The organism is Corynebacterium sp. 045007, assembly GCF_040743205.1.
In the GTDB taxonomy this organism is placed as follows: Bacteria; Actinomycetota; Actinomycetes; order Mycobacteriales; family Mycobacteriaceae; genus Corynebacterium; species Corynebacterium jeikeium_D.
In genome coordinates, this window is record NZ_JBFLKW010000006.1 from 57,672 (window position 1) to 114,616 (window position 56,945).

Consider the following 56,945-nt stretch of genomic DNA (forward strand, 5'->3'; position numbering starts at 1 on the left):
GTTCAAAGAGGCCGTCGCTACCGCCGATATCGATTCCCTCAGTCGAGTCCTAGCGAGTATCGAGGTGCTCCTGGACGCGGGTTCGGAAATCGACGACGAAGCTCGCGAAGAGTTCACTAAGTTCGGTCGCCGCTACAACCGCCTGTCAGACAAGCAGCGCGACAAGTACCAGCCAGTCATGGATCGACTATATGAGCGCATCGGTGCTGACCGCCCGCAGGAAATCACGCCTCACGACGGCCACAGCGACATTATTGTCCCCGCAGACAAGTCGATCAACGGCCAGTTCCGATACCTCTGGAACTACCTGGTGCCGGGTGGTGGCCCAGCCGCGACTGTGCAGGGCGAAGTTATCCGCATCGTGGGCCGGCTCGGGTACGAAGCGCTGGAGATGGGCTACGTCAACTGGGACGAAGACTATGCCAAGATGATCGACTTCTGGCTGGAGACGGTTGGGGCCGCCGAGGATGCCATGGCCGTCGTAAAGCAGCGCAAAGCTGGTGAGGCGGACATTGATGCGCTGACGGAGGCGACAATCGAGTGGGTTACAGAGCACCCGCAGCCGATTGCGTTGGGCGAGGTCCCGTACCGGCGCTAACTCCCAAGAAGCTAACCCCGGTTTGGTGTTAAAAATCTGTTAATGGTTAGCCACTGCATCAATCGGTAGTGTCAGCTGATATCTTTGATGGGTGGAATCCGTATACCTAACAGCAATACTGTTTTCGATTATCGGCGGACTCGGTGCGTCGTTGCTTCGGCTGCCGCCGCTGATTGGTTTCCTTGGGGCCGGTTTTGCCGTTCATGCAATGGGGCTTGAGGAAATCCCGTTCATTGATTCGCTGGCCGAGCTTGGTGTTACCACCTTGCTGTTCACAATCGGTCTGAAGCTAAATCCGAAGGATATCGTGGCGCCACGAGTGGTCTTTTCGGGGCTTGGCCACGCGTTTTTAAACACGGTAGTTTTTGCCGTGCTGTTCGGTGTCGCCAGTTTCTTGCCGCTGCGTGAGCTCACGGGACTGTCGGTGACCGCGCTAATTTACATCGGCATCGCGACTTCATTTTCGTCGACGGTGTTTGTGATGAGCCACTTGGAGGAGCAGAACCGCGGTGCTTCGGCCATCGGACGTATCGCGATTGGTGTACTCATTCTGCAGGACATCATTGCGGTCGGCGTGCTGGTGGCATCGTCGGGTAAGACCCCGGAGCTGTGGGCGCTGGCGCTGCCACTATTGTTCTTCATTCGCCCGCTGGCGGCGCGGCTTCCCAACCGCATGTTCCGCACTGAGCTGCTGGTTCTCACCGGTATTGGTATTGCAGTGGCTTCTTACTCGGCTTTCGAACTGGCAGGGCTCTCTGGCTCGCTGGGGTCCCTGGTCGCCGGTATTCTGCTGTCTTCGCACCCAATTTCTGACCGTCTGTCGGAAGCACTGATTAGTATTCGTGAGCTACTGTTGGTCGCGTTCTTTATCGAGATTGGTCTCGGTGGTCTGCCAAGCGCGGGCGGCTACGTCATCGCTGCGATTATGGTGCTGTTCCTGGTGCTCAAGGCCACTATCTTCATCTGGATTCTCAAGCGCATGGGACTGTCGCTGCGCACGAGTGCGCTGGCGGGGCTGACGTTGAGTAACTACTCGGAGTTCGGCCTAATTGTGATGGCGGCGGCGACGCAACAGGACATTCTGCCGGAAGAATGGACCTCGATTATGGCAGTCGCCGTGGCGGGTAGCTTCATTGCCAGCTCGCTGATGGCCCCGCACGAAGACAAGATTGTCAGCTTCCTGCAGAAGTTCGTCCCAGAAACCCCAGAGGACCGCCTGGTGCCAGAAGAGGCAAAGGTCATTATTGATAGCGCCGATGCTCTCATCATGGGTATGGGGCGAGTCGGCGTTGGTGTCTACGGCAGGTTGGTCAACGAGTACGGCATGAACGTCTTCGGTGTCGACTTCGACGAGGATCGCATCGAAGAACTGCGCGAGAAGGGCTACCAGGTCATCCCAGGCGATGTGACAGACCCAGAGCTCTGGCACCACATCGAGCTGGAGAAGAAACCAGCGCTGTACGTGTTGGCGCTGTCTGAGCACGCTGAGACCTACGCGATGATTCAGAACATCCGTAAGCAGGACACCGAAGCCGTGGTTGCTACCACCACTAAGGTGCAGAGGTTTAAGGATCAGCTTCTCAACGTTGGTGCCGACATGGCCGTCTACCTCTACGACGGTGCTGGCGAGGAGCTCGCCGACCGTGCAGTGGAGACGCTTAAGCAGCGGTCTTAGTCGCATCCGTTAAATACGGCAAACAACAAGCCAGCCGATTCGTTCGGCGATAAGCTGATTTCATGTCAGTCACCCAAAACCAGATGCCCGCGAGTCCTATTCGATCCAGTCGCAGTGCGATGTTTCGGATGACCGCGGGCCTTGCTGTTGTCATGCTCGGAACTCTCGTCGGCTGCTCATCTTCAGATTCCGAAGATGCCGCCGCATCACAAAGCAACAATGATCAGAGTGAGGTACAGTCGCAATCGACGTCGGCAAGCGAGGGCGATAATCCGAAGATGCCGTCGCCGACGAAGGGGACAAGCGTCGACAGCATCGGATTTGATGAAAGCGCCTACCAGAAAATTGACGTTCAGCGGTTTAGCCAGAACGGAATCAAGGCGTTCTACGTCACGCTAGACGGGAAAAAGAGCGAGTGTTTCTACTCAGACGGCGCGGTGACGTGCATCGGTAAGGCTGATTCGTCGATTCCCGACGTGGAGGTTCCGCCGTTCCCACCACAGTCGCCGGGCGCAATCATGCTGAATACTTCAGGTGCCGCGTACACGCTCGTCGAAGGGGTACCGCCGGCTCAGGAAGAGCTTGACGACGGCCAATGGACGAGCTTCGGCACCGCTGCGTGTGCGAAGACGGATGCGAACAAGCTGGTGTGCCAGTCGGATAACGCGGCCTTTACCATCGAAGGCAAGGACAAGAATATTCGCACCTCCGGCAAGGTTTTCGATTCCGCCGAGGAACTCATGGCCCAGGGGAGTGAGCCGGCGAGGGGCTACAGTCAGGGCACGGATGCACTTGTTCAGGGGCCGATGATGTGCGGTGCCATGGAGGGCCATCGTCTGGCGGAAGTGGTCAAGGGTGAGATGACCTGCGCTGAGGCCATGGATGTGTTGGATCGGTACGACGCAATCAAGGACACTGAGGGCGGTGGCAACACCCTGACCGCTCAAGTAGGGGACTGGACCTGTAGCTCTCCGACGGCGGCGAGGTCTGAGGAGTTGGGAGCGGTAACGGTGTGTGAGGACCCGGAGCATGGCTTGGAAGTCCGTGACCCCGTGATGGGCTAGCAGGGTTACCGCGGCTAACAGCATTTTCAAATAAGCCTAAGCTGGAACTATGACTGATTTATATCTCGTGCGGCACGGTGAAACTGAGTGGTCGCGCACTGGGCAGCACACATCGGTAACTGATCTTCCGCTGACTGACAACGGTCGGGAAGAAGCCAAGGCCCTCAACGGCTGGCTGGATCCGAAGGACTTTGGGCTAGTGCTGGCATCACCCCGTCAGCGCGCCCAGGAGACCGCTCGATTGGCGGGGTTCCACGACTTCGAGGTCGAAGAGGATCTCGCGGAATGGTTCTATGGCGACTACGAGGGGATTACCTCGAAGGAAGTGCAAAAGACCGTTCCCGATTGGCAGATTTGGACTCACGGTGTGCCCAATGGCGAAACCGCGGAAGAAGTCCGTGAGCGCGTTGAACGTGTAGTCAAAAGGGTTCGTGAATCGGGTGAAGACAAGGCGATTTTGTTCGCCCACGGTCACTCGCTGCGTGCGCTCACAACGGCTTGGTTGGAACTGCCCATTGAACTGGGCCAGTCCTTCCCCTTGAATACCGCATCCCTGTCCGTGCTTGGTCGCTACCATGACCGGCCTGCGGTTCTGCGCTGGAATCTCTCGCGGGGGCTGTAGCGGCGTTGTAGCAGGTCCTCGGTAAAATCGCCGACACCATTCAAGCTCTGTAGGAGACACTCCGTGATTCACAATTCCGCTGCCTTCGCCCGCGTCCTCGACCGTGCCCGCGGCGTGCTCTATGGCCAGGTCATCGGCGATAATCTCGGAGCGCTGGTGGAATTTTGCAGTGCCGAGGACATCGCGAAGCGCTATCCCTACGGTGTCCGCGAACTTGCTGATGGCGGCACCCACAATATCGCCGCCGGTCAGCCCACCGATGACTCCGAAATGGCGCTGGCATTGGCACGCTCACTGGTGCGCTGCGAAGGCTACGATGCCGACGATGTTCGTGAGTCCTATGTGCGCTGGGCGAATTCCGATGCTTTCGATATCGGGGAGGCCACCACGGCGGCGCTGTTACGACGCGCGCCGAACCCGAATTCCCAGGCCAACGCGCGCTCATGCGCATCTCACCGCTGGCTATCGCATACTGGCGCAATCCCGCACGCGCTGGCGAACTCGCACGCAAGGACGCCGCCATCACCCACCCACACCCGGTGTGCATCGACGCCAACTCACGTTACGCATCCGCGCTTGCCGACGTCATCAGCGGTGGCCTCCACCAGCCGCGCCGCGGCATTGGCGTGGGGGCACTGATGGAGTGGCTGGCTTCCCAGAGCGCGCAGTGGGAGGCCGATTGGCAGGCCAGCGGTGCGGTGTTGGACAGGGGCGAGCCGGATTTCTCTGTGCATCAGGGCTGGTTGCGCTTTGCGTTGTGGGCACTGCATAAAGAACTGCGGCGGGTAGAAGACAAAACCACAACCTTTGAGGAATCGTTGGTCCGAGTCATTGGCCGTGGTGGCGACACCGACACCAACGCGGCGATTGTTGGTGCTTTTCTCGGTGGCGTCTTTGGTGCCTCTGCTATTCCACAGCGGTGGCGGGATGTTATTGATTCCTGCTCGCCGAAGCGAAACCGGCCTGCGGAGTACCACCCGAATGATGTGGCACAGTTGGCGGAGAAGCTGGTTGCCGTAGGGAACTAATTAGATAGTGCACTCACTAATGGGTAGACGTGTGTTTTGATGTCTTACCGTTTGACGATTTTTCTCCCTCGTCGTGGGTATCAGTTGTCTCAGCCATCTCGTTGGTCTGGTGATACCACTCGGTCAGCTGCTCCATACCGGATTCGACTCCCGCGGAGGAGCCGACGCCCTGATCCTTGTCAGTGCGTTCAACAGAGAGCTCGAAGTCATCGCCGTACTCTTCCAGGCCGCGTTTGACTGCGTTGCGCACCGCAGTCTTGGCGAAGGTGGTGCGGATTGCCTGCGGGTCGGTGCTGAGGTCTTTAACGAAGGATATGAGCAGCGCGATGATAATCACCGCAAATGGCATTGCCGTCAAGATTGTCAGTGACTGCAGGCCAGACAGGGCATCCTCGCCGCCGGTGAGAAGCATGACCACGGCGATGCCCATCATGAGAACGCCGAAGAAAACCACGACCAGCTTATTCGGCTCCGGATCGCCCTTGGAGGCCATCGTGCCCATCACCACGGATGCCGAGTCGGCAGAGGTAATGAAGAAGATTGCCAGAATCACAATCACCAGAGCAGAGGCGACACCGCTAAACGGCAGCTCGCCAATCAGGTTGTAGAGCACCTGCTGGGAAGAGGCAGAGCCGTCAAAGCCGGGGATGTTGTTGCGGGCGAAGTCGATAGCGGTGCCGCCGAAAATAGAGAATGCGAGCATCAGCACAAAGGACGGCACGATGATGGTCACCAAAATGAACTCACGAATCGTGCGGCCACGGGAAATACGGGCAATAAACATGCCCACGAAGGGAGCCCAGGCAATCCACCAAGCCCAGTAGAACATTGTCCACGCAGCCTGGAAATCGAGAGTTTCCTGGCCCCATGACAACGAGCGGGAGGACATATCCAGGAAGTTATCCAGGTAACTCAAAATGCTCGATGGCAGAAGGTTGATCAGGAACAGGGTCGGTCCTGCGACAAAGACAAAGAAGAGTGACAAGAAGGTCAGCATGATGTTGGTATTCGACAGAATACGAATACCCTTCGACACGCCAGAGACCGCCGAGATAATAAAACCGACGCTTAAGACCACAATGACGACAAGAAGTACCGCCATCGAGGGAGTAAATCCGGCGAGCGTTGAAATGCCTTCGCCAATCTGTAGCGTGGCAATGCCCAGCGAGGCAGCAGTACCGAACAGCGTCGCCACAATCGCCAAAATGTCAATGGTGCGGCCAATGGGCCCATCAGTGCGTTTCAGAATCGGCGTGAAAAGCGAAGATATCAAGCTGGCGCGGCCACGGCGGTACGTCGAGTAGGCAAGTGCGCCACCAACCAGTGCGTACAGTGCCCACGGTGAGAAACCCCAGTGGAAGTTTGCCTGGGCGACCGCTCGGTGCAGCGCTTCCTCAGTGTGTGCCTCCACCGTCAGCGGCGGCGGTGAGTGGTAGAACGCCAACGGTTCAGATGGGCCGAAGAAGTAAATACCGACACCGATACCTGCGGCGAACATCATGGCTACCCAGGAAAAACGGGAGTATTCCGGTTCCTCGTCATCCTTGCCCAATTTGATATTGCCGTAGCGGGACATGGCAATACCCAACATCACAATGACACAGATAACCATGGTGACATTGAAGAGCCAGCCGAAGTTTTCCAGGCCCCACGACAGCGCGGCCGAAGACACCGAGGAGACTGTTTCGGGGCTGGTGATACCCCAAACCACAAAGGCGATAATCAACACCGCGTTGACGCCGAAAACCAGCTTGTCCAGTCCGAACTTGTATTTCAGCTCTTCGACACTGAATCCAGGCACCAGGCCTGGGTGCATATTCGCAGGGTAAAGACCGATTGCGCGTTTAGTGCGCAGTGCACGGGCTCTATCCAGGGTTTCGTCAAGAGGGCTTAGTTTTTTCTTCGGGCGATGTTGTTCCGCGTCATCCACGCTGGATCTCCTCGATTTACTCGTTTTGTTTAGTTAACCCTCTTTTCCGAAGAAATTCTTCATTTAGATAGTTGGCGTGGGCGTTAGGGGACTCGGTGAGTCCAGCCCTCCGTGCCGTATTTGGTGTCAATAAGATGCTGCGCCGCAGCGAAGTCCTCGTCGGAAAGCGATACCTCGGCGGCGCCGTAGCGGTTGATGAATGTCTGCTTCATCGCGTCAATGACTTCGGCGCGGCTGGCACCCGTCTGGCGGCGGAGCGGATCGACGCGCTTCTTTGCGCTGCGCAAGCCCTTGTCGGCAATCTTGGCCTTGCCAATGCGCAGGACTTCCATCATCTTGTCAGCGTCGATGTCGTAGCTCATGGTGACATGGTGGAGCACCGTCGAACCACGGCGCTTCTGCGCGGCACCACCAATCTTGCCGCCATCGGAGGTGATGTCATTGATGGGGACATACCACGCATTGACGCCGAGCTGCGCGAGCGCAGCGATAACCCAGCGGTCGAGGAATTCATAGGATTCGACGTAGCTAAGGCCAGCGACCAGCTTCTCTGGCACATAGAGCGAGTAGGTGACGCAGTTGCCGCCCTCTATGAACATCGCACCGCCGCCGGAAAGACGACGCACCACCTGTACGTCGTGCTTCTCTACGCCCTCGGGTTCGAGTTCGTTGACGTAGGACTGGTAGGAGCCGATGACGGTGGCACGGTCTTCCCAATCCCAGAACCGCAGAGTTGGACCACGTTGACCAGAATTGACCTGGTCAAGGAGGACTTCGTCGAGGGCAACATTCAGCACCGTTGGCAGGACACCCGGCTGCAAAACCTCCCACTCCAAATCGGTGAAGTCGACAGCCTGCGTCAGTGCGCGGCGAACGACCTGCGCAATAACGTGGGTATCAAAGCCATGCAGTCGCACCTCGCGGTCGGATTGATCCTCAAAATCCTTTAGCGCCGCATCGAGGCGAGCCTGAAGGCGTTCCGTGTTGTCCTCGGCAGGTGCACCGAGGAGAGCGTCATTAATGATGTCGTAGGCCTCATCGGGTTCGAGGAAAAAGTCGCCCGAAATGCTTATCGACGAAATAGTGTCGCCTGTGGTCTCGCAGTCGGCGACAACCAACTTGCCGCCGGGAACCTTCATCTCTGAGTGGAATTTCTGTGCGGAGGTCATAGGTTTCGATGGTACTCGCGGCGGGCGTTACGATATCCCCCGTGTTTACCTCATCGACTTTGGATCACCGCGCCCGCAAAATTGTCGCGTGGGTTGCAGGCCTGAATCTTCTCGGCTTCTTCATTGAACTAGTTGTTGCCTCAGTTATTGGCTCCGCAGCCCTGTTTGCTGACGCTGCGGACTTTCTTGAAGATTTCCTCATCAACCTGCTGGTTCTCACCGCATTGGGTTGGTCGCTGGCGAGCCGTCGTAAAGCGAGCTTCGGCCTTGCCGGGCTGATTCTGATTCCGGCGATCGCGGCGTTCGGCACTGCCATTTGGAAGATGATTAGCGGTGAGCCACCAGAGCCGCTAACTCTGTCGGTGACGGCGATTATTGCGATGGTCATCAACCTGGTCTGCGCGATTTTGCTGATGAACCTGCGCAAGGCCGACAGTGCGCTCATGCGTGGCGCGTGGTTGGCGGCGCGTAACGACGTCCTGGCGAACCTGCTCATCCTCGCCGCCGGAGTAGTCACCGTTTTCTGGTTCAGCGCATGGCCGGACATCGTCGTGGGACTTGTCATCGGCGTCATTAATCTCACGGCCGCGAAGGAAGTTTACGAGCAGGCGCGTGCCGAAGACCCCGAGCTAGAGATGGATGATGACGACTAGCGCTGACTAGTCGTGGGAGGCAGGGGAAGGGGAGGCTGGGGCCTTACTTCCACATATCCTTCTGCCACTGCGGCTTATGAGCGTAGGTGAACTCGTAGTATTCCTTGTTCTTCAGCTCACTGGCTGCGGCTTGGTCAATCACAACCGTGGCCCGTGGGTGCAGCTGCAGCACGGAAGCCGGCATTGAAGCACTCAGCGGCCCCTCGATGGAGGCGGCGATAGCGTGTGCCTTTGCGGTGCCGGTGGCCAGCAGCAGGAGGTGCCCCGCACGTGAAATGGTGCCAAGCCCTTGGGTGACCACGTGGTATGGCACGTCTTCTGCAGAGTCGAAGAACCGGGCGTTATCCAGCACGGTCTGCGGGTGCAGCGTCTTAATGCGAGTCAGAGAGCCAAAAGAGCTGGCGGGCTCGTTAAAACCAACATGCCCATTGGTGCCGATGCCCAGCAACTGAATGTCAACGCCGCCGGCCTCGATGATCTTTCGCTCGTAATCCTCGCAGGCTGCGCCGATATCGTCCGCGAGGCCATCGGGAATATGGACCCTCGCCGGGTCAACATCCACGTGATCGGAAAACTCATTGTGAATCACGTGGTAGTAGCTCTGCTCATGCTCGATGGGCAGGCCCACGTACTCGTCGAGTGCGAAGAAACTGCAGTCTTTGAAGGTGACTTCACCAGCCCGATGGCGACGGATCAGTTCCCGATACGTCGCAAGCGGGGTCGATCCTGTTGCTACACCGAGGTTTCCACCGTTGTTGGCGTAGTGAGCGAGGTAGTCCGAAGCGATGCTCGCGATTTCGGCCTCAGAATCGACGATGATGATTTCCATGGTGGAACACTCCTGAAAACGAGGGCTCGTGGCAGAAATTGCAAAAGGTGCGAGACAGAGTACCAGTGACTCCACAACGCTAAGCGCTATAGCCCTATTCAGATGAGGTTAATCTGCCATGGGGTTAGACCTGTAATTGAGCCCTGTTTTTCCTGCGTAGGCTACTTCACCCAGAAGTTGCCGTCTTCATCCTTGTAGATGATGTCGCCAGCCTGAGCGACCTGGGTGTCGTTAACCTGAAGCTCAACCAAATCCAGCGTTTCGACGATTGGTTCAATGTAGACGCCACCGTTAAACCAAACCTTGAAAGCATCTGCTGAAGTCGAAGAACCGGAGAAACGGTGTTCTTCATACTTGTGCACTGGTGCAAAGGGGCAACCAATAGCCTGTGCGACAGCTGGAGAGGCAGCAACAGCGCCCAGCACAGTAGCGGCACCGATGGCGACAGCGGCGATAGAGCGAGAGAATTTCATGGTTAATTCCTTCCCGAGTCGGGGGGGGGATGACGGAGTTATGGGGATGCCGAAGTGTGCACTGTCGGCTGCTGTTGCTGTGGGCTAGACTGAGCCTTCTTTTTCAATGACAAGCATGCGCGCCTCGCCCTGCGGGTGCGCGACATGTTCGTCGCCGGCTTCTGCGAAACAGATAGTGCCAGGCGTTAATGTGCGTACGCATTCCTCTCCCGCATCGCGGTAGTGCATATCGACGGCTCCGTCGACAACCACAAAGACCTCTTCGCCATCATTGATGTGCCACTTGTATGGCTAATCGCTCCAGTGGAGCCGAACGCTTGTGGCTCCAGTCATAGTGACCACATCCAGTGCGCCCCACGGGCGATCAGCGGTGAAGTCTGCGGCTTCGATGAATTTCATGAGGCAATTCTATGCCGATTCAGTCCCGGATGGGAAGGCCGGGCTGAACGGCTGCTTCCCTGTATTTACCGCCACTCGGCAGTTGCCGGGTCAATGCCTTCCTTACGGGCCTGAGCTTCAATCAGCTCCAGCAGGTAGCCAGCATTGCCGCGGTAGTACCGATCAAACCGGGAATCAGCGACGTACATGCGAGCCAACAGAATCTGCTTTTCTCGACCAGCCTCGTAGAAGCGAGTAATAGAGGCCAAGTGACGGTCAACTAGCTCGGCCGCCTCAGCGGAACCGGGCTCGACGTGGCGCTCGGCGGCGTCGGCAAGCGCATCGGCGAAATCCTTAGCCTCTGCTTCCATAGCAGCCCACTCATTTTCGTCCATATTTTCCAGCACATGTTGGGACTGCTCCCACTCAGTGGTGTCGCCCCAGCGCTCCTCAGCTTCGGCTTCTAGATCCTGCCAGTCGCGGCCCAAGAGCTCCGCTTTCGTCTTTGCTTTCATGGTATTTCCTTCCTCAATCAGTTTGTCCAGAGACTGCACCATGTGGTGCAGGTCAGCGATCTTCTCGGTGAGAACAGTTCGCTGTGCGAGCAAACGATCTTTTCGACTTCTCGGGGAGGAATCGCCGTGGATAAACTCCTCGATAGTCTTCAACGGCACACCAGCGGTGCGGTAGACCAGAATCTCCAACGCGGTGTCGAAGTCCTCGTCGGTGTAGAGGCGGTAATCGGACCACGTGCGATACTGCGGGCTGAGTAGCCCGATGGCATCCCAATGCCTCAGCGTGCGCGTGGTAACGCCCAGGAGTTCGGCTGCCTCGCCGATGGTGTACTCGTTGTCGTTGTTGCTCACGGGAATCATCTTTCTGTTTGACGTCGCGTCAAGGTCAAGGCCTGACGCCGAAATCAGTTGAGGAAGTTTGCTTCGGCAGCCACAGGGGAGGGGCGGGGTCAGCCAACCTTCGGACTCCTACCGCAAGAGCCGAAGCCTGTTGATTGCCGCCGCAACCTCCTGGAAACGCGGTTCCGCGAGATGACCAGAGTTGGTGGACGCAGCTGTCGCATCGAAGAGCGAATGACAAAAGTTGTCGTATTCGCGCTGGATCAGCTCGGTGAGGTCAGTACGCCCATCGAGCTGCTTGACGACGGCCCCCAGAATCCGGGCAATGGCTTCTGTTTGGGAGGAATCCATCAATTGGCCGACAGCGCGCAAGTCAAGATTGTCCTTGCCCACCTGAATCAGCTCGAGACCACGCGCACGCGGTGGCTTAGGTGGTTTCGAGCCTCGGCCACGCCCATGACCACCGCGACCGCCACGCCCACCGCGGCCACCACCGGTAGGGAAGTCAGCCCGCAATAAACGCTCACCAAACTGTGCAAACGCAGGCGAAGGCTCAGCCGGAGTAGCCGATTCGCGGAGCTCACGGGCGCGCTTGGTGACGTCGTAAGGCGTGTACGCATCCATAGCAATCACGGTGTCCGCGACATCGATGAATGCACCAGAACCACCAGCGACGATGACCGTGGAGATCCCGTAGTCCTCCCACAGCTCGCGGACCCGCGCGACCAGTGGAGTGATCGGCTCGCGGTCATCGGGGATGAGGCGGCGCATGCGCTCATCGCGAATCATGAAGTTGGTCGCGGAGGTGTCCTCATCGATGAGCAGCACTCGCGCACCGGAACCTAGCGCCTCCATCAGGCCCGCAGCTTGCGACGTCGAGCCGGATGCATTTGCAGTAGAGAATTGCGTCGTATCGTCGCCAGAAGGCAGCCCATTGATAAACGGCGAGATATCCACACCAGTGATGGCTCGGCCGTCCTCGGCACGCAGCGCAACCGCAGTCTCGTCGGCGACTACAAACTCGCGGCCATCGCCAGCGACATGGTTATAAACACCCGTGACCAGGGAAGACAACAACGTGGACTTGCCGTGATAACCGCCACCGACAATCAACGTCACGCCCCGCGGAATACCCATGCCGTGCACGGTTTTGCCCGACGGCAGCTGAAAACTGTGCTGCAGCGATTCCGGTGAGGTAAACGCAGTCGCGCCTGGCTTCGGCAGCTGGCTATTGCCCGCCTGACGAGGCAACACCGCACCGTCTGCCACAAACCCAATCAGGTCCGCGTCCGCCACTGCACGGCGCAAAAAGAGCTGGTCATACTCCAATTCCGCGGCTGCCTCGAGCGCATCGATGGGTGCGTTCACGATGGCGTCGTCAAGCGCGTCCAACAAATCCTCACAGATCAAGCGCGCCGCCTCACGCCCGAGAATGCGTCGGCCGCGGGCGGGCAGTTGGATTTCTAGGCTGATCTGGAGGGCATCGTCATGCTTATCGACGTCGTGCGCATCCGCACGGAGCTCAGCGACAGCTGCTCGGCGCAAGACCTGCTGACCTGGGGAATCAATGAACAGCCCGCGACCATGCTTCTTCAAAGCGCGCACGAGGCGGCGGTTCAGCAAATCGAGCTCCGCCGTGCTGAACCTGCCGGGTTGTGACCGGGAGGCGCCGCGATAGTCCAGTACGGACAGCGGAATATGGACGCGTGCCCGTGATGCCGGGGCATAGGGGTCGGATTGGACCTTGTCGATAAACAGCGTCGCGTCCAGATCCGGGAGGTCGTGGGAGCCACGCAAAGATTTGTATGCACCGTAGCTCTTGCCATCGAGGTTGGAGAGACGCCGATAAAGGTCAGCGGGCATATTTCTACTTTCGTTGAAGATGTTAGATGTTCTTCCCGCGAGTGTAGTGGCTGAGGGGACAAGCGCGATTCGGTCTTTGACTGGCCTGGGCAGACAGCCACGTGCGGTAGCGCCGTTGCTGCGGACAGGTAGCGTAAAAGGTATGACGGATAGCTCGGAAGCTGCCAAACCCGCAGGGGAGAACCCAGAGTCGGTGCAAAAACACGCCAGCGCCAACGCCAAGCGCTACGTTTGGGCGCACGGTTTGCAGAATATTGGCGATCAAATCGTCGCGGCAAAGACGTTGTTGCCATGGTTGCTGCATTCGGCTGGCGCGCCGGGCTTCTTCATCGCCATGCTTGTGCCAGTGCGCGAGTCCGGCTCGATGCTTCCGCAGGCAGCGCTGACACCGTGGGTGAAATCTCGGTCTCGCCGCACCACCGTCTGGATTGCCGGGGCGTTGGGGCAAGCGGTCGCGGCAGCGCTGATTGGTCTGGCGACGTTGTTCCTCGAAGGTGTGGCGCTTGGTGTCGCAGTCATCCTCGCGCTTGCAGGCTTTGCGACGGCCCGAGCACTGTGCTCAATGGCCTCGAAGGATGTCCAGGGCCGTACGATTCCGAAGGGGCAGCGCGGGCAGATCAGCGGCCGAGCTGCGATGTTGGGTGGTGTCGCCGCAATTATCGTTGGTGCGGTGTTGTGGATCATCCGCGACAACGTCACCAAACCAATCGTGGCAGGGCTCATCTTTGTTGCGGCACTGTCGTGGGTGGCAGCGGTTTTGATTTTCCGCGGAATTGTCGAGCCCACCAATGAAGGTGACAAGGAAGAGCCGAATAAAACCTGGTGGCAGGACACCTGGCGGCTCTTTGCAGAGGATAAAAACTTCCGCGACTTTGTAATCGTTCGAAGCTTGTTGCTGGTCACAGCGCTATCTACGTCGTTCATCGTGACCTTGAGTGCGCAGGTGGGTGCTGATCTGGAAGCTTCAGACGGTAGCGGCGGGGGAGTGAACGCAAACGTCGGCATCTTCATGCTCGCTGCGGGTTTCGCTTCTCTGATTGGTGGAAAAGTCGCCGGAATCTGGTCGGATAAATCCTCAAAGAAGGTCCTGACCTACTCTTCGCTGGTCGGTTCGATTGTGCTTTTCCTGCTGGTCGCCAGTTCACACTGGCTTTCCACCAGCACCAATGCCTGGATATTCCCACTCGGCTTCTTCGCAATGTCGGTCGTCCACGCCGGTGTTCGCGTGGCTCGGTCGACCTATGTCGTTGACATGGCAGAAGGAGACAAGCGCACCGAGTACGTCGGAGCGGCCAACACCATCATGGGCGTTGTCCTGCTCATCGTCGGTGCGTTGTCAGGTGTTATCGCTAGCTTCGGTCCCGCGGCAGCTTTGATCTTCCTGGCGCTGATGGGATTGGTTGGTGTCGCTATGTCCAGCAGGCTGAAGGAAGTCTCGGCTCCGCGCAAGGCAGTTCTATAGTTCGTTAGAACTCTACGACCATCTTGCCGGTATTGCCTCCGCTAAACAGCTCGAGGAATGCAGCTGGCATGTTCTCGATACCGTGGCGAGTGGTGACATCGTAAGCGACCTTACCGCTGACGACCAGCGGAGCCATTCGCTCCTGGAATTCACCTGCCAGGTGCAGGTACTTGCCCAATACGAAGCCGCGCAACGTAATGCACTTGCCAATGGCCAGAGCTAGGTTGCGTGGTCCGGTCGGAGCTCCGGTGTTGTTGTACTGGGAGATTGCGCCACACATAGCGACACGGCCAAAGGTGCGCATCGCGCCGATGGCTGCCTCCAGGTGGTCTCCACCAACGTTGTCGAAGTAGAAGTCAATGCCCTCTGGTGCCGCCTTTGCTAGCTGCTCTGCAACCGGGCCGTCGTTGTAGTTAAAAGCGGCATCAAAGCCGAGTTCGAGCAGGCGCTTAACCTTCTCGTCCGAGCCGGCGGAGCCAATGACGCGGGAAGCGCCCATCTGCTTGGCGAACTGACCAGCAGCCGAGCCAACTGCGCCAGCAGCGCCAGAGATAAAGACGATGTCGCCTTCCTTCATCTCTCCGACGGCACTCAGCCCAACGTAAGCAGTAAGGCCAGTAAGTCCAAGAATTCCCAGATAGGCTGCAGCTGGAGCAACGTTGAGGTCAACCGGTGTTGCCTCGGAATCGGCAATAACAGCATTGGTCTGCCAGCCGTAAGAGTGGCGGACAGCGTCGCCAACCTTGAACTTATCCGACTTGGACGCGAGGACAGTGCCCACAGCACCGCCAGTCATTGGCTGGTCGAGCTGGAAAGGCGGGACGTACGACTTGACATCATTCATACGGCCGCGCATGTAGGGATCGACGGTAGCGACCGAGTTGGCTACCAAAATGTCGCCGTCGTTAAGCTCTGGCAAATCGACGGTCTCGAGGCGGAAATTCTCGTCAGTTGGCAGGCCAGACGGACGAGACGCTAAAACCCATTGCTGAGTGGTGGTGGGCAGTTCGGCTGTGGACGAAGCATTAACGGAAGTCACTATTATTCTCCTGTCGTGTATTCCTGGATTAATTGTCGGTTTAATTGTTGAATCGCAGGTTACGCCTCTTGTAGCCAGGAATCGAGGCGCTCAATAAGAACGCCCAGGTCCGCTAGCAAAGGCAAGTCGGGCAGTCGTTCGGCAATCACGTTGCGGACGCTTGTGTACCACCACAGTTGCTGGCTCGGAGTTGACCGAAAGCGTTCCCACAGAGCGTGCCCATCGCGGTCTAAATCCTCCAGAGTCTGGCTGAGATTGTGGAACTTATCCGCAGCGGCCACGATGAGGGACTCCTCGCTGCCATGAGAAAGCTGCTCCAGGTAGGCATCGGCACGCTCCTGCCACGAGGGCAGGGAAGAGTCTTTGGTGACGCCCTCGACGATCTCAACCACGCGAGGCCCGAACTCATCTTCCATCTCGGCACGTGAGTAGTTTTCCGGCACGTCTTCCAAAATGTCGTGGAAGAGGGCTGCCAACAGCACGTCTTCGTCGTTAGTCACGCTCGCCGCAATCAACATCACTGACATCGGATGGCTGATATAGGGAACGCCAGAGCCCTTTCGGTAGTGCCCATCGTGTGCGCGGGAAGCAGTTGCGATGCCGCGCATGAGCCTGCTGCTGGGGCGTGCTGAAGCAAAGGTGTCAGCGTTTTGCATGGGTATCCCGACCTTTCGTTGATGCTTGAAAAATAGCAGCGTCTAAGCTTGAACATCATGAACGTCGCAGAAGTAGATCCGCTCATCGAGTCGATGTACCGGTGGTCCGATGTCAGTGGTGTCCTGCTCATGGGCATCATCGGTGGCACCATCGCCCGGCAACGAGGCTACGACATCATCGGGTTCTTCTTTATTGCGTTGTTCTCCGCACTGGGTGGCGGCATGATTCGCGATGTTCTGATTAACCAGGGCACCGTCGCCGCAATGAGCCAGCCGGAGTATCTAATCCTGGCGTTTACCGGTGCGCTCATCGCGCGATTTTTCTATTTCAAAGGAAAGACCTGGGAATACGTTCAGGTCCACGGTGACGCTGTGGTCTCGGGACTCTGGGCAGCTACGGGAACGGTCAAAGGCGTCACTTATGGTCTGCCCATTCTGCCGTGCATCATGATGGGCGTTTTCACCGCCACTGGTGGTTCCATGATCCGCGACATTGTGACCGGGCGGGTACCCGCTGTTTTCGGCGGCAACCAGCCCACGGTCATCCCGGCCGTGGCTTGCGCGGTCATTGTCATCGGAGGCCACCATTTGGGGTTTATGGCCGTGTCCATGGTCATTGGTCCTATCGTCAGCATCCTGCTTTCGCTGCTGGGGTACTGGGGTAATTGGCGAGTGTCGGCACACTCGGAGTGGGCGCCACTGAACGACACCGCGGCGCAGATTGCGGTCCTCGCACGTCGAGCAGAGGGCAAGAGTCGCGAGGTTGGTCGACGTTTCGAGCCCGCACGCCTCCGCAGCTGGCGTCACCGTCAGATGGAAAAGGCGCTGCAGCGTCGCATTCAGGCTGAGGTTGATAGGGGAGTGTCTCGTTCCGACGCTGAGGCCAGCGCGGAGGAATTCCTGGAGGAGTTCAATGCGGACTTTCCAGCGGATCTGCACATGCCGACGGCACAGCAGGAGACAGTGCAGGATGACAGCGACGAATCCGATTTCGGTGTGGACCTATCCGGTGATTCCTATGATGACTACGGAGAAGATACGGCACTGCGGCAGCGGGAATACCGGGAGATGTTGGATCAAATTCTTGCTGACGATGAGGCGACCGATTTACTCGTCGCAAAGCTGATGAAGAAATACGAGCAGCGGGATTAGAGGAGCGGTAGAGACATGGCATCGACGAGTACTGCAAGCAGGCATTTTGGGCACATTATTAAGGAACACACCGTTGAGGTGCCCTGGGATCCTTTTACCGAAGCTGCGAATGCCGCGACATTTGAGCTTTTCGCCAGGGAAATCTATGCGCCAGGAAATGAGGATGCGCCGGCAATTGTCTATTTGCAGGGCGGCCCGGGATTTCCGGCACCGCGTCCGGTAGGTGCCAGCGGAGTAATCGGTGAGGCGCTGAAGGAACTCCGCGTCATCCTGCTGGATCAACGTGGAACAGGACGCTCGCATCGAATTGATGCGACCAATATTGCAGATGTTCCGGCCGAGCGGCTTGCCCAATTGCGTCAGGAATACATCGTCGAAGACGCGGAAGCATTGCGAAAGCATTTGGGCATTGCCAAATGGTCACTGTATGGCCAGTCCTTTGGCGGGTTTTGTATTACTTCGTATCTCAGCCGCTATCCGGAATCCGTGGAGCACGCTTATCTCACAGGCGGTTTACCTGTTCTGGACCGTGGTGCTGACGACCTTTATCGCACGACGTATGCGAAGCTGCGCACCCGTCACGAGCGTTTTTATCGCGAGTATCCGTGGGCCGAAAACCGAATTCGAGAAATCTGCGCGCACCTCGAGCAATCTGCAGAAACTCTCCCCACCGGTGAGCGACTGAGTTCTCGCCGATTCCGCACCATCGGAATTGAATTAGGCCGCGGAGATGGATTCCACAATCTGGCGTATTTGTTGGAAGAGCCATTCCACATTCGCAATGGCGAAAAGCAATTGCGCACCGATTTTCTGGCCGATGTAGGGACTCGCGTGAGTTTCGCCGACGGTCCGCTATACGCCGCGATTCACGAATCCATTTATGGTGGCGTCGGAAACCAGCCCACAACTAATTGGGCAGCTCACCGTATTCGCGAGGAAATCCCAGGTTTTGAAGAAAAGGCCAATCCTGCAGGAGACGAGCCGTTCTACCTCACCGGTGAGCACGTTTTCCCCTGGCAATTCGACGAGGACCCCGCGCTCGTTCCTTTCAAGGAAAAGGCGGAAGCATTTGCGCAGCACACCTGGGAAAGCTCGCCGTATGATTCCGCACGCTTGCTTGCCGACGCCCCAACCTCGGCAGCCGCGGTTTACCTCGACGATATTTTCGTGCCGTTCGAGTACTCCATGGAGACAGCCAACTGCTACCGGGACCTGCGGCCACATGTGACCAATGCATTCCAGCATGACGGCATTCGCCACGATGGTGCGGCAATCTTTGCCCGGCTCCGCGAGCTCGTCGAGGATCACTAGGCGAGTATCCGGGTGCTGCGGAAGACCTGCGCGGAGAGCTAGAAGGAGCCTAGACCTCGGCGCGCGCAAGTCGAGCAAATGCGCCGTCTGCGTTCAGGAGGTTGTCATACGTGCCGCGTTCGATGAGCTGGCCGTTTTCGATGACCAGGATGTCATCGGCCTCGGCCAGTGTCTGAAGTCGGTGCGCAATAAAGATGCAGGTCGCTCCACATGCGCGGGCATTGTCCACGATACGAGCCTGCGTCAGTGGATCCTGGTGGCTGGTGGCTTCGTCGAAAATAACAATCTTTCCGGCGAGGTGTGCAGCGAGGTCATTGGGCTTAGTGCCGTCGGCTAGTACCGCGCGTAAGTAGGTGCGGGCCAGCGCCAGACGTTGACGCTGACCACCGCTGAGCCGCTGCGCGCGGCGGCCAATGGGCCTGTCCAACGGCATCTCAGCAGGGTTGATGGCGGCGAGTTCGAGCGCCCAGTGCATCAGTGATTCGGGAACCTCGCAGCCATCAGGCGCGCCGAGACATAGATTCTCAGCGATGGTGGCCTCCATGAGAAAGGGATTCTGATCTGCGACAACAACCGTTCGGCAGACATTGGTTGAGCCGAGGTCACGGGCATTGTGGCCATTGATGATGACCTCGCCGACATCCGGATCGACATGCCGCTGGATTAGCCGGGAGAGTGTGGACTTGCCCGAACCAGTTGGGCCGACCACACCGATGAACTGGCCTGAGGCAATACGCAGATTGATATTGGTCAGTGCAGGGTTATCGGCGCCAGGGTAGCGGTAGCTGACATCGCTCAGTTCGAGGGAAGGGACTGAGTCGCCGGAGTTGGCCCTCGCGGTCTGCGCGTGGTGCAGGTCCAGCGACTCCGGCTGGTTCGGCTCTTCCACAGTCGGCGGCTGTGCAGCCAACTCCCTGATTCGCGTGACTGCATTGAGTCCCGCTGGAAGAGAAGACGCCAGGAGCTCAATCGAATCCATCGATGAAGCAGTTCCCGCCACCAGGGATGTCGTCACCAAAACGGCAGGGAGCATTCGGTAATCGGCGGAAAGAGCCGGGATACCAGCACAAAAGACAGCGATGCTACCGCCCCAAATCCGAAGCCCCGTCGCACCAGAGCGCAGTCCCGCCCGCTTGCCACCTGCACGCATCTTCTGTGCGAGCTGCTCGTCGAGCTCGCGCAGTCCCTGTAGCCGCTGCTCAGCTGCGCCGTAGACGAGGATTTCCTCCCGAAGTCGCAGCGTATCGGCAATGTACTGTGCAACTTCCGTGCGTGTGGAGTTTGTTGCCGAAGCCTCCGTCGTCGCCTTCTTCGAGCCTGCGAGCGCAATCACAAAGCCAGCCGCGAAGGTCAGCGTCAGAGCAATCGCAGGCAGTGCTCCGGCAGTCAATGCGGCTGTCACGACCGCCAGCAGAGGAATCAGTACCGCCGTCACCGCAGGCGCAATCGTGTGCGCGAAGAAGACTTCCACTCGGTCAACATCACGAATCGCAATTGTGTGAATCCTAGCAGTACCCAGTCCATCGGTTACCGCGGGCGCCTGCGGGATAAGACGTTCGACGATCCACAGCCGCAGCTCGCCGAGCAGCCAAAACGCCGCCAAATGCCCGAGGTACTGCTCGACATACCGCAGAATCGCTTTCAACAGCGCCAGCCCTGCAACCACGCCAATGACCGCCCACGTCCACTGCATGTCCATGCTTTGCGACGAGTCGGTTGCGTCCCACCTCGACAGCGCAATTGTGGCAATTGCCCAGGCAGGCACGGCCAGCATCAATGCGCCCAGTATGTGTCCAGCCACTCGCGCGAGGACAGAGGCACTGAGCGCCCCGCGAGCCTGTGCGGAAAAACGCAGCAACCAGATGATGTTGTTCATGTCAGCTCTCCTCGGTCAGCGCCCGTGCGTAGTACTCATTGCTTGTGCTCAGTTCCTCGGGTTTGCCCACAGCCACGATCCGGCCTTCGGCGACGACAATGACCAGGTCAACGTCCGATAGTGCTTCCATTCTGTGAGCTACCATGATGCTCGTGCGGCCTTCAGCAAGGCGGGTTAAGGACTCCTTGATGAGACCTTCCGTCCGACGATCGATGTCCGCTGTCGGCTCGTCGAGAAGCACAATCGGAGCGGCGCCGAGCAGACCACGCGCAATGGTCAGGCGACGTCGTTGCCCGCCTGAGAGCCAATTGCCCTGATCGCCGACCTCCGAATCGAGACCACCAGGGCGCTGTTCGATTTCGGTGAGTAAGTGCACGTCGCGAAGTGCTTTTCGCATATCGACGGCCGTTGCGTCCGGGCATGCGATGCGAAGATTGTCCGCGACGGTGGTGCCGAAGACGGCTGGTTGCTGGGAGATGAGTAGCGAGTTGGCGAGCAACTCCGGGGTTGAAAGCGCGTGGCCGTCGAGGCAGACTTCCCCGGAATGTGGCTGCAGGCCTGCGAGTACACGCAGGAGTGTGCTCTTTCCGGAACCGCTGGGGCCAACGATGCCGACTCTGCTGCCGGCTGGAATGGTCAGGTTGATATCGGAGAGAATGCGCTTTTCGCCGATGTGAACGCTCAGATTGCGGAGGGCAATTTCCGGTGCGTGCGGTGCGGTGGCCTTGGTGGAATGCGTTGTTGCGACTGTGAGCGCTTCAGCTCGGGGCTCGCCGAATACCTCCACAATTCCATTTCGATGCGTGCGCCCACCGAGGCCGATATAGAAAGTGCGGCCGACGCGATTAACGGGCTCGTAGAGCAGAACGGAGAGAAAAACACCTGCGAGAGCAGTGCCTACGCTGATCGCGCCTGCCTGCAAACGCAGCAGGACAAGGCCAATTGCTGTGGTCGACATTGCAATGCCAAAAACCGCATCGTTGACAATAATCATCAGCTGATTGCGGGCGAGCAGGGCAGTGAGCTCAGCCATCGCAGTGCGGGTTTGGCTGGCGAAGCGGGCCATGACTCGATCAATTGCTCCAAGAACTTTGAATGTTCCCAGCCCTTCGAGCATCTCCAAGTAGGCATGCGTGGCCTTCGCTTGCTTTCGGCGATACGTCGCATTGGATTTCCGCAGAATCTTTCCAGCGCCAATAATGATCAACGGCGTGAAAATGAAAAATAGTGCCAGCCACAAGGCGGTTTTCGTATCCACCCACAAAGCCCACACCGCCAAAATGATCAGTGGAGCACTAAACGAGGCCAACGTGGGAGCGAGAAATGTCGCTCGGTAATTCGCGGTCTGTTCGACGCTTGTGGTCGCGGCATCGAAGAGTAGGCCTTCGCCTGTGTTGGACGCGCTTCGGTGTGCGTGACCAGCTTTCCCTGCGCCGTGCCCTCTTCCATGCGCGTGCTTCGGGGCTTGTTCAGGAGCGGAAAACTCCGGCTTCAGCACACTGCCAACCACATGTGAGCGCCACAGCTTTTCCTGCTCGCCAGCAAGCCGTGGTGGCAATGCCTCGGTGACATAAGCACAGAGGCTTCCCAGAATGACCGCCACAATTGCAGCGGACAGGGATTCATGAAGTCCCCACTGCCCAAACCAGTTGCCGCCACTGGTGTCTGCGACACCGCCGTACAAACTGCTGAGAGCATCGAGCGTGTATCCAAGAGACACGGCGCTGAGAGCGAAGAAAAAGCTGCGCCCCCAGCTGGATAACAAAACCCAGTGCATTCGGCGGGGTGGGGAAGTCAGTGCTTCATGAATCCACATAGCGACGTGAAAACCTATTTTCTATTTAGCCAGTGCGTCAGCGATCTCACGCAGTCCATCGGGCATGTGCATTCCGGCGGTGCCAGAGGTCGTCTTCGCATCAATTAGTTGCACTCGATCATTCTTGACCGCAGCGACGTCGGCAAGCGCCGGATTATCCAGCAACTCCTGGAATGGAGCCGTGCCCTGGCCGTGGAAATCCTGAATCAAAATGACATCCGGATTCAGCTGCACAATTGTTTCCGGATCAGCGGGAACGGCACCCGGGCGCTTACCCTTTGGCGAAATCGGCTCGCCACCGGCCAGCTCAACGAGATTCGTCGTCGCCGACTGCATGCCCATAATCATCTTCTGACCACCGCGGGCAAACAGGACCAGCGTCTTTGGCTTAGTTGTGGAGTCAATTTCCGAGAGAATCTCTTCGGTTTCCGATTCAATCTTGGCAACCATCTCGGCCGCCTTATCTTCGGCTCCGAGCAACTTGCCGAGTTTGGTCACCGACTCTGCCAGCGCCTTCGGCGAGGCGAAATCACTGCTGGCAAACGCCGCGGTCGGAACATCGCTGGCACCCAGCAGCTCACTTGCCGACTGCTCCTGATCATGGCGGCTGGTCATCAACACCATGTCCGGCTCATAGGACAGAATCTGCTCCGGATCCGGCTTCGTGGAGTTGGCAATCGCGTTAGGCACCTGACGCGCCAGCTCAACCTGATTACCCGAGCTCTCATCGAGCGCATTCTTCGTCACCGCGACGACACGCTCTGGCCCAACCAGTTCCAGCGCCAGATCCGCAACTTCGGTCGACAGTGCAACGATGCGCTTCGGCTGACTCTGCACCGTAACGTCGTGATCGCCGACGGTCACAGTACGCGGCCACTGCGCCTGCTGGTTTGTCGAAGTTTCGCTTGACGACGGCTGCTGCGACGCCTCCTCCGAAGAGGAACAGGCGACCATCGCAGCGAGTGGAAGCGCTGCAATCAATGGCAGAGTGAAGGCCTTTTTAGAGTTTCGCTTCAAGGCAGAGATAGGAGAAGTTGGTGAAAACATGAAAGTACTTCCTTGCTTGTTGAGTTTTGATTGTTGGGGAGTTTTCGGTTGCGTTGGTGCTAGCTGGAATCAGACAGTGTGAGTCAGACAGTCTGAAACAGCCAACTGCAATCAGTCAGCCGGGCGAGCTCGAGCCAACGCCGTCACTCGCACCGAACCGGTATGTGGATCGGTATCGACAGCGCTGGAGATGCGATAAATCGCATCTATTCGGGGAGGCGTCAGCACTTCTTCGGCGGAACCAGTGACTTCCAATCCGCCGTTGTGAATCACACTGAGCCGGTGGCAGCTGCGGGCCGCGAGGTTGAGGTCATGAAGGACGACTCCGATACCGTGGCCCTCGTCGGCAAGCTCGCCGAGGAGCTCGAGGATTTCCAGCTGAAACCCGATGTCCAAGGCCGCAGTGGGTTCGTCGAAAAGCATGACCTTGGCCTGTTGTGCCAATAGCTTTGCGATGAACACCAATTGCCGCTGCCCGCCGGACAGAGCCGTGATGGGACGGTCGGCGAGTGCGGTGACACCAACGCGGTCGAGGGCATAGGCGACGATGTCGTGGTCCGTGGAGTTCAGTGAACTGCGGAAACGGTCACGCCGACGGTGGTGCGCGTACCTGCCGAGTGCCACGACAGTTCGAACGTCAATAGCGGCATCGGCCGGTGTGTGCTGCGGCAGGTACGCCAACCGGGTGGCGCGTTCGTGGGCACGAAGCTTCGTCAGCGGCGCACCGAGGAGCTCAACCTGCCCCGAACTCGGTGTCACAATGCCCGCCATAGCACGGAGCAAGGAGGATTTTCCGGTGCCATTGGAACCGATGATGCCGTGGACCTCGCCAGGTCGAATAGCGAGGTTCACGCCACTTACGACGGTCCGATTGCGGTAACCGACACTGAGGTCGGTAGCCCGCAGCAGCGCGGTGCTATCGGCGTCTGGCTTAGTGACGTGGTCGCTGAGGTTTTGTGTCTGCTGACTCATGACTGGCGGCCACCTTGCCGAAGAATCAACGCGAGTAGCGCCGGTGCGCCAAGGAACGCGGTGACTGTGCCAGTTTGCAGAGCAACTGGGGAAAAGAGACTGCGGGCGACGAGGTCGGCGAGAATGAGAAACACTGCGCCGAGGCACATAGAAATGGGCAGCAGGCTGCGGTGATCGGGGCCGATGGCAAGGCGAATCAGGTGCGGGACGACCAATCCGACAAAGGAAATAACGCCAGTGACAGCGACGCCCGCTGCCGTGACTAACGCAGCCAGGGCGAGCAGCAGCTGCCGGATCCACACTGTGCGCATACCAGTGGCAGCGGCCTGTTCTTCGCCGAGGAGGAACAGGTTGAGTTCGGGAATGAGCATCATCAAGATAACCGTGCCGACGGTAATGGGGCCGACTGCCAGTGCAATGTCCTGCCAATTCGAAGCAGTTAAATCGCCGTTGAGCCAGAACATGGCCTGTTGAGCGTCATCGCTGTGTGGCGCGTTCGCGATGGTGGCGGAGATGACTGCGCCGAGGAACGCGTTGAGTGCAATACCGACGAGCAACAGGGTTGCTCCACTGCCGCCATTGAGACCGGCGACGATTTGGACAAATATGACAGCCAGCAACGCGCCTATGAATGCGCCAGCCGAAAGAACCCACGGTGCTTTCGCGGCCACGCCAGTGACGATGAGAATGACGGCTACCACTGCTGCACCGGAGGAGACACCGGTAACACCGGGTTCGGCCAGCGGATTGCGAAAAACTGCCTGCATGGTTGCACCTGCGACAGCGAGCGAGGCACCGACCAGTCCAGCAAGGAGGACACGGGGCAGCCGGATGCTCCAGACAAGTGATTGCGTGGCAGGGGATATCTCTGGCAGAAGGTGGTTGAGAGCCGGGAGGTCGTCGGAAAGCGTCTTGATGAGCGGGGTGAGCAGCGCGACGATGCCGTTGCTGAAACCTGTTCCCGCGGGGCCTATGGAGATCGCCAAGAGGATTGTGGCGGGGACGGCCAGGAAAAGTAGAAAGCCGAAGAGCCGGGCTCGAAGTTTTTGTTTTCGAGTGCGCGGAAGAGAAGCTCTATCGACAATAGTTTTCACTTGGTTAATGATGGACAATTTGAAAATAATTGTCAATAAAGGCGTGTCGGTGGGGCTGTGGGGTCCCCTAAGAACAGCAAAACCCCGCACCAGCTCCCTTGTGAAAACAGGGTGCTAATGCGGGGTGAAGAAGCTCTGTAGCTTACTTCTTGTCGCCCAGGCGCTCGTCTGCCATGTCGCGAACCTTCTTGATCTGGTCGGCCTTGTCCTCGCCGAGCTTGTCCTTGCCCAGCTGCTCAGCCTTGTCCAGAACCTTGTCGGTGTTCTCTTCGTTGCTCAGTGCTTCCTTGGCCTTGTCCATAAGTCCCATGGTGAAGACTCCTTCCATTTTTAATGTCTATTCGCGTTTTTCGTTTGCGGCATAGAGTGTACCGATGAATTGGCGACGTTGCGACCGTTTTGGACTCACGGAGCGAATCCGGGATTCGACTGGCAACACCGTGACTGACGGCTATTGAGTGGCTATTGAGCTGTCTTGGTGCGGGCTTCATCTGCCTTGTGCATGACTTCGCGCTCGTACTTGCCGACGAAGATCATGAGGACAAACGCAATAGCGACAACTCCAATGAGGGTTGCGAATGTGACATTCCAGCCTGCGAAGTCGATCAAGAGACCGACACCAGTGGAGGCGAGTGTTGCGCCGAGAAGGTATCCGAACAATCCAGTGAAACCAGCTGCGGTTCCCGCAACATACTTAGGCGAGAGGTCGATGGCCTGCAGTCCGATGAGCATGATTGGGCCGTAAATGAGTGCGCCGATCAGGGAGATGAGCACATAGAACATCCACAATGGTGCCGTAGCGGGTAGCTGCCAGTATGCGAAAATTGTGATGCCGGTGCCGATCAGGAAGAGCATGCCGGCGCCTGAGCGCCAACCCTTGAAGACCTTGTCGGAGACCCATCCGCACAGCAGGGTGCCCACAATTGCTGCGCCCTCGTAGAGCATGAATCCGATGATTCCGCCCGTGACGTTGGTCTTGTGCAATTCGTTTGTCAGGTAAATCGGAATCCAGTTGAGAACGCCGTAACGAAGTGCGTAGACGAACACATTGGCCAGCGCCAACATGACGATAACCGGATTGGTAAGAACATGGTTCTTGACGATTGCGAACCAGGGTTCTTGTGCCTCGTCATTAGTTCCTTCGACCTTGTCTGGGTCGTTACGGTATTCCTCTACCGGAGGCAGTCCCATGGATTGCGGGTTGTCTCGAATCAGCAGGAATGCGATGGCAGCAATCACGAGCGCGACAATCGCCGGTAGCCAGAATGCGGGAGTCCAGTCGGCATCGGAAGTGGCGAACGAATGCAAGCCCCAGGCTGCCAGAGCACCACCGACGGCGGCACCGACATTGTGGGCAGTGTTCCAGATCGACATCAAAGTGCCGCGCTCGGATGTCGAGAACCAGTGGACGACAACGCGTCCAGAAGGAGGCCAGCCCATGCCTTGGAACCAGCCATTGATGAACATGACTGTCGCGAAAATCGCAACAGAGGCACTGATCGCTGGGACGAACGCAACAAAGAGGTTTACGACCGCGGACAGTGCTAGGCCAAGCGGGAGGAAGTACCTGGCATTGGCCCTGTCGGAGAGCATGGCCATGAAGAACTTGGATAGGCCGTAGGAGAAGAGAACCGCATTGGCTACGATGCCAATTCCGGCTGCACCCAGTAGGTCGTGCTTTTCCAGCACAGCGGACACCAGGGGGATGTTATTTCTGATGAGGTAGAAGCCCGCGTAGCCGATGAAGATGCCCATGAAGACGTTGAACCGCCAGGTCCGGTAGGTCGGGGCAATCTTTTCCTCGGGAAGGGGAGCTGCTGGGCCGGGGGCGCTGAGCCAGCCGAGCCTCTGACTGCTCATGATGAGAGTCCTTTCGCTGAAGGCCGCCGTTGCCTCTGGTGCAACCTGTGTGGGTGGCTAGGGTGGCAGGCGGATAGCTTTATCGTTTCAGCGGTGAGTTTACAGCGACTTTATCCCCTATTAACGGGTTGTTAACTTCCCGGTCTTGGAGGCCTGTGGAGGGGGTTGGTGTAAAGGCGATTAACGCATGTCATTGGTTAGAGAATGTCGTTAATAGCCTCGGTGGGGCGCGCCATCCGTACCCCCTTATTGGTGACGACAAACGGGCGCTCAATCAGGCGTGGGTGCGCAACCATTGCGTCCAGAAGTTCCTCGTCGCTGGAGTCCTTGGAGAGTTCCAGTTCCTTGAACTCTGCTTCCTTGGTGCGCACGGCATCGATGACGTTCAGGCCTGCCGCCTCGATTAGCGAGCGCAGCTCGGCCTTGGTTGGAGGAGTGTCTAGGTACTTGATGATTTCCGGCTCGATGCCGGCTTCGCGTAATACGGCGAGAGCCTGGCGGGACTTTGAGCAGCGGGGGTTGTGATAAATCTTCGCTTCCATGTCTCCATCATGGCTGATGTTGTGGCGTGAAGGTTGGCGCTGTGGCGTGACGGCCTGTGGATAGGGGTTGTTCAATGTTTATCCTTAAAAAATGTCATACCGAAAACACTTAAGTTCAATAGGTTGAAAATAGTTGTCGTTAGGTTTACTCTCGCACGTGATAGATGAACGGCGAAGTGCGCCCCAACCGCCCCTAAGGTGACCAGATTTACTGAAGCGGCCGGTCAGCGTAGCCGTCGTAAAGCAATAACAAACAATCAAGAGCGGACACCAACATGACAATTTCCGGAAAGCTTTCGCGATCAGCTAAGTCCATGTGTGCGGGCCTTTCAATCTTGCTAGCGGGCGCTGGCCTTGCAGCGTGTGGCGATGGCAGTGAGGGAGCCAGCGGCGAGAACCCAATCAACGTCGTGGCTTCCACGACACAGATCTGTGATTACGTGAAGCAGCTGGACATCGATGAAGTTGATTTGACCTGTCTGTTGGCGCCGAATGCAACAGCACATGAGCTGGAAATGACCCATGAGCAGCTGACCAAGACTGGTAACGCCGATCTCTTGTTCGTCAACGGAGTCGATTTGGAGCACTTCCTGGACCAGGCGATTGAGTCCTCGGGTTTTTCCGGAACGATGGCAGTAACCAGTGGCGTTCTCACTGCAGGTGACGTAGATGCCATGAAGGCAGCCAAGGACACGGACAAAACCAAGCCGCTGCCACCAGAGAAGGCGAAGAATGGTAACTACACCATCGACCGAGGGGTGGAAAAGATTGATGTCGCCCCATGGCCTTTCCCGCCGGAAGAACCCGGTGAGGAGGCGGAATTCCGCTTCGATCCGCATGTATGGACCTCGCCGAAGAACGCCAAGGTTCAGGTTGCCAATATCGGCTACGCACTGGAACAGGTCGCTGAGGAACGTGGCGACAATGAGCTGAAGTCCACCATCGCCGACCACGTTGCGGCCTACCAGGACAAGCTGAATCAGCTGGATGAGTGGGCAAATAAGTCCATCGCCACCGTGTCGGACCCTGTGCTGTTTACCAGCCACGATGCCTTTGGATACTTCTCCCACGAGTTCAATATCAACTTCATCGGTGCAGCGCTGTCTGATTTCAACGAGCAGCAGGATGCCACGGCCGCGCATATCGCCGAGGCGGCAAAGACCGTGAAGGACTCGGGTGCAACTGCGCTGTTTGCGGAGAACTCGAACAACTCGAAATCAATTGAGGCGATCGCTAAGGCCGCAGGTGTCAAGGCCATCGTTGGTGAGGACGCACTCTACGGCGACTCCCTTGGTCCGGCTGGCAGTGATGGCGAAACCTACATCGGTTCCATCATCCACAACGTCACTCAGGTTGTGACGGCATGGGACGGAACTGTCGCGCCGCTGCCAGAGGGCATCAAGTGAGCCGTAACCGCTTAGCTAACCCCATGTCTGCCGAACCCATAGTCACGCTCCGCGATGCCTCATTCGGCTACACGGCGGTACCCATCGTCAATCACATCACCGCCAATGTCGCACCGGGTACCGGGCTTGCACTCATCGGCGCCAATGGCTCTGGAAAAACGACTGTGCTGCGCGGAATCCTGGGTGGGACTCGTATTCTCGCTGGTGAGATGCACAACAACGCGAAGATTGTGTCCTACGTCCCGCAGTCGGCAGACCTCGATCGCACTTTTCCGGTCACGGCTTTCGATGTCGTCGCCATGGGGGTGCTGCACGAACTGCACCCCTTCCAACCGCTTGGACACCGCAAAGAACGCATCCACGCAGCGCTAGCCAAAGTCGGGCTTGCCGACCGCACCAGTGAACGTTTCGGCAACCTCTCCGGTGGTCAGCAGCAACGCGTTCTGTTGGCGCGTGCCATCGTCGCACGTCCGCAACTCGTGCTTCTCGACGAGCCGTTTAACGGCCTCGACGCTGAAAATCGGGCGATGCTGCTGAATCTCCTCAACGAACTGAAGGAAAATGGCACGGCAATTATCGCGGCCACCCATGATCTCGTGCTTGCCGAGGAAACCTGCGAAAACACATTAATCGTGGCGGAGCAGCCAGCTTTTGGTGCGACCTCGAAGTTGGTGCCAGCCTATGTGGACTGAGCTTGCGAATGAGCTTGGGGTAGCGCCTTTCATGTTTAGGCCACTAGTGCTGCTGATTGCCCTCGGGGCGGTCTCTGGCCTGGTCGGTGTCATCGTGAACCTGCGTAGCCTCGAGTTCAATGCCGAGGCCATGGTGCATTCTATTTTTCCCGGAATTGTGGCCGGTGCCGTATTCGGCGGCATCGACATGATTATCCCGGTGGCTGCAGCATTTGCGGTGGTAGTGGCAGTAGCACTGACCTTAGTATCGCGCTCGCACATGTCGGAAGCCGGAGTTGCAGTTGTACTGACCAGCTTCTTTTCCATCGGTGTGATTCTCTCGCTGAAGAAAGGTGACCAGTCAGGACAGCTGGAAGCGCTCATGTTCGGGCGACTGCTGGAAGTCACTGACTCCCGTCTCACCAGCGCCCTGATTGTCTGTGCCATCGCCTTGGTTCTTATCGCAGTGACCTGGCGCCAGCAGGTGTTTGTTGCCTTTGATCGCTTCGGTGCCAAAGCCGCAGGCGTCAATGTGTGGGGCGCCGACCTCACCATTAACGCGGCGATTGCTGCGGTCGTGGTGTCGTCGGCAAGCGCAGTGGGCGTGCTGCTGGTAGTCGGATATCTGGTCGTGCCGGGAGCGGCGGCGAGACTGCTGACTCGCCGAGTTCATGTGATGGTGCCGATCGCGATTGCAGTGGGCTGCCTCAGCGGAATCGTTGGTTTGGCACTGGTGCCTTTGGGGCCGGTGTCGCCTCAGGCAGTCGTCGCGCTGACCTCGGTGGGACTGTATTTCATGGCACTGGGGCTGCGCGTCGTGCTGGGAGGCGACCGTGTCTAGCATCCTGATTTTGCCCATTATCGAACTGATACTGGTAGGAGCCCTGGCTGGAGTAGTTGGGGTGCTCGCGGTGCTGGGAAAACAAGTGTTCTTCGCAGAAGCGATTACACATGCGACTTTTCCCGGCGCGGTTGTGGGCGTTGTAATTGCGGCAGCGCTCGGCCTGGGCCACTCGTGGATTTCGGTGTTCCTCTTTATCGGAGCATTTCTGATGTGTATTCCGATTGGGGCACTGTTTGGTCTGTCAAAGGTGGGAACAACGTCCTCGGCGGCGGGAATTGTGCTGACATTTGGGTTCGCACTGGGCTACTTCCTGAACAAGTGGTTCGCCCCGTTGCCGGTGAAGGTAGAAAGCTTCCTGGTCGGCAGCGTACTCAACGTGAACAAGATTGATATTGCGCTGTCGGGTGGCCTCTTGCTGCTGGTGGCGTTGGTGCTGCTTGCTCGGTGGCGGCAGCTGATTTACTTCACATTCGACCCGGAGTCTTTCGGAGTCGCGCATTCGAGGAGAAAAGCACAGCTGGTCATCAGCGGGCTAATCGTTCTGACTCTGGTGGCGCTGATTCCGGCTGTCGGCACGATTCTATCCATCGCGCTGCTAGCTGCCCCGGCAGCTGCGCTCGTTGGGGTAGTGAACGATACCCGTTTGCTATTCGTGTTGGCGCCATTGATGGGTATCGCGATTGGCCTGGTGGGGCTATTCATTGCGGTGGCGGCGAATCTGTCAGTTGGCGGCTGCATTGGCGTGTGCGCCGGCTGTTTCTATGTCCCCCTCAAGATTGCGGCAACACGCAATAACGCTAAAGTCTAAAGAATGCACGTGGAGGATTTACCAGCAAAGACCCAGGACTACCTCAAGGTCATTTGGGATTTGCACGAGCGCACCGGTGAAAAAGTGGCACTTGGCGATGTCGCTGAGCGGATGGGTGAAAAGAAGCCCACCGCCAGCGAGGCCGTGAAGAAGCTAGCTGCACGTGGCCTTGTCAACCACGAGCCGTATCGGGGCATTAGCCTGTCGGACCGTGGGCGAGACATTGCGCTAATCATGGTGCGTCGCCACCGGCTGATTGAAAGCTTCTTGGTCTCGACTCTGGGATACACCTGGGATGAGGTTCACGAGGAAGCCGAAAAGCTTGAACATGCGGTCTCGGATGATTTCATTAGTCGCATTGATGCAATGCTGGGATTCCCTGAGCGCGATCCGCATGGCGATCCAATTCCCAGCGCAAGCGGTACCATCGCCAGCGCAGTGCGCACCGACCTGACGGATATCGAAGCCGGCGCGATGGTGGTAGTCGATCGCATTAACGACTCCGACCCTGAACTACTGCGCTATTTGGCGACATCAGGGGTAGGACCGGGGACCGTGCTCCGAGCCGAAGCCGCACCATATGCAGGCATGCATGTCTTTGCCATCCTCGATGAGGTGGACGATACCGAGCCAAAGAAAATTCATGTGGCAGACTCGGCACTATGGGCAATCAAGGCGACTCCAACAACGAACTGACGAGGGCCGCAGCGCGCTCTTACTATAAGGTGTCGCGGAATCTCACTGGGCCAACTAAAGTGCCACCCGCACCGTCAGTTTCGTTCGACAGCGTGAAGAGTGCTCGTCGACAGGCATATGCCAGTGTCGAGAGCGTTGATGTGCCACTCAATGCCATCGCTATCTCGCCTGCTGAGCAGCAGGAACACATGGCTAATCTCGAACGTCGCTTGAATGCCTCGACCAAAGACATGCGTGCCCTGGTTGACTACGAAGAGCAGCGCATTGCGGTCACTAGCACCGTCAAAGAGGCAATCGTCTATACGCTGCTGGCAATACTCCTTCTGGCAGCAGCCATCGGACTTGGCTACGCCAGCCACCTGGGGGCCGATGCGATTTTGAATGCTGCGGCGGAGGTGACACCGCGGTGAGTAAAAGCTCGGGCTCCGACAATGGGTGCGTGACGGTCATTGTCGTATTTTTCTTCTTCGGCCTGATTATTCAGCTCTTCGGTGTCACGCTGTGGATTCTGCAATATGCATTGCCAGTGGCGGGTTTGGTGCTTGCGATCCTCATCGCATACCAGGCTTGGGCCGGTGCGCGCCGCAGTGCTGAGGCGCACGAGCTCGCCGAGCGTAATCACGCGGAGCTGCAGCAGATTGCCATGGACACCGAGTACCAGCTCACCGCAATCCTTACTGCCTGGGACAATGTGAACACCACAATGGGTGTCGGCACCATCTACAAGGATGTATTTGCCTCCGGTGAGGCTACGCCGGAGCTCATCGAGCTACGCGGTGAGCTCTCTCGTGCCCGGAAGTTAAACAACCGACTGCGCGAGCAGCGCGAAACTATGACCAACCGGGAGCTGGTGGAAGCCATCTCTGATGCCGACGAGCTGTGGTGCTCGCTGACGAAGACGTATCAAAACGCTCGTCGCGAGCTGTAGTAACGCACTTGAATTACTCGACGGTCATCACAATTTTGCCGTCAGCGTGCCCGTCTTCCAATACTCGGTGGACCTCGGCGACTTCGGTGAGATTCTTAGTCAGGCCGATAGGAAGTGAAATCTCACCGGCAACCACGCGGTCGGCCAGGTCGGCGTAAATAGTCGTGTCATTCGAAATAGCCGGAATGTGCGCCTCAATGCCACGTTCCTTCGCCGGTGTCAGGTCGGCCAGTGAAGGTAGCGCCACAATCCGACCATCCGATGCCAACACATCCAGCGAGGGTAGGAAAGTGTCGAAGTACACGCCATCGAGCACAACATCTACGCCCTCGGGGAACCGCCGGCGCACAGCCTCGAATACATCTTCCGCTGTGTAATCAATATGCTGCGCGCCAAAGCCCACTAGTTTTTCATGATGGCGTGACGACGCACTGGCCAACACAGTTGCGCCACGGGCAACCGCCAGCTGCGTCATCAGCTGGCCAACACCGCCACCTGCACCATGGATGAGTACGGTGTCACCGCTTTTTACCTTCGCTAGCTGATCGACAGCCACGGTCGCCGTGATTCCCACTAGGGCAAGGCCCGCAGCGGTAACGTCGTCAAGCGAATCGGGTGTTCGAACCACACCGTCGGCGGGGAAGACGTTGTGCGTTGCGTAGGTGCCGCGGAAGTCGTCTAAGCCGCGCATGCCGAAGACTCGGTCGCCGGGGACGAAATTGTCCACGCCTTCGCCGACGGCAACGACTTCACCAGCCGCTTCGCGTCCGAGGACGGCGGGAGGGTTGAATTTTGCGCACAGACCGGAAGAGCCATCGCGCATCTTGTAATCCAGCGGATTCGCGCCGATGGCTGTGGTTTTGACCAGGATTTCGCCGGGACCGGGCTGAGCATGATCGATAAGTGTCCTGGTGAAAATGTCAGCGGGGCCGAACTCCGGAATGGTCATTGCGTATGCGTTGCCTGAATTTGCTGCCATGTCCATCACTGTAGTCCTAGCAGCTAATTATCAACGGTCGGCAAGCGGGAGGGCAGCGGTGACGGCACTGAACGACTCATTGAGGTAGGCGCTGAGGAGGTCGGCGGCGTGGTTTGGGGTGTCCTCGATGAGAACTTTGGCGATACTGATGTGGCGATCGGCGTATCGGGCATGGAGTTCGATGCTTTGGGGGTAGGAGAGGAAGCAAAGACGGAGTTGGGCCTGAATTGATTCGGCGGTGGCTAACAGGTCGGGGGACCCGGAAGCTCTGACGATGGCGAGGTGAAAGGCATTATTCCGTTCGGGAAGGTTCAATGATGACTGTGAACCACAAATAGAAAGAATCTCTTCGCCGAGGAGCTTTGCCTGGCTCTTGCTTAGCGATCGCAGTGTTCCGCATTCGACGACATGGCGAAAGGCATACAGTTCGCGGATGCGTTGTTTGTCGAAGGAAGCGATAAACACGCCGTGATGAGGGATGTGAGTAAGTAGCCCCTCAGATTCCAGCTTGCGGTAGACCTGTCGGATGGTGTTGCGACTGACCTGCAGTCGAGCAGCAAGTTGGGTTTCACGGAGCTGCTCGCCGCTGTAGTGCTTTCCGGCGAGAATCTCTCGGCGCAGGACAGTTGCGGTGACATCCGCTACTGAAACGTCATGTTGTTTTTCCCCAGAGGACGTGTGGGTCTGATCGTCGAGGATGCTTCCGGGGGTAGTCATGTAATACAGACTACTAAATCACTTTTGTGTGGCGGCCATCACCAATTAACATACGAGACATTGTTCAACAATCTCTGTGCAGGCGATCTTCAACGTAGGAATCCTTCAACGTAGGAATCGTCTGACTTATAGGGAAAGGCCTTACGCTATGGACGCTGCAACATCTGCCCACAAGGCGCGTCGAACGGCACTCCTCGGCGCTATATTCCTGATGGCGACCAGCGCTATCGGGCCGGGCTTCCTCACCCAGACCGCAACCTTTACGGCCAAGCTTGGCGCGGCTTTCGCCTTTGCCATTTTGATCTCGGTGCTACTTGATATTGCGATTCAGCTCAACGTGTGGCGAGTGATCGCTGTCTCTGGACGCCGAGCGCAGGAGCTCGGCAACGCCGTGATTCCGGGGTTGGGCTGGTTAATGTCAATTCTCATTGTCATCGGTGGTGTGGTCTTCAATATTGGCAACGTCGGCGGAGCTGGACTTGGTGCGAACGCGATGTTGGGGGTGGACGCAAAGATCGGTGGCATTGTTACTGCAATCCTCGCCATTGGCTTCTTTCTCTCCCGGCGGGCGGGTATGGCGCTGGACAAGGCACTCGTTGTGCTCGGTGTAGTGATGATTCTGGTCACTGGAATTGTGGCGTTCAGCTCTAATCCGCCAGTAGGGGAAGCGCTGAAAAACACGGTCATGCCCGACACGATTGACTTGCTGGCAATCATCACGCTCGTCGGAGGCACTGTTGGCGGTTATATTACATACGCTGGCGCTCACCGCATGCTTGACGCTGGTGCCGGCGGTGTAGAGAATCTCGCGCAGACCACTCGCTCATCTGTGACGAGCATCATCGTCACGGCCATCATGCGCTTTCTGCTTTTCCTAGCTGTTTTGGGAGTGGTCGCTGGTGGCGTGGTCCTCAATACGGATGGAAACCCCGCTGCAGAGGCATTCCAAGCTGCGGCAGGAGATTGGGGTATGCGCTTCTTTGGCGTTGTCCTGTGGGCTGCGGGAATCTCGTCGATTGTGGGTGCCAGCTACACCTCAGCAACATTTCTGACTCGTTCCTCGGGTGCTGGAGCCAAGACTCAAAACACGATCACCATTGTCCTAATTGCAATCTCCACGCTGCTCTTCGGTCTCATCGGTACGGCTCCAGCGACGCTGTTGGTTTTCGCCGGAGCCTTCAATGGTTTGGTTCTTCCAATTGGCGTTACTGTGCTGATTTACATCGCGCTGTTCCGTGCGGATCTCATGAATGGTTACAAGTACCCGAAGTGGTTGGCGGCTATCGGAATCTTGGGTGTCGCAGTCGCCTGGTTCTTGGCGTGGCGCTCATTCGGCGGTGTGTTTGAAATGCTCGGCTAATCCCCCCCCGGTTTCTCGCACAGCTCAGATGAGAACCAACATAACAACGGTACAAAGACCAGCATTATTACTTGGAAGGAGCGGTGACGTTTATGGGCGCCACTATCGATCTCAACTCTGACCTTGGGGAAGCGTTCGGCTCGTGGAAGATGGGTGATGATATCGCTCTGCTGAACATTGTGACCAGTGCCAATATTGCCTGCGGGTATCACGCGGGTGACGCTAGCGTCATGATGGAGACCTGTGAGGCAGCTGCTGCGCGCGGAATTCGCATCGGCGCGCACGTCGCCTACCGCGATCTCCCCGGGTTTGGACGACGTCGCATGGATTACGCACATCGAGAATTGCGAGCCGAAACCGTCTACCAGATTGGTGCACTTTCGGCATGTGCACGGGCGGTGGGTACCGAAGTTTCCTACGTCAAGCCCCACGGTGCCCTCTACAACCGCATCGCAGTGGATGAAAATCAGGCCGCTGCAGTGGTGGAGGCGCTCCTGCTCGCTCGCTCCACCTGCGGAGATGAGCTTGCCATTATGGCGCAGCCGGGGTCGGTCATCGAACGGCTCAGCCTCGACGCGGACCTCCCTGTGATTAGGGAAGCTTTTGCAGATCGCGCTTACAACTCCGATGGAACTCTGGTGTCCCGAGTACTCGAGGGGTCGGTCATTGTAGAACCCGATGCCGTCGTCAAACGCGTCATTGCAATGGCTAGCGGGGAACCAATCGTCGCCTACGACGGTTCACCGTTGACCGTGCAGGCTGACTCTATTTGTTTGCACGGAGACACCCCTGGTGCGGTCGAACTCTCCCGTATGATTCGCCAAGGGCTCGTCGACGCCGGAGTCACCGTCGCTGCCCACGTATAGCGCGGACTCGCACGCCGGTCCTATCAACCGCAGTTTTTCAACCCCGCAAGAAAGAAAGGATCAGCACCGCCATGGCCGAGATTCGCCCTATGGGAACAAATGCGCTGCTTATCGACTATTCATCATCGGCCAATCCGTTGGCGAAGGTACTTCGTGCACACTCTGCTGCGGCTGAGATTGAGGGACTCGTTGACAGGGTACCTGCAGCCCAAACGCTCCTTCTTCGCTTTCGTGGACCGGCTCGTCGTTACCTCGGCGCAGTAGAAACCGCGCTGCGGGGCAACAATGCGCAGAGGCAGACCGTCGACAAGCGAAAAACAATGACGATTCCCGTTCACTATGACGGCGCCGACCTTGAGTCCTTGGCACAAAGCCTTGGGATGAGCCCTCAAGCGTTAATCGATTGGCACTGCGAACGCCCTTGGACGGCCGCGTTCGGTGGATTCGCGCCGGGCTTTTATTACATGGTGCGCGGGAGCGGTCAGGGGTGGCCAGAGCCGCTTGATATTCCCCGCCTTACGACGCCGCGCACTCGAGTTCCCAAGGGCTCCGTCGGACTCGCGGGCCAATTCGCAGGTGTATATCCCATCGATTCGCCCGGTGGCTGGCAGCTCTTGGGACATACAGATGTGGAGATGTGGGACTTGAATCGGCCTAATCCGGCGCTGCTTGAGCCCGGGGTTGAGGTGCAATTTGAAGCGACTTCTACGGTGAGTGCGGCGTAGAAAAAGGGGGCGGAAGAGATGAAGAATTCTATCGAGATTATTCGACCCGGCATATTGACGACGATTCAGGATTTGGGCCGTGCAGGGCAAGGCAGCCTGGGCGTGAGTACCTCCGGTGCGTTCGACCACGAGTCCGCGGCAGCTGCTAACCGGATGGTTGTCAACGAAGAAAGCCTGGCGGTGCTTGAGTGCGTCGTCGGCGGGTTGGAGTTCCAAGTAGCGGAGGGAGCAATCATATCCTTCGCAGGAGCCCACGGTGAGGTGACTGTCGAGCAGGATGGCAAGGTCATCAAGACCTCGATGAATAGTCGAATTGTGGTCGGGGCGAAGGCAATTGTGCGGCTTGGTACCTTCGATGCAGGTCTTCGCGGGTACGTCGCGATTCGAGGGGGCATCGATGTCGCGGAAGTGCTGGGCTCGCGGTCATACGATACGCTCGGCAAGCTCGGCCCAGCGCCTTTGCAGGCCGGTCAGGTCTTGCAGGTCGGCGACCCGGAGTATTCGACGGGGTCGTCAATCGCAATTTATCCCGCGCCTCATTGGTCGAGCGAGGCTGCGCGCTTAGATGTTGTTCCTGGCCCTCGGGCGGACTGGTTTACGCGGGAAAGCGTCAGTGATTTCTTTCACGAGACATGGACCGTGACGCAAGAGGCCAACCGCGTCGGACTTCGGCTGAATGGGACTACTCTTGAGCGCCAGGTCACCCATGAGTTGGCAAGCGAGGGAATGGTCCCCGGTGCGATACAAGTGCCCGCATCGGGGCAGCCGATTATTTTCGGTCCTGATCATCCGGCGACGGGTGGATATCCGGTCATTGGTGTGTTGACGGAGCCGTCATTGTCGAGGGCCGGGCAATTGATGCCCGGCGCGAAGGTACAATTCCGCCGGGTGCGGGCGGTATAGGTCTGCGGCTTCATTCTGCGCGATGGTGCGCCACTACGTTTGCCAGCTATGAGCGTCACACCGTTCTTCGCAGTAAAATCAGCCACCATGATTGAACACGCCTCCTTTTCTCAACTCAGCGCGACGGATGTTTATGCCATCTCGGCGTTGCGTACCGACGTGTTTTATCTTGAGCAGTCCTGTACAGAGCCGGAAATGGATTGGCGCGACCTGGAAGATACCGCAGAGCACTATTTCATCCGCGACGACAATGACTCCCGCAAGATTATTGCGTACTTGCGTGTGATTGACACGCTCGATGAGTACTCGTCGAGCTACCCGCGCACCATCGGCCGAGTTGTCGTCGATGCTGCGAGCCGGGGTAGGGGGTTGTCCTCGAAACTGCTGCAGCAGGTCATCGCTGACCACCCGGATAAGGGGCTGATTCTGCATGCCCAGACGCAGGCGAAGGCTGTGTACGCAAAAGCCGGCTTCCATGAGATCGGGGAGACCTTCATGGAAGCCGGCATTGAGCACATCACGATGGTTCGTGATGGGTCCTAGGGGAAAGTACTTAGGCTCCGGTTTGTACGGCGTTGCTTGCCTGAAGTTTTAAGCGTTGACCTTCGAACTCGCCAGGATGCGGTTCAGAGAGTCGACGCTGGCCTTCGCATCGCCGATAAGCATGTCGGTGTTTTCGTTGAAGAACAACGGGTTCTGCACGCCCGAGTAACCCGAACCCATCGAACGCTTGAGAACAATCACGCGCTCAGATTCCCACACCTTCAGCACCGGCATACCCGCAATCGGGGAGCCCGGCTGCTCTGCCATCGGGTTGACGGTGTCATTTGCACCGATGACCAGGGTGACATCCACATCAGCGAAGTCATCGTTGACCTCGTCCAGCTCCAGCACGATGTCGTAGGGAACCTTGGCTTCAGCCAGCAGCACGTTCATGTGACCCGGCAGGCGGCCAGCGACTGGGTGGATACCGAAGACCACTTCCTTGCCGGCCTCACGCAGGTTACGGACTAGGTCAGCAACAGCGTACTGAGCCTGTGCCACAGCCATACCGTAGCCCGGAGCGATGAGGATCTTGTCTGCGTCACGCAGAATCTCGGAGGTGTCCTCGTGGCTGACCTCGGTGTGGGAGCCTTCCACGGCGCTTCCCGACGAAGCCTCGGAGCCAAAGCCACCCAGAATAACGTTGGCAAAGGAGCGGTTCATGGCCTCACACATGATGTACGACAGGTAGGCGCCGGAGGAACCAACCAGCGCACCAGTGATGATGAGCAGCGGGTTGCCAAGCATGAGACCGGTGAAAGCGGCGGCCCAGCCGGAGTACGAGTTCATGATGGACACGACAACCGGCATGTCGCCGCCACCGATGGCGATGACCAGGTGCCAGCCCAAGAACAGGCCCAAAGCAGTCACTGCAACCATGCATGCCCATGCGATGGCGCCGCCCTCGGTGCCGGTTGCGATGAAGACAGCCAGGAGAACCAGAGTGACCACCAGAATGGCAATGTTCAGAGCGTTGCGGCCCGGCAGCAGAAGCGGCGAGCCCTTGATCTTCTCAGACAGCTTCAGGCCTGCGACGATGGAGCCAGTGAAGGTCACAGCGCCGATGAAGACGCCAATGTAGACCTCACCGAAGTGGAACTTCAGGGCATCGGGGGCGACATCTTCCGCGAAGATGTAGGAGTTGAAGCCGATGAAGATAGCGCCGAGTCCGACCAGACCATTGAACAGTGCAATCAGCTGCGGCATGCCAGTCATGGCAACGCGGCGTGCGCGACTGATACCGATGACACCACCGATGCCGATAGCGACGGCGATGAGAATCAGGGTAATCAGCGGCGAGAAGTGAGTATCCGGCTTGGTGTCTGCGGTGACGAGTGCCTGGAAGATGGCAATGACAACGGCTACAGCCATACCAGCAATACCGAAGGAGTTACCGCGGCGAGCGGTCTCCGGCTTGGACAGGCCCGAGAGGGCAGCGAGGAACAGGACAGCGGCGACAATGTAGCCGACGTTGGACAGGCGGTAGGTCCAGTCCAGAAGCGAAGCAGTATCAATGCTAGCCATTAGACTTTATGCCTCCTCTTTCACAAACATGCCAAGCATGCGGTCGGTGACGGCGAAACCGCCGAAGATATTGATGGAGCTGACCACAATGGCCGCGAACGCGAGACCGGAAACCAGCAGGTTGGAGCTTCCCACCTGGAGAATCGCACCCACCAGAACAATGCCGGAGATCGCGTTGGTCTCAGACATCAGTGGTGTGTGCAGGCGCGGCGTGACCGCGGAGATCACGTAGAAGCCGAGCACGATAGCCAAGGTGAGAACCATGAAGTTGGCGCTCACGCTGTGCGGTGCGCTGAGCATAACCACAATGGCCAGCAGTGCCGTCAGGCCCAGAGCAACCTTCGAGCCCAGGCCCGATCCCATGAAGGAAACCTTCTCCGGCGCATTCTCTTCTAATGCGGCCTGGTGAGCCTGCTGCTCCTGCAGTGGGGCAGCAGGGGTGACAGCGACCTTGATTGGCGGTGGTGGCCAGAGAATCTCAGCTCCGGTAGCGCCGGCGCCATTTTGTGAGCGAGCCTTTGTCACCGTGATGCCACGGATAATCTCGTCCTCGAGATTGAGAACTGGAGAGCCATCCTTTTCCGGCGTGATCAGCTTGAACAGGTTGAAAATGTTCTGTCCGTACAGCGACGATGCCTGCGCGGGCAGACGTCCTGCAAGGTCGGTGTAACCGATGATGGTCACACCGTTGTCAGTGACAATGGTCTTGCCTGGAACGGTCATCTCGCAGTTGCCGCCACCTGCGGCAGCCATGTCGACGATGACGCTGCCTGGCTTCATAGCTGCAACATCGGCAGCAGTCAGCAGCAGTGGAGAGCGACGGCCCGGGATATTCGCGGTGGTAATGACAATGTCAGCCTGCGCGGACTGCTCGGAGTAGAGCTTCGCGGCAGCGGCAGCCTGATCATTGGTCATTTCCTTGGCGTAGCCATCTTCGGACTTCTCGGTGGCGGCCGGAATCGGGATGAACTCTGCACCCATCGATTCGACCTGTTCACCGGCTTCAGGGCGCAGGTCTGTTGCCTTAACAACCGCGCCCATAGAGTTGGCCGTACCGATCGCCGCAAGTCCGCCGACACCAGCGCCGATGACGTAAACGGTAGCTGGTGGCATCTTTCCTGCGGCAGTCACCTGACCAGTGAAGAGGCGACCATATGCAGAAGCCGCTTCGACTACTGCGCGGTAGCCGCCGATGTTGGCCATCGACGACAGCACGTCCATCGACTGTGCCCTGGAAATGCGGGGAACTGCATCCATAGCAAGGGCAGTGATGTTGCGTTGCGCGAGCTCTTCGACCAGTTCTTCGTTTCGGCCTGGCGCAAGTCGGCTGATCAGCATGGCACCGTCGTTAAGCAGTGCACGGAACTGCTCCGGCGGAGTGTCGAGCGTTACGACGATATCGCTGTGCCAGACAGACTCGTCGACAATGGTGGCACCGGCGGATTCGTAGTCCGCGTCGGTGAACTTAGCAGCCAGGCCGGCGTCAGCCTGCACGGCGACCTCGTAGCCAAGCTTGACGAGTTTGCCGACGGTCTCCGGGGTCGCAGCCACAATTGTTTGCTGGGGATCGGGTTCTAAAGGGATGCCGATTCTCATTGTGGGAGTTCTTTTCTGTTCGGGGGTTTTATTAAGGGCCATGCGCACTCGGTTGTCGGTTAACAGTGAGTGTGGGCGTGACCACTTTCTCCTTGGTGTCAATAAGGTATGCGCTGGTGGGGAGGCAGCGGAGGCGTTTGTGGAAAAAGGTAATAAAAATATGTGGGTAACGGTGGTGAGGTGGGTTTTCTGAATTTGTGCACTCTTGGAAAGGGGGTAGGAAATGGGGGTAGTGGTGTTAATTTTGGGCGAGAGTGAACATTTTCAGCGCTCTGAATGATTGTTTGAGGGGTGAAAGATGGGGGAGGCTATTTCTGTCTTTACGTATGTATTTACGTATTAGGTAAATTCGTATTCCTAGGTTCTTGGTAAGAGTTAAGGAAAACGATGATTGGTTCACTAAAGACGGCCGGAAAGCCCGTGTCGGCATCCCGTCAAGGGCGGACGCGCACGTTCTCGAAGGTGGTTGCTCTCTCGCTCGCAGCTGGTGTGGTTCTCGGCGGACAGGCGCCAGCGCAGGCGGCACCGCGCATTGGCCAGCTGCCGGACATCACTGCACGTGAAAGCACTGTTGACTACCAGAACTCGGAAACCGTGGACAAAATTGGCGGTGGTCTGGTGGATGTTATGGGTGGCGTGAACCGCGCCATCTCCGGTGGTGAAAGTGGCCATATCACCGAGCCGTTCGCCCCAGAGGCGGGGTACCTGCGCAAGGAGTTCGGAGCGATGGGCTCCCACCCAGTTGCCGCAACCCGTGAAGCAATGCCATGTGATGGTGTCGTCTACACCATCTACAACCGCGTACTGCGGGACCTCCACGGTCTCCACGGCACCACCGGCTGCTATGACGTGTTGCCGGAATCGGCCAACGCCTCCCCAGTTGGCGCGCAGCTCATTTACCCGGCGGATATCGACTCCATGGAGTCCGCGCCGCTGATGGTTCTGAGCCCTGGCATTGGTACTGAGCCAGGTATGTACGACGCGCAAGCACGACTCTATGCAAGCCACGGATATGTCGTGGCTCTTGGCTACAACTTCACCAACTGGTTCGCGCCACAGATGGTGCTGGCAGCTTCAGTTGCCGCAGCGGCCAATGAGGACGAGTCCACGCCACTTGCAGGCAAGATCGATTTCTCCCGCACGATGCTGGTCGGGCACTCTGCAGGTGGCGGCTCCGCAATCTTCCTGAACAACAGGATGGATAAGGCGTTCCAGGCTGCGGGCATCGATATGGTCACCCGCGGGCTGGTCGCCATCAACCCAGGGCCTTCCGACGCTGGACTGATCTCCACCCCACCGGAGATTCCGAGCCTGGTGGCCATTGCTGAGCACGAGGACATCGTTCCTTTTGATGCCGATCGACGTGGTTACCGCGATGCAGCAGGGCCTGCCTGGGAAGCGGTAGTCACCGGTTCCTACCACGGCACCTACCTGGATGATCCGTCCAAGAATGTGCTCGGCTCGCTGGTGCTGTCCTTTAGTGAGTATGTGCTCGCCGGAACGAGTCGAGCAAAGGCCGTCTATGAGGGCGCCAACTATGGCCTGGCCGCTGACTCCGAGCTCAAGGACGTTCAGCGCAAGGGCGTCTAGAGCTGGCTACTCCATCGACTCTGGAATTAGCTTTGCCGCGGCCTCGGCGATTGCCTTGCGCTGCGCTTTCGTGAGCTGATTGCCGTTGAGGTAGTCGTTAGCCCAGAGTCCATCGGAAATCATTTGGACAACGTAGGCCATGCAGGCATCCTCATCGGTGGCAATCTTCTCCGCCGGCGGATTCCACCGGCGCAAAAGGCGCGTCCAAATCTCGCGCAGCTCCGACTCGGCGGCAGAGTCGATGGACATGAGTAGCTCGGCCCTCGTTGCCGTATCCAGTGAGACCTGGAGGTTTGCGCGTAGGCGGTTGGCGGGGGATACCTCCTCCGCAGGCCCACCCGCGGCTTCGATAAGCTCCTCTTCCCATAACTGCGCCATGTGCTCATGGACGCTGCGAATCATGTCTTCGAGGGAGGGGAAGTGGTAAATCAACCCTGATTTACTCATTCCGCATTGAGTTGCGACATTTTCGTAGGTGACCTCGGAAAAGCCGTTTGTCTCGATAATCTCAACGATTGTGTCGAGAATGGCAGTGCGCTTACTCGTGCGCATATTCAGTCTCCTTCGGGTTGCCGCGAAATGCCACCGCAGTCGCAATCGCTGCAATGACAGCAACGACAGCCAGGATAATCAAAATGGCCAGGTAGGAACTGTCGAGGCCGGCGCGGGCGCCGTCGTTAAGCGCTGGCGTGTGAAGTGCATCGGTGAGTGAGATGCTGGCGTCGACAGGCGTGAACAAGGCGTAGAACATGGGTAGGAGGCTGCCTGTGATTGCGACGGTGATCAGTGTGCCAAATTCGTAGGACACGGATTCCATCGCTGCCGCCATACCGGCCTTTGACCTCGGGGCTGAGCCGATAATCGCGGTCGACGACACCGACAACACAGAACCTGCGCCCGCGCCGAGCAGTATCAATCCTGCGATCATGAGCGGGAAATTGCCCGAGGAAACACCGTAGTACATGCCCGCCAGGCCGACGGCGTTGAGGAGGAAGCCGCCGGTGATGAGTGTGCGGAAACCCACTCGATGCAGCGCCATGCCGCCGATGACACCAACTGGCAAGGACGCCAGTGCCGCGGTGGCAACTAGCAAGCCCGCGTCGAGTGGTGTGTATCCGACGGAAATCTGGAAGCGCTGCGTCGTCGTCAATTCGGCGCCTGCCAGGACAAACATGGCAAGCGCGGCTGCCAGCACGCCACCGGAAAACATCGGCGAACGGAAGACGGAGAAGTCGATGAGGGGTTCAGTAAGACGTGCCTGACGACGCTGAAACAGTACCGCGCCCACTAGCCCGCAGGCGATAGCTGCGACGATGACGGTGGAGGTGCGATGACCGGCGAGTTCCTTAATGAGCGAAACCAGGCCCAGCATGGCCAGCATCGCGTAGAGACTGGTGAGAAAATCCCAGCGCTTGGCCGGGTTTGGCTGATTCGGCGGAGCAAAAATCAGCGTGCCAATGATTGCGAAAACTACTACAGGGATGTTGATAAGGAAGATTGAGCCCCACCAGAAGTGCTCCAATAGGAAACCGCCAACGACGGGGCCGGCGGCGGCACCCAGTGTTGCCGTGGCAGACCAAATGCCAATAGCTGTGGCAAGTTCACGAGGGTGGCGGAAGGTCTCACGTAGTAGTGCGAGGGTCGCCGGCATCATGGTCGCGGCGCCCAGTCCTAGACAGCCGCGGGCGATGACCAGCGCCCAGGCGTGCGGCGCAAAGGCCGCGGCCAGGGAAGAGAAGCCAAAAATTGTCAGGCCCACAAGAAACATCTTGCGGTGACCGATGCGGTCGCCCAGGGTTCCTGTGCCGAGGAGGAGTGCGGAGATCACCAGTGGGTAGGCGTTGATGATCCACAGGCCCTCCAACTCGGTTGTGTGGAGCTGCTCGCGCAGAACCGGCAGAGCAGTGTAGAGCACCGAGTTATCTATGCTGATGAGTAGTAGGCCGGCGCTGATGATAGCGAGGAAGATCCACCTGTGGGTGACTGAAGTGGGCGGATTAGCCCTCGTGGAAGCGGCGTGGTCGGTACTTGTCATTCCAGTAACTGTAACGAACGTTCGGTTTAGTTACAACTTCTGAAGAGTGCCGATTTAGGTCTAAAACTTCAAGAAAAGTAAGCCAATCCCGCCCAAGGAGCCGGTGAAAAAGTGTCTAAGTTGCAGGCGTTGTTGAGGTGCGAATTCACGGACGCCGTTCGATCCCCCGTGGCGCCCGAGCGGGTAAAGATCAGCTTTTGCGCGCTGACTTTATGCTCGGAGGCTTACGGTCGGAGCTTTACGATCGGACGTTGTGACCAATCACCGCCGGGATAGTAATTGGCGCATCCCCGAAAAGCTCCTTCTGGTATTCGTTCTGCTCGAAAGCGCCGGCATCGTTATCCCTGATCGTGGCCACGTTTGTCAGTTTGCGTGCCGACGGTGCGGAGCCCTTTTGGAGCAGTCCGCCACGGCTGCCCGCAGTGGTGGCCGCGAAAGCCCCTGCGCCACGGTTTCCAGCAGCGGCGCCCGTGGTTCCGCCAGCAGTACCCGTAGCTCCGGTAGCAGTACTGTTGCGCGCGCTGATTAGGGAATTCATCAATCCACTTCCGCGCTGTGCAGGGCTATTCGAGGCGTTTGGCAAGGCAGAACCAGCAATCCCGGGCCCCAAGCCGGTTCCCATCCCGCGCCCCGCTGTTGGCGCTGGCATACGACCGGGACTCGAAGTCGGAAGTCCCGAGGCCGGTGGACGGGGGCTTGCGTTTCCAGAAGGCGGCAGTGCCGGGATATTGCCCGCTGGTGTGAGCCCCGCAGTGCGTCCTGCGCCGAGAGGGCCAGCCGGCCGGTTGCCGTGAACTCCGTAAGGCGAGACTCCTTGCGGTGATGTGCGTTGAAGTGGGGCGCTCGCTCCCGAAGGGGTGACCATGGCTGGATTCGCCGTGCTCGGTTGAGCCATGGTTGATGTACCGGTCGGGGATGTTGGCGAGATTGTGGAGCTCGTTGGGCTGCTTGGTGGTGCGGGGTGCACAGGGGCAGCAGACGGATTTGTGGGGTTCGACAAAGTCGAAGTGCTCGGTTGCACGTGCGAAGGAGCGGAAGGGCTCGCGGATGTGGATTGTGGTGTTGGAGAATCCGGAACAGTTGAGGTGGCACCAACTGGTGTGCTGGCGGCCTGCATGCTTCCAGTCATCCCCGCAGGCGAAAGGCTGAACTGGCTAGTTCCAGAACGCCCGGCGACTGTGGCTCCAACGGACACCTCGGCAGTCACACCACTTCCCGCATCGGCAGAAACCAGGTTAGGAATTCGGGGAATAGCTGTCTGTAGCTGTGCGGTATACGGACCAGAGAGAAAGGCTGCTACCTCGGCCTGTTCAAAAGCCTTTTGCGCGCCAGGGTTTGGGAGTGCCTTGGATTCGGCTTCGATCGCTGATAGTGCATTGACGGCCATCGCCTTCACAGATGGCAATACGGCAAGGTGCCCGGCCATGACCTCAGATGCGGTGGCGATGCTGGTTGCGCGTGCGGCTAGACCTTTCATTGTCGTATCCGCAGCAGAGAAGACAGCACCGCTGTTGCTCGACACCAAGCCGGATGAGATGGAGGTTAGATTGCTGGCCAACGTGGTCATAGTGTCGGCGAAGTTGTTCCAGTAGGCGATTGCCTCGGCTACGGCACCGTCATTTGTCGAGGAAAACATGGAAAGTAGGGACTTCGCATCGAGACCAAGTTCCGCGGAAAGAGTGACTGGCGCGAAAGTGAGACTTCCAGCTTCAAACATCGGCCGACGCTGAAATACACCGCTTGTGCGCGCTACTTCAGCAAGGGAAGCGCCGTCACCATTGAATGGGTTAATGCTTCGAAGAATCCGATTCATGGTGGATTCGTGCTCAGTGATCACGCGACGGAAGTCAGCGAGATTTGTTTGCGCCCACGTGAGCTGTTTGCCCAGAGACAAGCCGACGGCGGCAGAGCTTCCTGAGCTGCCGGAAATTGCGAGACTGTGTTCTGTCGCCACCAGCTGGAGTGACGGAACCTGTGAGTAGCCGGCCAAGTTGGGCTGCATAAACCTGGAACCGCTTGCTAGAACATTCGTAATACTGAACTTCTGGATTGCAGAGTCGATTGTTGGAATTACGGTATGCATCATGATTCTTCCCCCAAGTAATCAATTAACAGCTCATTTACGGGAGCGCATAGTCGGTGCTGTGGGTCAGGGCTATCTTGTCCGGTTGTGTCGATAACGAATCCAAGAGCCCCTTGTCCTGTTTCGATAGAAGCAATACAGGCGGAACTTCCTAGAGGTTCTGTTTGAGTGAATGTCACCCAATTGAAAATTCCTTCGTGATGAGCCAAAGGCTCGGCACTGTAGCGCTCGAGTTGCGAGTGAGCGACCGCAGCATGCCAGATACTCAATAGACCGGAAGCGTCGGATTCGATAACGCAGCCAATCTGTTTATTACCTTCGATTCGGCCCTCCATGTACGTCTGCTCCCGGAACCCCAGCCTGTCTAAACGCCCCATAATCTCAGGGTCGTCACACGGATTGGTCAGGACGAATTCGGGTGCGTCGTAGTTATAGTGCCCATCGGGGCCAAGTGGAGCATCACCGGGCTCCGGCGGGTTGTTGGGTGGAAGCACACCCGCAGGTAACGTCACGCCCGAGTCAGTAGTCATGGTTATCGCATTGTCGCCGACAGGTTGAACGTCCTCGCCGGAAGCCTTGGTCGATGCGCAACTAGTCCCCGTTATTCCCCATAGAAGTGCTGACAGTAGGGCGGCAGTAGTCGCCTTTTTCAATTTTTCCCTCCCCAAAGAATTTGTGTGAGAAAGATATAACACCGCGGTCACAATTGCGCTTGCTGAGAAGACGAAAAAATAGACCGGCTGTGGATAACTTTTAGGGGTGTGGACAACGCGGTCGCCGCGAGAAACAACGCCGCTGTACAGCCACAACCTGCCCCTTTGGGGTGCGTTCTCCGTGCCGTCGTTAAGCGTTGGTGGGCAGCGTGGGTGTAATAACCGAAGTAATCCGAACGATTGGTTAGACTATGAGGCGCATTACAAAACCACGGGAGTGCCAACCGAAATTCCGGCACTGAGAGGACGCTAGGGATCGAGCGTCGACCGGACGAACCTGAATCTGGGTAATACCAGCGTAGGAAAGGGATGTGTTGCTTCATGGCCGCACGTGTATCTGTATCCGCTCCGCCGAAAGAGGGCGAGGTTACAACTGGCCCGATTTACCGCAGCAACAAGCATTACGACGAGGTTGCGTTCAGCAACGATTTCGGTGAGGCGAACCTGCGCATTCCAGTTCGTCGAATCAATCTGACGGATGGCACTCACTTCGATGCGTACGACACCTCGGGTATTTACACCGAGGAAAATCCGGAGCTGAACCTGAAGGAGGGTTTGGCTAAGACTCGTGACTCTTGGCCGAAGGCTCCGGCAGTGCCGGCGGTTGCGGGGTCTGAGGACGCCCCGAAGGTCAAGACGCAGCTGGCATGGGCTCGAGCGGGAATTGTCACCCCAGAGATGGCATTCATTGCCGCTCGTGAAAATGTGGATCCGGAAGTTGTTCGCGAAGAGGTTGCTGCGGGGCGTGCCGTGATTCCGGCCAACCACAAGCACCCGGAGACTGAGCCGATGATTATCGGCAAGCGTTTTGCCACCAAGATCAACGCAAATATCGGCAACTCGGCCGTGACTTCGTCCATCTCTGAAGAGGTGGAGAAGATGGTGTGGGCAACCCGTTGGGGCGCGGACACCATCATGGACCTGTCCACTGGCAAGGACATTCACGAAACCCGCGAGTGGATTCTGCGTAACTCCCCGGTGCCGGTTGGTACGGTGCCGATTTACCAGGCGCTGGAGAAGGTCAAGGGTGACCCGGCCAAGCTGACCTGGGAAATCTACCGCGAAACCATCATTGAGCAGTGTGAACAGGGCGTGGACTACATGACCGTTCACGCGGGTGTGCTGCTGCGCTATGTGCCTCTGGCCGCCAACCGCGTGACAGGCATTGTTTCCCGCGGTGGCTCGATTATGGCCGCATGGTGCCTCGCGCATCACCAGGAGAGCTTCCTCTACGCGCGCTTCGCTGAGCTGTGTGACATTCTGGCGCAGTACGATGTCACGTTCTCCCTCGGTGATGGCCTGCGTCCGGGCTCCATTGCCGACGCTAACGATGAAGCCCAGCTGGCTGAGCTGCGCACCCTCGGCGAGCTGACCAAGATCGCTAAGTCCCGCGGCTGTCAGGTCATGATTGAAGGTCCAGGCCACGTTCCGATGCACAAGATCGCCGACAACGTGAAGTGGGAAGAGGAGTGGTGTGAGGAAGCTCCGTTCTACACCCTCGGCCCGCTGGCAACCGATATCGCGCCGGGCTATGACCACATCACCTCGGCTATCGGTGCGGCAATCATTGCGCAGGCTGGCACCGCCATGCTTTGCTACGTCACGCCGAAGGAGCACCTGGGGCTGCCGAACCGCGACGACGTCAAGGTCGGCGTGATTACTTACAAGATTTCCGCGCACGCCGCCGACTTGGCGAAGGGGCTGCCGCGCGCTCAGGAGCGTGACGACGCGCTGTCGAAGGCCCGCTTCGAGTTCCGTTGGCATGACCAGTTTGCACTGGCTCTGGATCCGGACACTGCGCTGGATTACCACGATGAGACTCTGCCTGCAGAGCCGGCAAAGACTGCGCATTTCTGTTCCATGTGTGGTCCGAAGTTCTGCTCCATGCGTATTTCCAAGGATGTACAGGACTACGCGAAGGAACACGGCCTGGACTCCGTTGAAGCGATCGAGGCCGGCATGGCTGAGAAGTCCCAGGAGTTCGCTGATCAGGGGAGCCGCGTCTACCTGCCGATTACCGCGGAGTAGCTGGTTGTCTTAGAAGCTGCTGAAGTAAGCCGTGGTCGAGCTCTATTGGGCTTGGCCGCGGTTTTCTTTTGCTTTCAGCTATTTCTGCCGGCCTCAGTGTTGAGCCTCAAACGGGGGAGGGTAAGGCGCACCTTCATAAAGGCGTTAGGTAAACCTAACTAGTGGGGTGTACATTGCTTATATGCACAGCCTGAGATTCCTGACTTTCGATAATTCCCACCGCCATCTCGCAGGTGCTCGCAACACTCGCAACACTCGCCGTTCATTCAGCTCTGAATCATCCACGGTTGGAGAAGACGTGCGTCGACCGGTGGGGCGGGGTGCGCGCAGAGCTGCGACTGCGGTTTCGCTGTCCGGCGCCATGGTTCTTTCGGCGTTTGTGTCCCCGGCAATGGCTGAAACTGCGAAGCCAATCGTGCCGGACAATTTTCCCAATGTGATTAATCCAGCGGAGAACTTCCAGCCGCAGGATTCACAGTATGTCGAATCCCCGGAAGTTACTGTCACTTTTGAGGACGGCACACCAGCTGAAGGTGCCACGGTTCATCGCGGCGATGTTCTTATTGTTCGCGGCAGTGGTTTCAATCCGTCGGCCAACCGTGGTGGTTACCCGCTTCCAATTCCTCCGGGTGTGCCCAATGGTGTTTACGTTCTCTACAGTGCGTTCCCAGACTCGTGGAAGCCAAGTGAAGGTGCTCCGTCTTCGGCGCGGAAACATCCACACGACAACATTGCCTGGGTCACGCCGGCCGGAACTCTCGAGGCCATACCGAACCAGGGCGTCGATATGCGGCGTTCTATCGCTCGTCAGGCTACCCCGATGACAGATGACGGCAGTTTTGAAGCCCGCATTGTTGTTGACCCGCCAGAGACCCCAGCTGGTGAAAACTGGGGTATTTACGTCTACCCGGCAGCCGGCTCTATTAATGAGGCCGAGGAAATCTATATTCCGTTGAATTATTCGGATGCTCCGGGCAAGAATGCCCCGGCTCCCTCCAGCGAGGATTTAGTAATTCCTGTATCTGCGCTGGAGAAGGTATTCGGCGCACTGGGTGGCGGAGTCACTGCTAAGAACGGTGCTCTAGAGCCTGAGGACGGTGTTGTCTCATTCACCCGCGACAATGACAACAGCGATGCCGAAGGGGAGAGCTACCGCGGAGAAGTTCACTTCACCGCGAAGTTCAGTCTGGTTCATGTGGTCGTTCGTAATCCGCGCATTGAGGACGGCCCGACCGGAAAGATTATTACGGCAGAGGTCTCGCAGGGCTACGATGTCGGTCCGGATGAGATGGAGCGTATGCCCATAGCCGCTGTTGTCAACAGTGATGGCGATCAGCTGATCACGACCATCGGCACTATCTCGCAGTTCCGGTAGTCCCTCCGGTCATCATGGCCGCCAATTGTTGTCCACCTGGCACTTCGTTCAAAGTAAGCCGTCATACCTTGCGGGTTCTTGTGGGGTTGTAACCACTGCCGTATTGGAATCACTACATTAGATAGAGGCGCTTACCAGCGATGAGGAGGAACGTGGGACGGCATAGTCGGGCAGAAGGACCGGTGTCACAGGATGGGGCATCGTCACAGGTTGCGGAGTCGCAACGTGCTGTTGCGGAGTCTCCGTCGCGGGCCTCGCGAAAAATATGGGTTCGCAAACCCAATCAGGTCCCTGCGCTGACGCAATCGCCTGTGATGAGCTGGCCTCTTATGCTGGTCTCGCTGCTCGGTGGTCTTGCCTCGCTGCTGGCCTGGAATGGCCGCACCCAGCCGGACGATTGGGCGTCGCTCTGGGTGGGCGGGCTACTGATGGACAGGGGACTTGAGTCCCATCTCTATGATGCCGATCCAATCGATTTCACCGCCATGAGCGGAGAGGTCTGGCCACGCCTGGCGCAGGAAGTGTCTGCGCCATTTACGCATCCCTTTGTGCAAAACCCTTTGTTTGCAAAGGCTCTGGGAGCGATATCCCACGTCATGAGCTTTGAAACCTCGGTTGCTTGGTTGCTGTTTCTTTCCGGAATGGCCGTTGTGGTCCTGGTCGCAGCTTCCTACCACCTGTGGTTTCGGTCGACCATGCCCTGGGGTATCGCAGCGCTGGTTACCGCATGCGTATTCGCCCTGCCGACCACTCTTAATTCGTTCTGGATTGGTCAGACGACACCGCTGATTGTCGCGGGCGTCGCCTATGGGCTTGCCGCCTCGCGCACTCGTCCTTGGCTCGCGGGCATCGTCCTCGGCATCGTCGCATCCATTAAATTGACTCCGTATGCGCTCATCGCCGTGATGCTCTTTTTCGCTTATCGACGGCGCGCAGCCCTCTGGTCGCTGGCCACCACGGCGGTACTGGCGGTCTGGATGTTTATCCGCATTGACATACCGGTTATTTCGGACTGGATTGATCGAATCGACGACATTGGTGCGTCGGTCTTGGTCGGTGGTGCGAATCAGTCGTTGGCGTCGACTTTAGCCACAGATCTGGGCAATCCTGATTTATTAGTAACAGTGGTTCGTGATTATCCGAGTCACGTGAAAACGATTCCACTGTGTATTGCGCTTGGCGTGGTGTTGATGGTCACGGCAGTTGCGTGGTTGAACCCGGTCTACCGGTTTGAGGTTCTAATCACCGGCGCGTGGCTTATTGCAGCCACATTCTCATCGATTCTTTGGACCCACTACATGTTGATGCTGGTCACGCCTGTGTTCGGTTTGGCCGCCATGGCGCGGACCCGATTGACCAGACAGTGGCCGTATATCGGTATTGCGTTGCTAGTGGTCCTGCTGACGTTCCCTGTGACAAACCCGATTGCTGCTACGCCGTATACCGGCGGATTTGTGTACTCGGGGATTACTGCGATGCTCTTGACGCTGGCATTGATGCTCATTATTGGTGGCTGCCACGCGTTTGCGGTACATCGGTACGGCGATGGTGATGCAGGCGAGGTTGGAGCTGGATTGGGCAGTGAATTAGCTGCCGCGGAGACATTGAAATTTCCTCAGCCAGAGCCAATGGTCTTATTCGACTTGAGGAAGCGCTAGATTTAGCGGCTCAGCATAGAGACGATGTCACGGGCAGACATGTCGCTGTAAATCTCGTTTCGGGCGCTCTTAACCTGGTGTCCGAAGTGGACTGCGTTAGCGTCACTGCTGGTGTCGCGGGTAAGAGCCTCGCGCAGCGGCTGAGAGAAAAAGGCGCGCTTGGTAGTGAAAGAGCGGGGGAACAGGTTTTCAAGGCTCACGGTATAAACCCTTTCTGTGGTCGGAATCCGGTCGGGACTCCGGTTTGAGAGGTTCTGTATTCAAATGGTTTTCTTTGATGCGGTTGCCACTATATGTCTGAATATGCCCGATATCGAGTTAAAACGGGCAAAAGTGACTAAGTGGATACCGTTCCCAACATGAAAGCTGCATCACACTGTGGATCGGCTCAATGCTCGGTCACGGTCAGTTGTGGGCTCCAATACAATGAAATCCGGAATCAAATGTGAAGTAGGAGTTTGGTTATGGCTATTTCTTCGGCACCCACCCCTGAGTCCCCGGATTCAGCGGATACCTCGGAAGCGGCATCGCGCAGAGTTCCGGCGGCAGCGCTCAGTCACGTTGAGGATTTAATAGATTTTGTGGCTGCGTCGCCAAGCTCATTTCATGCGGCACAACAGGTCGTTGACCGTCTGAGTGCAGCCGGTGCCACGGTCATCGATGAGCACGAACAGTGGCCAAGTAAACCCGGTGCCTACGTCCTGCGTCGCGATGGCGCTGCCGTTGCTTGGATCGTCCCGGAGACGCCGGCTGCCGATTTCACCGGTTTCCGTATTGTGGGTTCCCACACGGATTCGCCCGGTTTTCGTGTGAAGCCCAACGCGCGCACCTCCGCCGCAGGCTATGCGCAGGTCGCCGTTGAAGTCTACGGCGGCGCGTTGTTGGGAAGCTGGACCGACCGCGAAATTGAGTTCGCCGGTCGGGTAATTGATAAAAGCGGCAATGAGCACCTTGCTCGCACTGGCCCGGTTGCGCGTATTCCGCAGTTGGCTATCCACCTCAATCGTGCGGTTAACGAAGAGGGGTTGAAGCTCCACAAGCAGAATCACACTGCACCAATCATCGGACTGGATACCTTCGGCACCGATGTGCACCAGGTCATCGCCGATGCTGCGGGACTGTCTATCGACGACATCGTCGCCTGGGACCTCATTTCTTTCGACACCCACCAGCCGCGCACCTTCGGTGCTCACGATGAATTCCTGGCTTCAGGTCGACTCGACAACCTGCTCAGCGTCCACTCCTCCCTAGTCGCCTTCGAGGCCTTGCTCCGCCAAAACTGGAGCACGCCAACCACCATCCCCGTCATGGTCGCTTTCGATCACGAGGAAGTTGGGTCCGCCTCCACCACGGGCGCTGCAGGGCCACTGCTTGCCGACGTTCTGTCCCGCATCGCAGCGGCCACAGGCGCTGACCTGGAACGCACCCAGCAGCTCTACCGCGGCTCCATCTGTCTCTCTGCCGACGGCGCACACGGTGTGCACCCGAACTATGCAGGCGAACACGAGCCGGGGCACCAGCCGGAACTCAATGCCGGCCCGGTGGTGAAGATCAATGCCAACCAGCGCTACGCCACTACGGCGGCCGGTCAGGCTGAGGTTGTCCGAATCGCAGCGGAAACCTCTAAGCGCATTGGCCAGGAAGTGCCGGTGCAGTATTTTGTCTCTGCGAACCACAAGCCATGTGGCTCCACTATCGGCCCGATCACTGCAACGCGACTGGGTATCGACACCATTGATATCGGAGCTGCGATGGTCTCCATGCACTCGGCGCGTGAGATGTGCGGCACGATTGATCCATGGTGGTTGGCCGAACTCACCGTGGATTTCTGGGGTGCCGGAAACTAGCAGCTCGCGTGCAGCGCTTAAGTCACCTCTAGCAGGGGAGATGTCGGGGCGCTGTGGCCGTCGTGAAGCGACAATGGGTGAGGGAGTTTCCGTAGCTGCTCGTCGTGGAGCCTATTTTCTGTCATGCTATGAACCATGACTGATGCTAACGACACCCTGCCGTCGCACCGCCTTGAAGTACCTATCGAAGAGGCGGTGGCATGGCGTCGCCAACTGCACCAGAATCCGGAGCTGAGCTTCCGGGAGTACAGGACCTCGGACATGATTGAGGATCTGCTCAATCAATGGGACATCCCGACGTACCGGTTAACCCCGACGTCCGTGATTGGCGTCATCGAGGGTACAGCGGGCGACCCCAGCACTGGCCGTGTGATCGGCTACCGCGCAGATATTGACGCCCTGCCGATTCAAGAGGAAACGGGATTGCCGTACGCCTCGCGCACGCCGGGTGTGATGCACGCCTGTGGTCATGATGTGCACACGGCGATGCTGCTGGGCACGGCGAAGGTGCTCTCTGGAATGCGCGATCAGCTGCACGGCAAGGTGCTGTGCATCTTCCAGCACGCCGAAGAAATGCTGCCGGGCGGCGCGCGTGAGTTGGTCGACAAGGGTGCCGCCGATGACTTGGATGAGGTCTATGCTTTCCACGTCGCGCCGCATCCGGTGGGACATGTGGGAATCTGCGCTGGGCGAGTGACAACCATGTCGGGCATTGTCTCCATCGCGATTCGTGGCCGTGGCGGACACTCTTCGAACCCGCAGCTGTCGATTGACCCGGTGCTCATCGCCAGCGAGGTGACTCTCATGCTGAACACGATTGTCTCCCGCGATGTGGATCCGAAGCACATGAACATCGTCAACGTCGGTTCACTGCACTCAGGTGAGGCCGGCAACGTGATCCCGGACACGGCCAACCTGGAAGTGTCCATCCGCTCGGTGGATGAGGCCGACTGGGAGATTGTCTGCCAGCGTATCGAGGCCGTCGTCAACGGCGTCTGCCAAGCTCACGGCGCACAGGCGACTTTCGACTGGCAGATTCCGTACCCGATGGTGGTCAACGCCGACATTGCAGTCAATCGTGCCTGGC

The 56,945-nt window shown here is 57.9% G+C and carries 52 protein-coding genes, 1 pseudogene and 1 riboswitch (2 of these 54 cut by a window edge); of the genes and pseudogenes, 27 read left to right on the forward strand and 26 right to left on the reverse strand.

The genetic code is table 11. The features are described from left to right. The 5 genes and pseudogenes from AB1Z34_RS04810 to AB1Z34_RS04830 form a co-directional block, all read left to right on the forward strand. On the forward strand, positions 1-598 hold the 3' portion of the coding sequence (locus AB1Z34_RS04810) for an ankyrin repeat domain-containing protein (RefSeq protein WP_038628151.1). The gene continues 419 nt to the left of window position 1, outside the view; only the last 598 of its 1,017 coding nucleotides appear in the window; the start codon falls outside the window, past its left edge; it ends in the stop codon at positions 596-598. Between the two features lie 91 nt (positions 599-689). Next, a complete protein-coding gene (locus tag AB1Z34_RS04815) occupies positions 690-2,273 on the forward strand; it encodes a cation:proton antiporter (RefSeq protein ID WP_367157987.1) in 1,584 nt (527 codons plus the stop codon). Between the two features lie 128 nt (positions 2,274-2,401). Beyond that, on the forward strand, positions 2,402-3,337 hold the full coding sequence (locus AB1Z34_RS04820) for a hypothetical protein (protein WP_224786603.1): 936 nt from the start codon (positions 2,402-2,404) through the stop codon (positions 3,335-3,337). Positions 3,338-3,386: 49 nt separating this feature from the next. Beyond that, the gene (locus tag AB1Z34_RS04825) at positions 3,387-3,959 is read left to right on the forward strand and encodes a histidine phosphatase family protein (RefSeq protein ID WP_049189288.1); all 573 of its coding nucleotides are present in this window, start codon (positions 3,387-3,389) and stop codon (positions 3,957-3,959) included. Between the two features lie 156 nt (positions 3,960-4,115). Then, positions 4,116-4,987, forward strand: a pseudogene (locus AB1Z34_RS04830) (ADP-ribosylglycohydrolase family protein). 16 nt (positions 4,988-5,003) lie between these two features. On the opposite strand, the gene AB1Z34_RS04835 reads toward AB1Z34_RS04830, so the two are convergent. Together AB1Z34_RS04835 and AB1Z34_RS04840 are read right to left on the reverse strand one after the other, a co-directional pair. After that, on the reverse strand, positions 5,004-6,803 hold the full coding sequence (locus AB1Z34_RS04835; protein WP_257877153.1) for a BCCT family transporter: 1,800 nt from the start codon (positions 6,801-6,803) through the stop codon (positions 5,004-5,006). A 197-nt stretch (positions 6,804-7,000) separates the two neighbouring features. Beyond that, complete coding sequence (locus AB1Z34_RS04840; RefSeq protein ID WP_367157988.1) at positions 7,001-8,086, reverse strand: biotin/lipoate A/B protein ligase family protein; 1,086 nt, start codon at positions 8,084-8,086, stop codon at positions 7,001-7,003. A gap of 8 nt (positions 8,087-8,094) precedes the next feature. On the opposite strand from AB1Z34_RS04840, the gene AB1Z34_RS04845 reads away from it, so the two are divergent. Further along, positions 8,095-8,739: a cation transporter gene (locus tag AB1Z34_RS04845; protein ID WP_101687689.1), complete on the forward strand. Its 645-nt coding sequence runs from the start codon at positions 8,095-8,097 to the stop codon at positions 8,737-8,739. A gap of 43 nt (positions 8,740-8,782) precedes the next feature. Here AB1Z34_RS04845 and nagB read toward each other — a convergent pair whose 3' ends face one another. From nagB to AB1Z34_RS04870, 5 genes are all read right to left on the reverse strand, one after another. Further along, on the reverse strand, positions 8,783-9,568 hold the full coding sequence (nagB, locus tag AB1Z34_RS04850; RefSeq protein ID WP_187400407.1) for a glucosamine-6-phosphate deaminase: 786 nt from the start codon (positions 9,566-9,568) through the stop codon (positions 8,783-8,785). A gap of 161 nt (positions 9,569-9,729) precedes the next feature. After that, on the reverse strand, positions 9,730-10,041 hold the full coding sequence (locus AB1Z34_RS04855; RefSeq protein WP_070595780.1) for a hypothetical protein: 312 nt from the start codon (positions 10,039-10,041) through the stop codon (positions 9,730-9,732). Between the two features lie 84 nt (positions 10,042-10,125). Continuing rightward, complete coding sequence (locus AB1Z34_RS04860; RefSeq protein WP_336621637.1) at positions 10,126-10,317, reverse strand: hypothetical protein; 192 nt, start codon at positions 10,315-10,317, stop codon at positions 10,126-10,128. 188 nt (positions 10,318-10,505) lie between these two features. Next, positions 10,506-11,294, reverse strand: a complete 789-nt coding sequence (locus AB1Z34_RS04865; protein ID WP_187400408.1) for a MerR family transcriptional regulator — start codon at positions 11,292-11,294, stop codon at positions 10,506-10,508. A gap of 108 nt (positions 11,295-11,402) precedes the next feature. After that, positions 11,403-13,136 (reverse strand): ABC-ATPase domain-containing protein, encoded by a 1,734-nt coding sequence (locus AB1Z34_RS04870; protein WP_187400409.1) that lies wholly within the window; start codon positions 13,134-13,136, stop codon positions 11,403-11,405. A gap of 142 nt (positions 13,137-13,278) precedes the next feature. Here AB1Z34_RS04870 and AB1Z34_RS04875 point away from each other — a divergent pair, with 142 nt between their 5' ends. Further along, the gene (locus tag AB1Z34_RS04875) at positions 13,279-14,598 is read left to right on the forward strand and encodes an MFS transporter (protein WP_255465649.1); all 1,320 of its coding nucleotides are present in this window, start codon (positions 13,279-13,281) and stop codon (positions 14,596-14,598) included. 4 nt (positions 14,599-14,602) lie between these two features. Here the strand turns inward: AB1Z34_RS04875 and AB1Z34_RS04880 are convergent, their stop codons facing one another. After that, on the reverse strand, positions 14,603-15,637 hold the full coding sequence (locus tag AB1Z34_RS04880; protein ID WP_187400410.1) for an NADP-dependent oxidoreductase: 1,035 nt from the start codon (positions 15,635-15,637) through the stop codon (positions 14,603-14,605). Between the two features lie 59 nt (positions 15,638-15,696). Beyond that, the gene (locus tag AB1Z34_RS04885) at positions 15,697-16,293 is read right to left on the reverse strand and encodes an HD domain-containing protein (RefSeq protein ID WP_150960918.1); all 597 of its coding nucleotides are present in this window, start codon (positions 16,291-16,293) and stop codon (positions 15,697-15,699) included. 57 nt (positions 16,294-16,350) lie between these two features. On the opposite strand from AB1Z34_RS04885, the gene AB1Z34_RS04890 reads away from it, so the two are divergent. Next, on the forward strand, positions 16,351-17,445 hold the full coding sequence (locus AB1Z34_RS04890; protein ID WP_070767396.1) for a trimeric intracellular cation channel family protein: 1,095 nt from the start codon (positions 16,351-16,353) through the stop codon (positions 17,443-17,445). A 15-nt stretch (positions 17,446-17,460) separates the two neighbouring features. Continuing rightward, positions 17,461-18,756 carry an alpha/beta fold hydrolase gene (locus AB1Z34_RS04895; RefSeq protein ID WP_367157989.1) on the forward strand — a complete coding sequence of 432 codons (1,296 nt, stop codon included), beginning with the start codon at positions 17,461-17,463 and terminating at the stop codon, positions 18,754-18,756. Between the two features lie 49 nt (positions 18,757-18,805). Here AB1Z34_RS04895 and AB1Z34_RS04900 read toward each other — a convergent pair whose 3' ends face one another. The 8 genes from AB1Z34_RS04900 to arsC form a co-directional block, all read right to left on the reverse strand. Continuing rightward, complete coding sequence (locus AB1Z34_RS04900; protein WP_367157990.1) at positions 18,806-20,632, reverse strand: amino acid ABC transporter ATP-binding/permease protein; 1,827 nt, start codon at positions 20,630-20,632, stop codon at positions 18,806-18,808. A 1-nt stretch (position 20,633) separates the two neighbouring features. Beyond that, positions 20,634-22,352 carry an ATP-binding cassette domain-containing protein gene (locus AB1Z34_RS04905; RefSeq protein ID WP_367157991.1) on the reverse strand — a complete coding sequence of 573 codons (1,719 nt, stop codon included), beginning with the start codon at positions 22,350-22,352 and terminating at the stop codon, positions 20,634-20,636. Between the two features lie 117 nt (positions 22,353-22,469). Continuing rightward, positions 22,470-23,495 (reverse strand): ABC transporter substrate-binding protein, encoded by a 1,026-nt coding sequence (locus AB1Z34_RS04910; protein WP_367157992.1) that lies wholly within the window; start codon positions 23,493-23,495, stop codon positions 22,470-22,472. A 111-nt stretch (positions 23,496-23,606) separates the two neighbouring features. After that, positions 23,607-24,467 (reverse strand): ABC transporter ATP-binding protein, encoded by an 861-nt coding sequence (locus tag AB1Z34_RS04915; RefSeq protein WP_016422346.1) that lies wholly within the window; start codon positions 24,465-24,467, stop codon positions 23,607-23,609. Then, a complete protein-coding gene (locus tag AB1Z34_RS04920) occupies positions 24,464-25,453 on the reverse strand; it encodes an iron ABC transporter permease (RefSeq protein ID WP_231367182.1) in 990 nt (329 codons plus the stop codon). The genes AB1Z34_RS04915 and AB1Z34_RS04920 overlap by 4 nt, the downstream gene beginning before the upstream one ends. Positions 25,454-25,703: 250 nt before the next feature. Next, positions 25,704-25,871 (reverse strand): antitoxin, encoded by a 168-nt coding sequence (locus AB1Z34_RS04925; RefSeq protein ID WP_016422348.1) that lies wholly within the window; start codon positions 25,869-25,871, stop codon positions 25,704-25,706. A 152-nt stretch (positions 25,872-26,023) separates the two neighbouring features. Then, positions 26,024-27,421: an MFS transporter gene (locus AB1Z34_RS04930; RefSeq protein WP_049172657.1), complete on the reverse strand. Its 1,398-nt coding sequence runs from the start codon at positions 27,419-27,421 to the stop codon at positions 26,024-26,026. Between the two features lie 197 nt (positions 27,422-27,618). Beyond that, positions 27,619-27,963 carry an arsenate reductase (glutaredoxin) gene (gene arsC / locus AB1Z34_RS04935; RefSeq protein ID WP_069359604.1) on the reverse strand — a complete coding sequence of 115 codons (345 nt, stop codon included), beginning with the start codon at positions 27,961-27,963 and terminating at the stop codon, positions 27,619-27,621. 275 nt (positions 27,964-28,238) lie between these two features. Here arsC and AB1Z34_RS04940 point away from each other — a divergent pair, with 275 nt between their 5' ends. The 7 genes from AB1Z34_RS04940 (at position 28,239) to AB1Z34_RS04970 (ending at position 33,316) form a co-directional block, all read left to right on the forward strand. Continuing rightward, positions 28,239-29,369: a metal ABC transporter substrate-binding protein gene (locus AB1Z34_RS04940; protein WP_070560610.1), complete on the forward strand. Its 1,131-nt coding sequence runs from the start codon at positions 28,239-28,241 to the stop codon at positions 29,367-29,369. A gap of 23 nt (positions 29,370-29,392) precedes the next feature. Continuing rightward, positions 29,393-30,061, forward strand: coding sequence for a metal ABC transporter ATP-binding protein (locus AB1Z34_RS04945; protein WP_222867335.1), 669 nt, complete (start codon positions 29,393-29,395; stop codon positions 30,059-30,061). Continuing rightward, entirely contained in the window at positions 30,051-30,881 is an 831-nt protein-coding gene (locus AB1Z34_RS04950) for a metal ABC transporter permease (RefSeq protein ID WP_070560612.1), read from the forward strand. The genes AB1Z34_RS04945 and AB1Z34_RS04950 overlap by 11 nt, the downstream gene beginning before the upstream one ends. Beyond that, the gene (locus AB1Z34_RS04955) at positions 30,874-31,692 is read left to right on the forward strand and encodes a metal ABC transporter permease (RefSeq protein ID WP_367157993.1); all 819 of its coding nucleotides are present in this window, start codon (positions 30,874-30,876) and stop codon (positions 31,690-31,692) included. Before AB1Z34_RS04950 ends, AB1Z34_RS04955 begins: the two co-directional genes overlap by 8 nt. A gap of 3 nt (positions 31,693-31,695) precedes the next feature. Then, the gene (locus tag AB1Z34_RS04960) at positions 31,696-32,388 is read left to right on the forward strand and encodes a metal-dependent transcriptional regulator (protein ID WP_038628213.1); all 693 of its coding nucleotides are present in this window, start codon (positions 31,696-31,698) and stop codon (positions 32,386-32,388) included. 92 nt (positions 32,389-32,480) lie between these two features. Next, complete coding sequence (locus tag AB1Z34_RS04965; RefSeq protein WP_367157994.1) at positions 32,481-32,798, forward strand: hypothetical protein; 318 nt, start codon at positions 32,481-32,483, stop codon at positions 32,796-32,798. Beyond that, on the forward strand, positions 32,795-33,316 hold the full coding sequence (locus AB1Z34_RS04970) for a hypothetical protein (RefSeq protein WP_367157995.1): 522 nt from the start codon (positions 32,795-32,797) through the stop codon (positions 33,314-33,316). Before AB1Z34_RS04965 ends, AB1Z34_RS04970 begins: the two co-directional genes overlap by 4 nt. A gap of 13 nt (positions 33,317-33,329) precedes the next feature. On the opposite strand, the gene AB1Z34_RS04975 is transcribed toward AB1Z34_RS04970, so the two are convergent. Both AB1Z34_RS04975 and AB1Z34_RS04980 read right to left on the reverse strand, forming a co-directional pair. Beyond that, positions 33,330-34,295, reverse strand: a complete 966-nt coding sequence (locus AB1Z34_RS04975) for a zinc-binding alcohol dehydrogenase family protein (protein WP_367157996.1) — start codon at positions 34,293-34,295, stop codon at positions 33,330-33,332. Between the two features lie 30 nt (positions 34,296-34,325). Beyond that, positions 34,326-35,012, reverse strand: coding sequence for a GntR family transcriptional regulator (locus AB1Z34_RS04980; RefSeq protein WP_367157997.1), 687 nt, complete (start codon positions 35,010-35,012; stop codon positions 34,326-34,328). Positions 35,013-35,160: 148 nt separating this feature from the next. Here AB1Z34_RS04980 and AB1Z34_RS04985 point away from each other — a divergent pair, with 148 nt between their 5' ends. The 5 genes from AB1Z34_RS04985 (at position 35,161) to AB1Z34_RS05005 (ending at position 39,409) form a co-directional block, all read left to right on the forward strand. Next, entirely contained in the window at positions 35,161-36,372 is a 1,212-nt protein-coding gene (locus AB1Z34_RS04985) for an NRAMP family divalent metal transporter (RefSeq protein ID WP_070595772.1), read from the forward strand. A gap of 92 nt (positions 36,373-36,464) precedes the next feature. Continuing rightward, positions 36,465-37,238, forward strand: a complete 774-nt coding sequence (locus AB1Z34_RS04990; protein WP_049172677.1) for a LamB/YcsF family protein — start codon at positions 36,465-36,467, stop codon at positions 37,236-37,238. A gap of 71 nt (positions 37,239-37,309) precedes the next feature. Continuing rightward, positions 37,310-37,963 (forward strand): allophanate hydrolase subunit 1, encoded by a 654-nt coding sequence (locus tag AB1Z34_RS04995; protein WP_049172678.1) that lies wholly within the window; start codon positions 37,310-37,312, stop codon positions 37,961-37,963. Positions 37,964-37,981: 18 nt separating this feature from the next. After that, positions 37,982-38,866 carry a biotin-dependent carboxyltransferase family protein gene (locus AB1Z34_RS05000; RefSeq protein ID WP_367157998.1) on the forward strand — a complete coding sequence of 295 codons (885 nt, stop codon included), beginning with the start codon at positions 37,982-37,984 and terminating at the stop codon, positions 38,864-38,866. 87 nt (positions 38,867-38,953) lie between these two features. Beyond that, complete coding sequence (locus tag AB1Z34_RS05005; RefSeq protein ID WP_076772286.1) at positions 38,954-39,409, forward strand: GNAT family N-acetyltransferase; 456 nt, start codon at positions 38,954-38,956, stop codon at positions 39,407-39,409. Positions 39,410-39,457: 48 nt separating this feature from the next. Here the strand turns inward: AB1Z34_RS05005 and AB1Z34_RS05010 are convergent, their stop codons facing one another. After that, positions 39,458-40,933: an NAD(P)(+) transhydrogenase (Re/Si-specific) subunit beta gene (locus AB1Z34_RS05010; RefSeq protein WP_049172682.1), complete on the reverse strand. Its 1,476-nt coding sequence runs from the start codon at positions 40,931-40,933 to the stop codon at positions 39,458-39,460. Positions 40,934-40,939: 6 nt separating this feature from the next. After that, positions 40,940-42,529 (reverse strand): Re/Si-specific NAD(P)(+) transhydrogenase subunit alpha, encoded by a 1,590-nt coding sequence (locus AB1Z34_RS05015; RefSeq protein ID WP_284857734.1) that lies wholly within the window; start codon positions 42,527-42,529, stop codon positions 40,940-40,942. 387 nt (positions 42,530-42,916) lie between these two features. Here AB1Z34_RS05015 and AB1Z34_RS05020 point away from each other — a divergent pair, with 387 nt between their 5' ends. After that, a complete protein-coding gene (locus tag AB1Z34_RS05020; RefSeq protein WP_367157999.1) occupies positions 42,917-44,119 on the forward strand; it encodes an alpha/beta hydrolase in 1,203 nt (400 codons plus the stop codon). Positions 44,120-44,125: 6 nt separating this feature from the next. Here the strand turns inward: AB1Z34_RS05020 and AB1Z34_RS05025 are convergent, their stop codons facing one another. The 4 genes from AB1Z34_RS05025 to AB1Z34_RS05040 all read right to left on the reverse strand — a co-directional run bounded on the left by AB1Z34_RS05025 (position 44,126) and on the right by AB1Z34_RS05040 (position 49,046). Beyond that, positions 44,126-44,671 (reverse strand): TetR/AcrR family transcriptional regulator, encoded by a 546-nt coding sequence (locus AB1Z34_RS05025; RefSeq protein WP_367158000.1) that lies wholly within the window; start codon positions 44,669-44,671, stop codon positions 44,126-44,128. Then, positions 44,658-46,154: an MFS transporter gene (locus AB1Z34_RS05030; protein ID WP_256881668.1), complete on the reverse strand. Its 1,497-nt coding sequence runs from the start codon at positions 46,152-46,154 to the stop codon at positions 44,658-44,660. The genes AB1Z34_RS05025 and AB1Z34_RS05030 overlap by 14 nt, the downstream gene beginning before the upstream one ends. A gap of 238 nt (positions 46,155-46,392) precedes the next feature. Continuing rightward, complete coding sequence (locus tag AB1Z34_RS05035) at positions 46,393-48,240, reverse strand: hypothetical protein (RefSeq protein ID WP_256881667.1); 1,848 nt, start codon at positions 48,238-48,240, stop codon at positions 46,393-46,395. Then, the gene (locus tag AB1Z34_RS05040; RefSeq protein ID WP_367158001.1) at positions 48,237-49,046 is read right to left on the reverse strand and encodes a hypothetical protein; all 810 of its coding nucleotides are present in this window, start codon (positions 49,044-49,046) and stop codon (positions 48,237-48,239) included. The genes AB1Z34_RS05035 and AB1Z34_RS05040 overlap by 4 nt, the downstream gene beginning before the upstream one ends. Before the next feature lie 105 nt (positions 49,047-49,151). After that, positions 49,152-49,273: riboswitch (TPP riboswitch) on the forward strand. Between AB1Z34_RS05040 and thiC the strand changes: the two genes are divergently transcribed. The 3 genes from thiC (at position 49,272) to AB1Z34_RS05055 (ending at position 54,011) form a co-directional block, all read left to right on the forward strand. After that, positions 49,272-50,978, forward strand: a complete 1,707-nt coding sequence (thiC, locus tag AB1Z34_RS05045; RefSeq protein WP_367158002.1) for a phosphomethylpyrimidine synthase ThiC — start codon at positions 49,272-49,274, stop codon at positions 50,976-50,978. It overlaps the preceding riboswitch by 2 nt. 181 nt (positions 50,979-51,159) lie before the next feature. Next, positions 51,160-52,353: an HtaA protein gene (locus AB1Z34_RS05050; protein WP_367158003.1), complete on the forward strand. Its 1,194-nt coding sequence runs from the start codon at positions 51,160-51,162 to the stop codon at positions 52,351-52,353. Positions 52,354-52,667: 314 nt separating this feature from the next. Further along, complete coding sequence (locus AB1Z34_RS05055) at positions 52,668-54,011, forward strand: glycosyltransferase family 87 protein (protein ID WP_246819315.1); 1,344 nt, start codon at positions 52,668-52,670, stop codon at positions 54,009-54,011. A gap of 2 nt (positions 54,012-54,013) precedes the next feature. Here AB1Z34_RS05055 and AB1Z34_RS05060 read toward each other — a convergent pair whose 3' ends face one another. After that, positions 54,014-54,211: a hypothetical protein gene (locus AB1Z34_RS05060; RefSeq protein WP_048732933.1), complete on the reverse strand. Its 198-nt coding sequence runs from the start codon at positions 54,209-54,211 to the stop codon at positions 54,014-54,016. A gap of 264 nt (positions 54,212-54,475) precedes the next feature. Here AB1Z34_RS05060 and AB1Z34_RS05065 point away from each other — a divergent pair, with 264 nt between their 5' ends. After that, positions 54,476-55,858, forward strand: coding sequence for a M18 family aminopeptidase (locus AB1Z34_RS05065; RefSeq protein WP_367158004.1), 1,383 nt, complete (start codon positions 54,476-54,478; stop codon positions 55,856-55,858). Positions 55,859-55,993: 135 nt separating this feature from the next. Beyond that, positions 55,994-56,945: the 5' portion of a M20 family metallopeptidase gene (locus AB1Z34_RS05070; protein WP_367158005.1), read on the forward strand. Its footprint extends 461 nt past the window's final position; 952 of the gene's 1,413 nt are visible here — the first part of the coding sequence; its start codon is at positions 55,994-55,996; its stop codon lies off the right edge, out of view.

What these genes read in the sequence shown, in the direction of transcription:
- AB1Z34_RS04820 (WP_224786603.1), top strand. Translation starts at nt 2,402, where the DNA reads ATGACCGCGGGCCTTGCTGTTGTCATGCTCGGAACTCTCGTCGGCTGC.
- AB1Z34_RS04825 (WP_049189288.1), top strand. Translation starts at nt 3,387, where the DNA reads ATGACTGATTTATATCTCGTGCGGCACGGTGAAACTGAGTGGTCGCGC.
- AB1Z34_RS04835 (WP_257877153.1), bottom strand. Translation starts at nt 6,803, where the DNA reads ATGCACCCAGGCCTGGTGCCTGGATTCAGTGTCGAAGAGCTGAAATAC.
- AB1Z34_RS04840 (WP_367157988.1), bottom strand. Translation starts at nt 8,086, where the DNA reads ATGACCTCCGCACAGAAATTCCACTCAGAGATGAAGGTTCCCGGCGGC.
- AB1Z34_RS04845 (WP_101687689.1), top strand. Translation starts at nt 8,095, where the DNA reads ATGGTACTCGCGGCGGGCGTTACGATATCCCCCGTGTTTACCTCATCG.
- nagB (WP_187400407.1), bottom strand. Translation starts at nt 9,568, where the DNA reads ATGGAAATCATCATCGTCGATTCTGAGGCCGAAATCGCGAGCATCGCT.
- AB1Z34_RS04855 (WP_070595780.1), bottom strand. Translation starts at nt 10,041, where the DNA reads ATGAAATTCTCTCGCTCTATCGCCGCTGTCGCCATCGGTGCCGCTACT.
- AB1Z34_RS04865 (WP_187400408.1), bottom strand. Translation starts at nt 11,294, where the DNA reads ATGATTCCCGTGAGCAACAACGACAACGAGTACACCATCGGCGAGGCA.
- AB1Z34_RS04870 (WP_187400409.1), bottom strand. Translation starts at nt 13,136, where the DNA reads ATGCCCGCTGACCTTTATCGGCGTCTCTCCAACCTCGATGGCAAGAGC.
- AB1Z34_RS04875 (WP_255465649.1), top strand. Translation starts at nt 13,279, where the DNA reads ATGACGGATAGCTCGGAAGCTGCCAAACCCGCAGGGGAGAACCCAGAG.
- AB1Z34_RS04885 (WP_150960918.1), bottom strand. Translation starts at nt 16,293, where the DNA reads ATGCAAAACGCTGACACCTTTGCTTCAGCACGCCCCAGCAGCAGGCTC.
- AB1Z34_RS04890 (WP_070767396.1), top strand. Translation starts at nt 16,351, where the DNA reads ATGAACGTCGCAGAAGTAGATCCGCTCATCGAGTCGATGTACCGGTGG.
- AB1Z34_RS04895 (WP_367157989.1), top strand. Translation starts at nt 17,461, where the DNA reads ATGGCATCGACGAGTACTGCAAGCAGGCATTTTGGGCACATTATTAAG.
- AB1Z34_RS04900 (WP_367157990.1), bottom strand. Translation starts at nt 20,632, where the DNA reads ATGAACAACATCATCTGGTTGCTGCGTTTTTCCGCACAGGCTCGCGGG.
- AB1Z34_RS04910 (WP_367157992.1), bottom strand. Translation starts at nt 23,495, where the DNA reads ATGTTTTCACCAACTTCTCCTATCTCTGCCTTGAAGCGAAACTCTAAA.
- AB1Z34_RS04915 (WP_016422346.1), bottom strand. Translation starts at nt 24,467, where the DNA reads ATGAGTCAGCAGACACAAAACCTCAGCGACCACGTCACTAAGCCAGAC.
- AB1Z34_RS04925 (WP_016422348.1), bottom strand. Translation starts at nt 25,871, where the DNA reads ATGGGACTTATGGACAAGGCCAAGGAAGCACTGAGCAACGAAGAGAAC.
- AB1Z34_RS04930 (WP_049172657.1), bottom strand. Translation starts at nt 27,421, where the DNA reads ATGAGCAGTCAGAGGCTCGGCTGGCTCAGCGCCCCCGGCCCAGCAGCT.
- arsC (WP_069359604.1), bottom strand. Translation starts at nt 27,963, where the DNA reads ATGGAAGCGAAGATTTATCACAACCCCCGCTGCTCAAAGTCCCGCCAG.
- AB1Z34_RS04940 (WP_070560610.1), top strand. Translation starts at nt 28,239, where the DNA reads ATGACAATTTCCGGAAAGCTTTCGCGATCAGCTAAGTCCATGTGTGCG.
- AB1Z34_RS04945 (WP_222867335.1), top strand. Translation starts at nt 29,393, where the DNA reads ATGTCTGCCGAACCCATAGTCACGCTCCGCGATGCCTCATTCGGCTAC.
- AB1Z34_RS04950 (WP_070560612.1), top strand. Translation starts at nt 30,051, where the DNA reads ATGTGGACTGAGCTTGCGAATGAGCTTGGGGTAGCGCCTTTCATGTTT.
- AB1Z34_RS04960 (WP_038628213.1), top strand. Translation starts at nt 31,696, where the DNA reads ATGCACGTGGAGGATTTACCAGCAAAGACCCAGGACTACCTCAAGGTC.
- AB1Z34_RS04975 (WP_367157996.1), bottom strand. Translation starts at nt 34,295, where the DNA reads ATGGCAGCAAATTCAGGCAACGCATACGCAATGACCATTCCGGAGTTC.
- AB1Z34_RS04980 (WP_367157997.1), bottom strand. Translation starts at nt 35,012, where the DNA reads ATGACTACCCCCGGAAGCATCCTCGACGATCAGACCCACACGTCCTCT.
- AB1Z34_RS04985 (WP_070595772.1), top strand. Translation starts at nt 35,161, where the DNA reads ATGGACGCTGCAACATCTGCCCACAAGGCGCGTCGAACGGCACTCCTC.
- AB1Z34_RS04990 (WP_049172677.1), top strand. Translation starts at nt 36,465, where the DNA reads ATGGGCGCCACTATCGATCTCAACTCTGACCTTGGGGAAGCGTTCGGC.
- AB1Z34_RS04995 (WP_049172678.1), top strand. Translation starts at nt 37,310, where the DNA reads ATGGCCGAGATTCGCCCTATGGGAACAAATGCGCTGCTTATCGACTAT.
- AB1Z34_RS05000 (WP_367157998.1), top strand. Translation starts at nt 37,982, where the DNA reads ATGAAGAATTCTATCGAGATTATTCGACCCGGCATATTGACGACGATT.
- AB1Z34_RS05005 (WP_076772286.1), top strand. Translation starts at nt 38,954, where the DNA reads ATGATTGAACACGCCTCCTTTTCTCAACTCAGCGCGACGGATGTTTAT.
- AB1Z34_RS05010 (WP_049172682.1), bottom strand. Translation starts at nt 40,933, where the DNA reads ATGGCTAGCATTGATACTGCTTCGCTTCTGGACTGGACCTACCGCCTG.
- AB1Z34_RS05015 (WP_284857734.1), bottom strand. Translation starts at nt 42,529, where the DNA reads ATGAGAATCGGCATCCCTTTAGAACCCGATCCCCAGCAAACAATTGTG.
- AB1Z34_RS05020 (WP_367157999.1), top strand. Translation starts at nt 42,917, where the DNA reads ATGATTGGTTCACTAAAGACGGCCGGAAAGCCCGTGTCGGCATCCCGT.
- AB1Z34_RS05025 (WP_367158000.1), bottom strand. Translation starts at nt 44,671, where the DNA reads ATGCGCACGAGTAAGCGCACTGCCATTCTCGACACAATCGTTGAGATT.
- AB1Z34_RS05030 (WP_256881668.1), bottom strand. Translation starts at nt 46,154, where the DNA reads ATGACAAGTACCGACCACGCCGCTTCCACGAGGGCTAATCCGCCCACT.
- AB1Z34_RS05035 (WP_256881667.1), bottom strand. Translation starts at nt 48,240, where the DNA reads ATGATGCATACCGTAATTCCAACAATCGACTCTGCAATCCAGAAGTTC.
- thiC (WP_367158002.1), top strand. Translation starts at nt 49,272, where the DNA reads ATGGCCGCACGTGTATCTGTATCCGCTCCGCCGAAAGAGGGCGAGGTT.
- AB1Z34_RS05050 (WP_367158003.1), top strand. Translation starts at nt 51,160, where the DNA reads ATGCACAGCCTGAGATTCCTGACTTTCGATAATTCCCACCGCCATCTC.
- AB1Z34_RS05055 (WP_246819315.1), top strand. Translation starts at nt 52,668, where the DNA reads ATGAGCTGGCCTCTTATGCTGGTCTCGCTGCTCGGTGGTCTTGCCTCG.
- AB1Z34_RS05065 (WP_367158004.1), top strand. Translation starts at nt 54,476, where the DNA reads ATGGCTATTTCTTCGGCACCCACCCCTGAGTCCCCGGATTCAGCGGAT.